Below are 56,309 nucleotides of genomic sequence, written 5' to 3'. Positions count from 1 at the left end.
GTGTCCCCCGCGAGACCCGTACCGCGTTGGCGACGAGGTTGGCCACGACGCGCTCGACCAGGCCCGGGTCGGTGCGCACGAGCGGTGTCGACTCCTCCACCTCGAGCGACACGGCGCCGGGCGCGTGGCCCGCCACCGCGAGCGGCAGCACCTCGAGCAGGCTAAGGTCGCGCAACCGCGGGTGGAGCACCCCGGTCTGCAGGCGGGACAGGTCGAGCAGGTTGTCGATGAGGCGCTCGAGCTGCTCCGTCGCGTCGTCGACGGACTCCACGAGGGCAGCCCGGTCCTCGGCGGTCAGCGCGCCCGCTGCCCCGGTCGCCTCGGCGACCAGACCGTCCACGCTGGCCCGCATCGTCGCCAGCGGGGTGCGGAGGTCGTGCGACACCGCACGGAGGATGGCCGTCGTCGTCGACTCGGCGCTCTCGAGCGCGGCGGCGCGCTCCTCGCGGGCGCGCAGGCGCCGGTACTCGAGCACGAGACCGGCCTGGACGGCGAACGCCTCGAGCACCCGGCGGTCCTGCACCCGCAGCGGCTCACCGCACAGCACCAGCACGTTGTCGTCGTCGACCTGGGCCCGGGTCGCACCCCCGCTCGGCTCGACGGCGGCGTCACCCGTGGCCGCGACCGTCCGCCACCCGGCGCCGTCGCGGGTCAGCAGCGCGACCCCGTCCTGCCCGAAGACCTCGCGCACCCGGAGCACGACCGCCTCCGCGGTGTCCTGGCCGGTGAGGACGGAGCGGGACAGGGCGGCCGTCGTGGCCGCCTCGGTGCGCGCCCGCAGCGACTCCGCGGCCCGCCGCGAGGCCCGGTCGACGACGGAGGCGACCGCCGCGGCGACGGCGAGGAAGACGGCCAGGGTCAGCACGTTGCGCGGCTCCGCGACCGTCAGGTTCCCCACCGGCTGGGTGAACCACAGGTTGAGCGCCACGAAGCCGAGGAGCGCGGCGAGGAGCGACGGCAGGAGACCGCCGACCAGGGCGACGAGCACCGTCGCCGCCAGCAGGAGCAGGCTCGCGAGCGGCAGGTCGTCGGTGACGGTGACCTCGTGCAGCACGGCCCCGAGGCCCAGCGGCAGCAGGAGGGCCAGCGCCCACCCGAGCACCTGCCGGGCCGTGCTCAGGGGGCTCGGCGCCGAGCGCGCGCGGGCCAGGCGCGCCACGTTGTCGTGGGTGACGAGGTGGACGTCGATCGCCCCCGCCAGCGACGCGATCCGGTCGCCCGTCGTGCCGGCGACGAGGCGTCGCAGGCGGCCGTGCCGCGACACCCCGACGACCACCATGGTCGCGTTGACGCCGGCGGCGAAGTCGACGACGGCGCTCGGCACGTCGTCGGCGGCGACCGTGTGGAAGGTGCCCCCCAGGGAGGCCACCAGCTGCTCGGAGCGCTCGACGCTGCCCGCCGGGGCGCCCCGCAGGCCGTCCGTCGCGATGACGTGGAGCGCGAGCAGCTCGGCGCCCGCGGCCCGTTGCGCCAGCCGGGCGCCCCGCCGCAGCAGGGTCTCGCTCTCGGGACCGCCCGTCACCGCGACGACGATCCGCTCCTTCGCGGGCCAGGACGCCGAGATGCGGTGCTCGCGGCGGTAGTCGCCGAGCGCCGCGTCGACCCGGTCCGCCAGCCACAGCAGCGCCAGCTCGCGGAGGGCGGTGAGGTTGCCGACGCGGAAGTACGACGTCAGGGACGCGTCGACGTTCTCCGGCCGGTAGATGTTGCCGTGCGCCATCCGACGCCGCAGGGCGTCGGGCGCCATGTCGACGAGCTGGATCTGCTCGGCGGAGCGGACGACCTCGTCGGGCACGGTCTCGCGCTGGCGCACCCCGGTGATGCGCTCCACCTCGTCGTTGAGCGACTCCAGGTGCTGGATGTTGACCGTCGTGACGACGTCGATCCCGGCGGCCCGGATCTCCTCGACGTCGGCCGCCCGCTTCTCGTGGCGCGAGCCGGGCGCGTTGGTGTGCGCCAGCTCGTCGACGAGCACCACGGCGGGGCGGCGGGCGATGACCGCGTCGGTGTCCATCTCCGTCAGCGTCGCGCCACGGTAGGAGACGGTGCGCCGCGGCAGCACCTCGAGACCCTCCAGCTGGGCGACGGTGCGCGGACGGCCGTGCGTCTCGACGTACCCGACCACCACGTCGGTGCCCCGCGCCCGCCGGCGGTGCGCCTCGCCGAGCATCGCGAAGGTCTTGCCGACCCCCGGGGCGGCGCCGAGGTAGACGGTCAGGCGTCCGCGCGCGGGGGGCTCGGCCGTCATGGACGCCAACCTAGTCGCCCGCACCGGCGTCACGGGCCGCGAGGACGGCGATGTTGAGCTCCAGCACGTCGACCCGCGGCTCCCCGAGGACGCCGAGCGTCCGACCCGACGTGTGGTCGGCCACGAGGTCACGCACCTCCGCCTCGTCCAGGCCGCTGGCCGCCGCGACGCGCGGGACCTGCAGCGCGGCGTACGCCGGGGAGATCGCCGGGTCGAGACCCGAGCCGGAGGCGGTGACGGCGTCGGGCGGAACGGCGGCGGGGTCCACGCCCTCCCGGGCGGCGACCTCGGCGCGGCGCTCGTCCACGAGCGCCAGGAGCTCCGGGCTCTCCGGGCCCAGGTTGGAGCCGCCGCTGGCGAGGCCGTCCCAGCCGTCCCCGGCGGCGGGGGGCCGCGGCTGGAACAGGGTGTCGTCGTCGGTCGCCTGGCCGAGGAGCGCGGACCCCACGGCGTCGCCCGCGTCGGTGGTGTGCTCGCCCGCCGCGGTGACGAGGGAGCCGTCGGCCCGCCACGGCACGGCGACCTGCGCGATGCCGGTGACGACGAGGGGGTAGGCGACGCCGAGCAGCAGCGTCGCCGCGACGAGCACGCGCAGCCCGGCCAGGCTCTGGCGGAGCAGGGCGAGGAGGTGTCTCACTTCGATGTCCTTCGGGTGGGCCGCCGGTCAGAGACCGGGCAGGAGGGAGACGACGAGGTCGAGGAGCTTGATGCCGACGAACGGCGCGACGAGCCCGCCGACCCCGTAGACGAGCAGGTTGCGGCGCAGCAGCGCGTCGGCCGGGCCCGGCCGGTAGGCGACACCGCGGAGCGCGAGCGGGATGAGCGCCACGATGACGAGCGCGTTGAACACGACGGCCGAGAGGATCGCCGACCCCGGCGAGGACAGGCGCATCACGTTGAGCACGTCGAGCTGCGGGAACGCGACGACGAAGAGGGCGGGCAGGATGGCGAAGTACTTCGCCACGTCGTTGGCCACGGAGAACGTGGTCAGCGCACCGCGGGTGATGAGCAGCTGCTTGCCGATCTCGACCACCTCGATCAGCTTCGTCGGGTCGGAGTCGAGGTCGACCATGTTGCCGGCCTCCTTGGCCGCGGTCGTGCCCGTGTTCATGGCGACACCCACGTCGGCCTGGGCGAGGGCGGGCGCGTCGTTGGTGCCGTCCCCGCACATCGCGACCATCCGGCCGCCCGCCTGCTCCCGGCGGATGAGGCGCATCTTGTCCTCGGGCGTGGCCTCGGCGAGGACGTCGTCCACGCCGGCCTCCTGTGCGATCGCCGCGGCGGTGACGGCGTTGTCGCCCGTCACCATCACGGTGCGGATGCCCATCGCGCGCAGCTCGTCGAAGCGCTCCCGCATGCCCTCCTTGACGACGTCCTTGAGGTGCACGACCCCGAGCAGCCGGGCCGGGGCGTCGCCGACCCGCTCGGCGACCACGAGCGGCGTGCCGCCGGAGGCGCTCACCTGGTCGACGGCCGCGAGCAGCGCGGGCGGCTCGGTGCCGCCGGTCTCCCGCACCCAGGCACCGACGGCCGAGGCGGCGCCCTTGCGCACCTGGCGCGGGCCCGCGTCGAAGCCGCTGGACCGGGTGGTGGCGCTGAACGGCACCAGGGTGGCGCCCACCGGGAGCGCGGCGCCGGACCGCTCGGGGGTGAGCAGCTCGACGATGCTGCGCCCCTCGGGCGTCTCGTCGGCCAGCGAGGCGAGGAGCGCGGCCTCGACGAGGTCGGCGCGGGGCACGCCCGGCACCTCCAGCAGCTCGTGGGCGCGGCGGTTGCCGTAGGTGATCGTGCCCGTCTTGTCGAGCAGCAGCACGTCGACGTCGCCCGCCGCCTCGACCGCACGGCCCGACATGGCGAGCACGTTGCGGCGCACGAGCCGGTCCATGCCGGCGATGCCGATGGCGGAGAGGAGCGCGCCGATGGTCGTGGGGATGAGGCAGACGAGCAGGGCCGCCAGCACGAGCACGGGCACGCGGGCCCCGGCGACGTCGGCGACGAACCACAGCGTCACGCAGACCACCACGAACACCGCGGTGAGCGCGCCGAGCAGCACGTTGAGCGCGATCTCGTTGGGGGTGCGCTGCCGCTCCGACCCCTCGACCAGCCCGATCATCCGGTCGACGAACGACTGGCCCGGGTTCGACGTGATCCGCACGACGATCCGGTCCGAGAGCACCGTCGTGCCGCCGGTCACCGCGCACCGGTCGCCGCCCGACTCCCGGATCACCGGTGCGGACTCGCCGGTCACCGCCGACTCGTCGACGGACGCGACACCCTCGACGACGTCGCCGTCGCCGGGGATCCGCTCCCCCGCCTCGACGACGACGAGGTCGCCGACCCGCAGGGACGTGCTGGGCACCTCCTCGAGGTGACCACCCGCCGTACGGCGCCGCGCCGTCGTCTCCGACTGGAGCGCGCGCAGGCTCGCCGCCTGCGCCTTGCCCCGGCCCTCGGCGACCGACTCGGCCAGGTTGCCGAAGAGGACGGTGAGCCAGAGCCAGACGGTGACCGACCAACCGAGCACGCTCGGGTCGAGCGCCGCGAGCACGGTCGTGAGCACGGCGCCGATCTCGACGACGAGCATGACGGGGGTGGCGAGCAGGGCCCGCGGGTCGAGCTTGCGCAGGGCACCGGGCAGGGCGGTGGCGAGCTGCGCGGGATCCAGCAGTGCGTTCACGAGAGGGACTCCACGATCGGGCCGAGGACGAGCACGGGCACGAAGGTCAGACCGACCACGACCAGCGCGACGCCCACGAGGAGGGTGACGAAGAGGGGACGGTGGGTCGGCAGCGTGCCGGGCCCGGCGGGCACCCGCTGCGCGGCGGCGAACCGACCGGCGAGGGCGAGCACCAGCACGAGCGGCAGGAACCGGCCGAGGAGCATGGCCAGGCCGAGCAGCGTGTTCCAGAACGGGGTGCCCGAGGTCAGCCCGCCGAAGGCGCTGCCGTTGTTGTTGGAGGCCGAGGCCAGGGCGTAGAGCGCCTCGCTGAGGCCGTGCGCGCCGTCCTCCTGCAGACCCGCCACGCCGGCCGGGACGCTCAGCGCCACGGCGAGGCCGACGAGCACGAGGAAGGGCGAGGCGAGCACGTAGATCGCGACGAGCACGATCTCGCGCTGGCCGATCTTCTTGCCGAGGTACTCCGGCGTGCGTCCCACCATGAGGCCGGCGATGAAGACGGTCACGACGGCGAGGACGAGCATGCCGTAGAGGCCCGAGCCGACGCCGCCGGGCGAGATCTCGCCGAGGAGCATCCCGACCATGGCGACGCCTCCGCCGGGCGCCGTGAACGAGTCGTGCAGGGAGTTGACCGCCCCCGTCGAGGTGCCGGTGGTCGCCGCGGCGAAGAGGGCCGACCCGGCGGTCCCGAAGCGCGTCTCCTTGCCCTCGAGGGCTCCCCCGGCGGCGTGCGGCACGGTGCCCGGGCCCGCCATCTCCGCCCAGGTGAGCAGCGCGATCCCCACGACGAGGAGCAGGCCCATCGCGGCCAGCACGGCCGCCCCCTGGCGCCGGTCGCCCACGATGAGGCCGAACGCCCAGGCCATCGCGAGCGGGAGGAGCAGCATCAGCACGATCGCGACCAGGTTCGTCAGCGGCGTCGGGTTCTCGAACGGGTGGGCCGAGTTGGCGTTGAAGAAGCCGCCGCCGTTGGTGCCGAGCTGCTTGATCGCCTCCTGGCTCGCGACGGGACCACCGGGGACCGCCTGCTCGCCACCGGTCAGGGTCGTGACCGTGCGGGCACCGGACAGGTTCTGCACGACGCCGAGGACCGCCAGGAGCACCGCAGCGACGAACGCGCCCGGCAGGAGCACCCGGACGGTGCCGCGCACGAGGTCGGTCCAGAAGTTGCCGACCCGGCCGCCGGCGCCGCTGCGGGACAGGGCACGGGCGAAGGCGGCCGCCACGGCCATGCCGGTGGCCGCCGAGACGAAGTTCTGCACCGTCAGCCCGGACGCCTGCGCGAGGTGGCCGAGGGTGGCCTCGCCCGCGTACCACTGCCAGTTCGTGTTCGTCACGAAGCTCACGGCGGTGTTCCAGGCGCCGTCGGCCGGGAGCGCCCCGAAGCCGAGCGAGAGCGGCAGGTGCTGCTGGAGCCGCAGCACGGCGTACAGGGCGAGCACGCCCACCAGGGAGAAGCCCAGCACCGACAGCGCGTAGGTGCGCCAGTGCTGGTCGGCGTCGGGGTCGATGCGCAGGACGCGGTAGGCGCCGCGCTCGACGGCGAGGTGGCCGGGGGCGGTGTAGGTGTGGGCCAGGTGGCGGCCGAGGAGCGGCACGGCCAGCGCCAGCACCACCACGAGCGCGAGCACCTGGCCGAGCGCGGGGAGGAGCTCGCTCACCGGCCGGCACCGCCGTCGGAGGGCGGGGCGGGCGGGGCGGCCGACCGGTCCCGGTCGAGCACGCCGACGAGCAGCGTGAGGAGGGCGATCACCACGACGGTGAGCGCCACGTAGAGGACGTCGTTCACGCCCCGGATCGTGCTCCCGGCTGCGGCCGCGTCCCCACCGTCCTGACGGTTCCTTGACGCCTCCCCCACCCGCGCTGACGGGACCCTGACGGTCCGACTTCTCAGCGCTTTCTCACCGGGAGTGCGAGGCGTCTCACTTGGCTGACCCCCCGGACCTTTGTCACCGTGGGGTGATGCCCTCAGGAATCACCGACCTGCTCGTGTCCACGGGGATCGTCGTCGCCGTGGCCGTCGCGCTGGGGTTCGCCGTGCCCGCCGCCGTCAAGCGCCTCGGGCGCCGATGGCCCCCGGCCGAGGCCCTCGTCCGCGCCGCGCGCTTCCCCTTCCGCGTGCTGGTGCTCGTCGTCGGCCTCAACGCCGTCGTGGCCGCCAACCGGCCGCGCGGCGACGGAGCGGAGGCGTGGGACGCCCTGGCCCTGGCACTGCGGATCCTCGGCATCGTCAACGGCGCGTGGCTGCTCGCCGTCGTCGTCCTCTTCGTGGTCGACGCGGCCCTGCGCCGCGCGGACCTCGAGCTCGACCCCCGCAACGCCAAGCGCATCCGCACCCAGGTGCAGGTCGCGCGCCGCGTCTGTGGTGGTGGCCATCGTGGTGCTGGCGTTCGGCGCCGTGCTGCTCAGCTTCGACGGTGTGCGCGCCGTCGGCGCGAGCCTGCTGGCCTCGGCCGGTCTCGTCTCCGTCGTCGCGGCCCTCGCCGCCCAGTCGACGCTGGGCAACCTGTTCGCCGGGATGCAGCTGGCGTTCAGCGACGCGATCCGCATCGACGACGTCGTCATCGTCGAGGACGAGTACGGCACGATCGAGGAGATCACGCTGTCGTACGTCGTGGTGAAGCTCTGGGACGACCGCCGCCTCGTGCTGCCCTGCACCTACTTCACCAACACGCCGTTCCAGAACTGGACCCGCAAGGACTCCGAGATGATGGGCACCGTCGAGCTCGACCTCGACTGGCGCATCGACCTCCAGGGACTCCGCGCGGAGTTCGAGCGCTGCCTCGGCGAGACGTCGCTCTACAACGGCCGCTCCAGCGGTCTCGTCGTCACCAGCGCCGTGCAAGGCCTCGTGCAGGTGCGCGCCACCGTCACGGCCGACGACCCCGGCACCCTCTTCGACCTGCGCTGCTTCGTGCGCGAGCGGCTCGTCGGCTGGGTGCAGGCGCACAACCCCGACGCCCTCCCCCGCCAGCGGTTCGAGGTGGTGGGCGAGCAGGCCGCGCCCAGCGCGCTGTTCAAGCCGGGCGCGGCCTGATCCCCTGCGTCACCCGAGTCGTGGCCCCAGCGCACCGTTTTGCGTAGCGCTGGGGCCACGACTCAGTTCGTCTCCTTCGGGAGGGGTCAGCCCTTGCGGAGGCTCGACTCCTTGTGGGCGGCCGTGGCGCCGGTCTTCTCCGACTCGACGATCCAGTACGGCTCGTCCTCGCTCGCCTTGAAGTCCTGCTTGTCGTGCTGGAACGGCTTGGTCTTCTTCTCCTTCGCCGTTCCCGTCGTCTCGCCCTGCGAGGTGTTCCAGTGGACCGTGTCACCCTTGCTGATCGCCATGACGTGACGCTAGTGCGCCCGACCAAGCCGCCGTCTGGGTCAACCGGAAGAGGTAGACCAACGGCGGCAGCACGATGACCGCGGCGAGCCCCACCACGACCAGCAGCCCGACGAGGGTGGCCTCGGCCCCGGCCGCGTCGTGGAGGGTGACCTCGTCGACGAGCAGCCAGGGGTACTGACCCACGCCCCACCCGCTGATCACGGCACCGACCGCGACGACCGCCGCGACCCGCGCGGCGCCGAGCCGCCACCGGACGAGCAGCACGAGCGTCGCCAGGCCGGCGAGCGCGGAGACCACCACCAGCGGAGCGGCGCGGCCCTCCAGGCCGGCGGCGAGGGTCGGCGCGTCGCGCGTGATCGGCACCAGCGCCGCGAACACGACGACACCCGTGGCGATGCCGACGGCGAGGGTACGGCGCTGCAGACCCCGCGCCAGCGACCCGTGCCCGCCGCGGTCGGCGTCGGCAGTGAGGAACACGCCCGCGAGGAACACGCACGTGCCCACGGCGATGACGCCCCCGAACAACGACGTGGGGTTGACCCACGAGGTCCACAGGTCGCCGCGGCCCTCGGCCGGCACGCGACCGGAGGCGATGCCGCCCGCCACCGTGCCGAGGAAGAAGGGCGTCAGCAGCGACGAGCCGGCGAAGACCGCGCCGTACAGCCGCGCCTGGCCGAGCGTCGGCGCGAACTTGCGGAACGCGAAGGCGGCGCCGCGCAGCACGATCCCGAGGAGGGCGAGCAGGAACGGCAGGATCAGGGTGCTCGTCGCGCTGGCGAACGACTCGGGGAACCCGGTCCACCACATGACGAGCACGTAGATCAGCCACACGTGGTTCGCCTCCCACACCGGACCGATGCTGTGGTCGACCAGCGTGCGGAGCTCGGCGCCGCGACGCGCGTCGCCGGCCGTCAGGTCGAAGAAGCCGGAGCCGAAGTCGGCGCCCCCGAACAGCGCGTAGGCCACGACACCGACGAACAGCGCGGCCGCCACGAGCACCGGGAGACTCACCGCTCCACCGTCCCCACCCCGCCGTCGGCGCCCTGCTCGGGGCCGTAAGGACTCGGGAGGTCCTCGTCGCCGGCCCGCCACCGCCGGGCCATCGACCGCAGCACGACGACGGCCCCCACGGTGAGCGCCGAGTAGAGGACCGCCGTCGCGGCGAGCAGGATCCACAGGTCGGGGTTGTCGCCCGCAGCGTCGGGGGTGCGGAGGAAGCCGTAGACCACCCACGGCTGGCGGCCCACCTCGGTCGCGATCCAGCCCGCCTCGAGGGCGACGACCGCGAGCGGGCCGGCGACGACCGCGCCCCGCAGGAACCACCGCCGCTGCAGCAGGTCCCGGCCGCGCCACCGCGCCAGCCAGAAGACCAGCACGGCGACGAACAGCAGGGTGCCGATGCCCACCATGGTCTGGAAGGCGAGGTGCGTGATGTTGACCGGGGGCTGGTCGGCGACCGGGATGGTGTCGAGGCCCTGCACGGGCTCGGTGAACGAGTTGCGGGCGATCACCGACCCCAGGCCGGGGATGTCGATCGCCCCCTTCACCTCGCCGTCGACCAGCACGCCCCCGAGCCTCAGCGGCGAGGGGCTCTCCGTCGTCTCGGCGAGCTCGAAAGCGGCGAGCTTGGCGGGCTGCGTGTCGGCGATGCGTAGACCGAGCACGTGGCCGACGAACGGCTGCACGAGGGCGGCGACGGTGGCGAACACGAACGGCAGCGTGAACCCGAGCCGGTGGTGGCGGTCGCGCCGACCACGCAGCATGCCGGCGGCGTACACCCCCGCCACCGAGAACCCCACCACCATGTACGCCGCGATCCACATGTGCGCGAACTGCAGGACGGCGCCCGGGTTGAGGAGCACGGCCCACGGCTCGACGTCGACGACCTCCCCGTCGACGACCCGGAACCCCACCGGCATGTTCATCCAGGCGTTGACGGAGATGACGCAGTAGGTGCCGACCACGCCGGCCACCGCCATCGGCACGATCATCAGGAGGTGGCGCCGCGGTGGGATGCGGCCCCAGCCGTAGAGGTAGATGCCGAGGAAGATGGCCTCGACGAAGAACGACAGGCCCTCGAACGCGAACGGGAGGCCGAGCACGTCGCCGTACGGCCCCATGAGCCCCGGCCACAGGAGGCCCATCTCGAAGCTGAGCACCGTGCCGGAGACCGCGCCGATGGCGAACAGCACGGCGGAGACCTTGGCCCAGCGCCGGGCGAGCCGGAGCGCGTCGGGGTCGTCGCGGTACACGCCCCTCCAGTGCGCCACCAGGATCAGCGCCGGGAACGCGACGCCGAAGCAGGCCAGCACGATGTGCCACCCGAGCGACAGGGCCATCTGCTGCCGGGCCGGGAGCAGGCCGGCGGGCTCGTCGACCGCGAGCGCCTGGACCGCCTCGAGGAGCACCATGCGTCGACGGTACGCGTCCCCCGCGGGGCGGTCACCCGTCCGCGTGGCAGGGTCCCGTGCAGGCCCCGACGGTAGCTGGGCTCACGACACCTTCGGCTCCAGCACGTCGAGCGGGTCCTGCGACGTCGCCCGCAGGACGGGCCACGTCGATGCGACGACCAGGACCGCCGCAGCCCCCACGACCAGACGCCCCAGCGCGCCCGGGTCGAGCAGGTCGGCGTCGGTCCCGAACGTGGAGCGGGCGACCTGGTCGGTCACGGGTTGGGCGAGCACGGCGATCAGCACTGCCGCCGCGACCCCCAGCACGACCGTGAGCACGACGTCGACCGCCACCAGGATCGCGACGTGGAGTCGGCGTGCCCCCAGCGCGGTCCCGAGGCCGAAGAGCCACATGCGGTCCCGGACGACGATGAGCTGGGAGATGAGCAGCCCGAGCGCACCGAGCCCGAGGACCCCCCAGCCGACGACCCCGAAGATCGTCTTGATGCCCCGACTCGCCGCTCGGACCTGCTGGCCGCCGTCGAGCCGCGCCACGTCCACGGTCGCCTCGTCCACGCTGCTGCCGAAGCGGACGGCGGTGTCACCCAGCCGCTGCCGGAGAGCGGCGCGGATGGTCTGCTCGCTGTCGTCACGCCCCGTCGTGACGACGAATCGGTACGCCACGGGTTCGGCCGTCATCAACGCAGCCACGTGTTCGTAGGCGGGGGCGACGAACAGCAGGCTCAGCCCCCACCGGCTCTCCTGGGCCGCCGACGGCACGAAGATCCCGGTGGACGGCACGGCTTGACCCGCGAGGCACACCTCGGTGTCGCCGGGGACGTCGGCCCCGTACGGCAATCCGTACGGCGTGCCGTCGGCGTTGTAGACGAAGCGGACCATGCCGCGGCCCAGCGTGTCGTAGGGCGGGCACTCCGGCTGGATGTCGGGATAACCGACGACGTACGGGATCGGCTCCGAGCTCACCGGGTCGAGCGCGTCGTGGACGGCGTCCACCAGCTGCGCCCGGTCTAGCCCGAAGCTGGTCTGCATCTCGACCGCGTAGCTGCCGGGCACTCCCGACTCCGCGTCGATCGCCTCGTCCAGCCCCTGGGTGCCGATCGTGGAGAGCTGGGTGACGACGAGGAACACCGACATGGCGAGGGCCACGAGGATCACGGAGAGCACCAACCGCACCCGCCCGGCCCAGGCCAGCTTGAGCGCGAGCACCACGGTGCTCGTCAGGTCACGGCGCCACACGAGAGAGCACCCCCCGGTCGAGACGCAGCCGGTGCTGCGCGAGAGCCGCGATGGTGGTGTCGTGGGTGACCATCACCAACGCCGTGCCGTGCGCCTGTGGCAGAGCGAGGAGCAACGCGGCGACGTCGCCCGCCGTCTCCTCGTCCAGGTTTCCCGTCGGTTCGTCGGCGACGAGCAGCGCGGGGCGGCTGAAGAGCGCGCGGGCGATCGCGACCCGCTGCCGCTGCCCTCCGGAGAGGGCGTGCGGCCGGCGGGCCGCGAGGTCGCCGATGCCCAGGTCCTCGAGGTCGGAGCGGGCCCGCTCGCGCGCGGCGGCGCGGGACAGACCGCGCGGCGCGAAATGCCACCCCAGCATCACGTTGTCGAGGACGGTGATCGACGGCTCGAGGTGGAACGCCTGGAAGACGATGCCGATGCGTCCGGCCCGCAGAGCAGCTCGCTCCCGCTCACGCATCTCGCTGACGGGGACGCCCTCGATGCTGACGCTGCCCGCGGTGGGCCGACGGAGCAGGGAGAGCACCGAGATCAACGTCGACTTGCCGCTCCCCGAGCGTCCGACGATCGAGGTCGACGTCGCCGCCTCGCAGACCAGGTCGACACCCCGGAGCGCGTCGACGGAGCCGTCGACGGAGCGGTACGACACGCCGACACCGCTCAGCTGCGCTGCGGCGGTCACGGCGCGCTGCTGGGGGCATCGTCCGGTGGGACGAGGACCTGCCCGGCCCGGAGGTCGCCGCTCACGACGCGGCTCACGCCGTCGGTGACGCCGACCTCCACCGCCACCTTCCTGGTGGACCCACCGTCCTCGACGACCACGAAGTAGCCGTCCGTCCCGGCGTCGTAGCCGATGGAGAGGTTCGGCGCGACGAGAACGTCGGGCGGGGAGTCCGCCGTGATGGTGACGGTCGAGCGCATGGCCGGCGCCGTCTGGACATCGGGACCCACGCGGCAGTGCAGGGTGGCGGCGACCTCCGGGGTCGCCTCCTCGACGGGCACGCTCCAGAGGGCGCGACATCCGACCGTCCGCGGCCCGGTGAGCGTCTCGACCGCAGCTGTCGCCTCGAAGCGCATCGAGAGGAAGCGCAGGTACTGGATCGGGGTGAGCGGGGCCGTGACGTCCATCCCCGGAGCATCGATCCAGGCCTCGCTGTCGCCGCTGGCGAACGACCCGGCGACCGGCGCCACCACCGGGCCCTCCTGGGCCTGGAGGCTGGCCAACGTGGACGCGCTCGCGCCCGTCGTGCCTGCGCCCTCGAGCGCGGCGCGAACGGCCGGCCGGACCACCATTGCGCCGACCGCCTGCCCGGCGCTCACCCCCTGTCCCTCCGAGACGACCGGGCCCTCCAGGGCGAACTGGGGGCTCGGGAGCAGCGAGACCCGGCTTCCCCCAGCCGTGACGGCGTCGAGGGTGTAGCGAACGTCCAACGTCGTCCGCCGGACCTGGGCGACCGGATACGTTGCCCCGTCGTCGACGGGCGCAGGGGCACCCCCGACGTTGTCGTCGCCGGACCCCGGGGAGCACGCGCTCGCACCTGCAACGACCACGACAACGGCCAAGATCACGCCACGAGCGCGCGTCATCCGATCTCCCCGACCACATCCTCCACCGTCGGCCCGGAGACGTCGCCGGGCTCGGCCGGGATCCAGTGACCACACGACGACTCGCCGGTGAGGAACCCGCGCACCTGCGCCGGGTCGCCGCTGGCGTAGAGCGCGGCGAGGTCGTCGTGCATCCGTTGCCAGTCGCCGTAGAACGGCTGTTGCGGACGGGTCGGCTCGGGAAGGGAGGCGAGCGTCGGGACGCCACCCGTCGTCACCCACGTGCGGTAGTCCACCGCCACGCGGCGACAGACGATGAAGTTGATCGTGATGCCCTGGGCCATGCTCGCCGCTGCGGACGACGATGCCTCGTCCTCGATCTTGCCGACCGCGTCCGGGTTCGCGAGAACCTCCTCGACGACGGCCCGGTCCAGACCGTCGAACGCGGCATCATCGGCCGTGAGACCCGCCGCCTCCTGCTCGGACGATCCGCCGCATGCGGTGACGGTGGTGGCACACGCCAGGGCGCACGCCACCACCAGGGTGTGTCGGACGGACACGTGTCAGGACCGCGACGTCACGGTGTAGTTGACGGTGTAGCTACCCCCGTTGAAGGGGAGGACGCTGCAGTCACTCGGCACGTACTTCTTGGCCTTCACCGTGTACGTCGACGGGCGCACGCCGCTCCAGCTCACGGTGTCTCCGGTGCCGGTCATCTTGTAACCCAGCGAGTTGCCGTTCGACGAGACAGCGTTCCAGTCCGTTCGGCGGTTGTCGTCGGCCGAGTCCTGGCGGATCTTGAAGGTGCCGGTGCTGCCCTGCACGATCGTCGTACCCGTGGCCACCGCGCCGAACTTCAACGAGCTGCTTTGCATGTTTCCCCCTCGCAGACGCCCCCCGATTGGAGAACACGGCGTCACATTAAATAGGGGGGATGTCGAAGCGTGGCAGGCCAAGCAGATCGGCGTGTCGAGGCGCTCCGGGGTGCGCAGACTGTTCGACCACCGACCACCGACCAACGGCAACGGGGCCCGCGGCGTGTGCCGCGGGCCCCGTGCTCGGGTGGTGCTGGGGTGATGCTCAGACCAGGTCGAACCGGTCCGCGTTCATGACCTTCGTCCACGCGGCGACGAAGTCGCGCACGAACTTCTCCTTCGCGTCGTCGCTGGCGTAGACCTCCGCCAGCGCACGCAGCTCGGAGTTCGCACCGAAGACCAGGTCCACGCGGCTGCCGACGAGCGTCTCGCCGGTGGCCGTCGTGCCCGTGTAGGTCTCCTTGGTGTCGTCGGTCGGCGCCCACTCGGTGCCGAGCTCGAGCAGGTTCACGAAGAAGTCGTTCGACAGGGTGCCGACGTTGTCCGTGAACACGCCCGTGCTGGACCCGTCCGTGTTGGTGCCGAGCACGCGCAGGCCGCCCACGAGCACGGTGGCCTCCGGGGCGGTGAGGCCCAGCAGGTTGGCGCGGTCGATGAACAGGAACTCCGCCGGCAGGCGGTTGCCCTTGCCGAGCCAGTTGCGGAAGCCGTCGGCGACGGGCTCGAGGTGGCTGAACGACTCGACGTCGGTCTGCTCGAGCGTGGCATCGGTGCGACCCGGGGTGAACGGCACCTCGACGTCGACGCCGCCCTCCTTGGCCGCCTGCTCGACCGCCGCGGAGCCCGCGAGGACGATCAGGTCGGCGAGCGAGACGCGCTTGTCGCCGGCCTGGGCGTTGAAGCGGTCGGCGATGCCCTCGAGCACGCCCAGCACGCGGGCCAGCTGGTCGGGGTTGTTGACCTCCCAGCCCTTCTGGGGCTCCAGGCGGATCCGCGCACCGTTGGCGCCGCCCCGCTTGTCGCTCGAGCGGTACGTCGAGGCCGACGCCCACGCCGTGGCGGCGAGCTCGCCGACGGACAGGCCGGAGCTGAGGACCTCGCTCCTGAGGAACGCGATGTCCTCGCCGTCGATGGCCTCGTAGTCGGCCGCCGGGACCGGGTCCTGCCAGATGAGGGTCTCGGCGGGGACCTCGGGGCCGAGGTAGCGCTGGATCGGACCCATGTCGCGGTGGGTCAGCTTGAACCAGGCGCGGGCGAACGCGTCACCGAAGGCGACCGGGTCGTCCTTGAACTTGCGCGAGATCTGCTCGTAGATCGGGTCGAAGCGCAGCGCCAGGTCGGTCGTGAGCATGCGCGGCTCCTGCCGGCCCTCACCGTGGGCGTGCGGCACCATGTCGGCGCCGGCGCCGTTCTTCGGCCGCCACTGGTTGGCGCCCGCGGCGCTCTGGAAGAGCTCCCACTCGTAGGCGAAGAGGATGTGGAAGAACTCGTTGTCCCACCGGGTCGGGTGGTAGGTCCAGGTGACCTCGAGACCACTGGTGACGGTGTCGGCGCCGTGGCCGGTGCCGTAGCCGTTCTTCCAGCCGATGCCCTGGTTCTCCAGGGGCGAGGCCTCCGGGTCCGGACCGAGCTTGTCGTCCTGGTGGGCGCCGTGCGTCTTGCCGAACGTGTGGCCACCGGCGATGAGGGCGACGGTCTCCTCGTCGTTCATCGCCATGCGGCCGAAGGTCTCGCGGATGTCGCGAGCGGCGGCCACCGGGTCGGGCTGGCCCTCGGGACCCTCGGGGTTCACGTAGATGAGGCCCATGGTGGTCGCACCCAGCGGCTTCTCCAGCTCGCGGTCACCGGAGTAGCGCTTGTCCGTGCCCAGCCACGCCGTCTCGGAGCCCCAGTAGACGTCGTCGTCCGGCTCCCAGACGTCGGCGCGACCGCCGGCGAAGCCGAAGGTGGTGAAGCCCATCTCCTCGAGCGCCACGTTGCCCGTGAGCACCATGAGGTCGGCCCACGAGATCTTCTTGCCGTACTTCTTCTTGACCGGCCACAGCAGGCGCCGGGCCTTGTCGAGGTTGACGTTGTCGGGCCAGCTGTTGAGCGGCGCGAAGCGCTGCATGCCGGCGCCGGCGCCGCCGCGGCCGTCGAAGACGCGGTAGGTGCCCGCGGAGTGCCACGCCATGCGGATCATGAAGGGGCCGTAGTTGCCGAAGTCGGCCGGCCACCACGGCTGCGAGTCGGTGAGGACGTGGGCGATGTCCCGCTTCACCGCCGCGAGGTCGAGCGTCTTGAACTCCGCGGCGTAGTCGAAGTCGGGGTCCATCGGGTCCTTGGCCGGGGCGTGCTTGGCCAGGATGTCGACGTTGAGGCGGTTGGGCCACCACACGCGGTTCGGCTCACCCTGCGTCGGGTGGGGCAGCACGTCGCCGTGGGCGACGGGGCAGCCCGACGCCTCGCCGGGCGCCGGTACGGGCTCGTCGGTCGTGATCTGGCCGTGCTCGTTGCCAGGAGTGGGCTCGGTGGACATCAAGTTCCTTCCGGTGGTTGCGGACTGGAGAGCAGGGGGGTCTCAGGGGCGGGCCGCGGGCTCCGCCGACGCGGTGGGCGCGACGGCGGCGCTCACGGCGCACGCGGGGCAGGTGCCCCAGTAGATGACCTCGGCCTCGTCGATGGCGAAGCCGTGGTCGTCGTCGGCGGTGAGGCAGGGCGCGTGGCCGACGGCGCAGTCGACGTCGGCGACGGCGCCGCAGGAGCGGCACACCACGTGGTGGTGGTTGTCGCCGATCCGCGCCTCGTAGCGCGCGACGGAGCCGGCCGGCTGGATCCGACGCACCAGACCGGCCGTGGTCAGCGCGCTCAGGCAGTCGTAGACCGCCTGGTGCGAGACCGACGGCAGGTCGCGGCGTACGGCGCCGATCACCGTGTCGGTGTCGGCGTGGGGGTGGGCGTGGACCGCGCCGAGGACCGCCAACCGCGGGCGAGTCACGCGGAGGGCGGCACCGCGCAGCATCTGCTGGAGGTCGGGTGCCGGGGTCATGACGACCACCCTCCCGCGTTTTCTTGATCTAGTCAAGAAAGACTCACCCGGCGGTGAACCCCACCTCGTGCCAGCCGCTCGCGCCGTCGGGGACCACGTCGGTGCGCACCGACGTCTGCGTCTCGCCGTCACCGTCGGTGGCCCGCACGACGACGGTGTGGTCGCCGGGCCCGCAGGAGACGCGGGTCGACCACTGCACCCAGGTGTCGGCGCTGGGGACGGTCCCGAGCTCGCACGTCGTCCAGGGCCCGCCGTCGACCTGCACCTCGACCTTCTCGATCCCCCGGTGCTGCGCCCAGGCGTCACCGGCGATGTCGACCTCCCCGGCGCGCACGCTCGTACCGTCGCGCGGCACGAGCACGCGCGACTGCGTCTTGACCGGTCCCTCGGGCGCCCAGCCCCGCTGGGTCCAGTAGGCCTCGAAGGCGTCGAACGTGGTGACCTCGAGGTCGACGACCCACTTCGTCGCCGACACGTAGCCGTAGAGACCCGGCACGACGACCCGCACCGGGAACCCGTGCTCGATCGGCAGCGGCTCGCCGTTCATCGCGTAGGCGAGCATCGCGTCGCGGTCGTCGGTGAGCACCCCGAGCGGGGTGCCGCAGGTCCAGCCGTCCTCCGAGGTCTGCAGCACGGCGTCGGCCCCGGCCTGCACGCCCGCCTCCGCGAGCAGCGGGGCGATCCGCACCCCGGTCCACCAGGCGTTGCCGACGAGGTCGCCGCCGACCGGGTTGGACACGCAGCACAGCGTGGTCCAGGCCTCGGTGGCGGGCCGGTCGAGCAGGTCGGCGAGCGACAACTCGAGCTCCTTCTCCACCATGCCGTGGATCCGCAGGCGCCACGCGTCGGGGTCCACCAGCGGCACGGCGAACGCGGTGTCGATGCGGTAGAACTGCTCCCCCGGCACCTGCCACCGCCCCACCCCCGGTACGTCCAGCTGGGCGCCCGCCGGAACCTCGCCCGGCGTCGCCCGCAGGCGGTCGAGCAGCGCCTCGCGCGCCGCCTCGACCGTGCGGCGCGACCGCCCCGCGAACCGGCCCGCCGCCCCGACGACCACCGCGGTCAGGGCCACCCCACCGGCGATGACGAGGAAGCGACGCCGACCCGTGCCGCCCGTGGCGCCCGTGGCGTCCCGCCCCTCCCGGGCGGCGGCGCGGGCCGCGTCCTGCAGCACCGCCAGGCAGGCGACGCCGACACAGGTCGCGAGGCCGGGCGGCACCACGAGGGCACCGCGGGCCGCGCCCACCCCGCTCTCCCCCGGGTTCACCAGCACCGCGACGCTCGCCAGCACGCCGAGCCCGACGAGCACGAGCCAGCCGAAGCGCCACCGGCCCGCCAGGGCGGACAGCGCCAGGGCCCCCACGGTCACGATCGCGACGAGGATCGGCTTGTCGGCGGTGCCGACCAGCTCGATGAAGCCCTTGACGAGCCCCGCGGGCGTCAGGTCCCGCACCAGCTCGGCGACGGCCGCCACCGGGCCCGTGCGCTGGCGCAGGAGCGCGGCCAGGGCCTCGCCCACCGCCAGCATCGCCGCGCCGGCGACGATCCCCGCGACGTACGGCGCGACCCGCCCCACCCGATCGGTACCCGTGCTCACGGGCCCAGTGTGCGCGCCCGACCACAGAGGAGCCTGAGGACGCGCACCGGTCCGTCGCCCCCGGTCACCCCCGGGACGTCATGCGCCGCGGTCGCCCGGGGCGCCGTCACGCATGACGTCCCGGGGTCGCGGGGCTCCCGGGATGCACGAGCACGTCCAGCACCTGCGGCAGCGCGGTGACGCCGTCGCTCGCCATGAAGTGGCCCGCTCCCGGGACCACCTGCGCCTCCACCCCGAGCCGGGCGGCGAGACGATCGGTCAGCTCCGGCGGGACGATCGGGTCGTCGTCGGAGCGCAGCACCACCAGGCAGTCCACGCGGTCCGCGATCCCGCTCGTGTCGCCCCCGTCACCGATGAAGCCGTCGAGCTCGGGCAGGGCCGGCAGCCGCTCCACGAACCCGGAGACGAGCACGAGCGTCCCCAGCCGCCACGCCGGGGGCCGGGCGCGCAGGTGGCGCAGCACGGTGAGGCAGCCGAGGCTGTGTGCCACGACGCACGTGCCCGCGTCGGGCGTGCGCAGCGCCGCCGCGACCGCTCGCTCCCACGCGGCCGGGTCGGGCTCGGCCGGGCCCGGCAACGCCGGGACCGTCGTGGGGATGTCGTGCTGCGCGAGCCGAGCCGCGAGCCAGCCGAACCAGTGGTCCTCGGGCGTGGCGCGGAACCCGTGGAAGATGACGGCACGTCGATGCGCTGGTGCAGGTGTCATGCCGCGGACGCTAGGGGCTCACGTCGGCGTGAAGGTCAACCCGAACGAGGAGGACACGATGCAGATTGGGCAGCTCTCCCGGCTCACCGGGGTCAGCACCCGGGCGCTCCGCCACTACGACGAGAGCGGCGTGCTCGTCCCGGGGCGCACCGGCAGCGGCTACCGGTCCTACACCGAGGACGACGTCGTGCGCGTGCACCAGATCACGGCGATGATCGCGGCCGGACTGAGCACCGCGACCATCAAGCAGTACCTGGACTGCGCTCGCACCGGCGACCACGGCACCCATCTCGAGATGTGCCCGCGCCTCCGCGCCGACCTGGACGCGGTCGCCGAGCGCCTCCGGGCGCAGCACGCGGCGCTGGGCGCGACCGTCGAGCGGCTGGAGGGTCTCGCGGCTCCGCGCGCGCCGGCGTGAGCGCCGGGCCGGGACCGGGCCCCGCCCGCCCGGGCCACCGCTCCGCATGACGTCGTCGGGGCGTCAACAGCCCGGGGGCTCCATGGTGCGGCTACGACGGCCCACGCCGGCCCAGCACCGCCCGATCCGCACAGTTCCGGCCCCGCCTCGGCCGGACCGGTCACACCACCTCGGGACGTCGTGCGCCACGGCCGCCCGGGGCACCGCTCCGCATGACGTCCGCGGGGGAAGCCAGGAGAACGACGAAGCGCCCCGGGTCGTCCCGGGGCGCTTCGTCGATGATGGTGGAGCTGAGGGGACTCGAACCCCTGACCCTCTGCATGCCATGCAGATGCGCTACCAGCTGCGCCACAGCCCCATCCGTTTCCCCGCGGTCTCCCGCCGAGCAACGAGAAGGAAGATTAGCCTGTCGCCCGCACCGACGCGAATCGGGGGTCCCCCTGCGTGGCGGACAGCTCCTCGACCGTGCGGTTGTAGGCCACGAGCCGCCACCGCGGCTCGCCGTCGCGCCGCAGCGGACGCTCCTGGAGCACGGCGACGCCGCAGTTGTGCATGCCGGCGTACGCCGACGGCTCGCTCTGCGTGCCGGCCACCAGCGCCTCCACGGCGACGCGCAGCGCCGCCCCGTGGGAGACCGCCACGGCGGTCTCGCCGGGCGCGACCGCGTCGGCCAGCTCGTCGAGGCACGCCTCCAGCCGGGTCCGCACCTCGGTCAGCGTCTCCGCGCCCGGCACCGAGCTCCATCGACCGGTGACGAAGTCCTCGTACTCGGCCGGGTGCGCCGCGCCGTACTCGCCGTGCGTCACGCCCTCCCGCTCCCCCAGGCCGAACTCGCGCAGGCGCTCGTCGGTGCGCACCGTCAGGCTGCACGCCTCCGCGACGTGCGCGGCCGTCACCGCCGCACGCTGCAGGTCGGAGCTCCAGACCGCGACGGGGCCCAGGGACGCGACGTACGGCGCGACCCGCGCCGCCTGCGCCCGCCCGGTCGCGCTCAGCTCGGCGTCGACCTGGCCCTGGATGCGGTGCTCCGCGTTCCAGGTCGTCTGGCCGTGGCGCAGCAGCACGAGCGTGCGGAGACCGGCGCGGAGCCCGCTCACCCGTCGGAGGCGGGGGCGCTCGGGGCGCTCGGGGCGCTCGGGGGGCCCGTGACGTCGGCGGGCAGGCCGATCGTCGGGCAGTCGCGCCAGAGCCGCTCGAGGGCGTAGAAGCGACGCTCCTCCTCGTGCTGCACGTGCACCACCACGTCGCCGTAGTCGATGAGCACCCAGCGGCCGTCGCGCTCGCCCTCGCGGCGTACCGGCTTGGCGCCGATCTCCCGCAGCTTGTCCTCGACCTCGTCGACGACCGCCTTGACCTGCCGCTCGTTGGAGGCGGAGGCCAGCAGGAACGCGTCGGTGATCGCGAGCTGCTCGCTCACGTCGAAGGCGAGGAGGTCGGTCGCGAGCTTGTCGGAGGCGGCGCGCGCAGCGGCGTGCACCAGCTCGACGGCTCGGTCGGTGGCGGTCATGCGGGGCCTTTCGTGGAGGACTCGTAGAGGTGGTGCTTGCCGATGTACTGCACGACGCCGTCGGGCACCAGGTACCACACCGGCTCGCCCCGCTCCGTGCGCTGGCGGCAGTCGGTCGAGGAGATCGCCAGGGCGGGGATCTCGAGCATGGTCACGCGGCGGTCGGGGATCGACGCCAGCGACGCGGCGTCCATCGTGTAGCCGGGGCGGGTCACCCCCACGAACTGCGCCAGGTCGAACATCTCGGAGGTGTCGCGCCACGTGAAGATGTTGGCGAGCGCGTCGGCCCCGGTGATGAAGAAGAGCTCGGAGCCGGGCAGCTGGTCACGCAGGTCGCGGAGCGTGTCGACGGTGTACGTCGGACCGCCCCGGTCGATGTCGACGCGCGAGACCCGGAAGCGCGGGTTGGACGCGGTCGCGATGACCGTCATGAGGTAGCGGTGCTCCGCCGGCGACACGCGCCGGTCGGACTTCTGCCACGGGTCGCCCGTGGGGACGAACACGACCTCGTCGAGGTCGAAGAAGGACTGCACCTCGGAGGCCGCCACGAGGTGGCCGTGGTGGATGGGGTCGAAGGTTCCGCCCATCACCCCGATGCGGCGCCCCGTGGCGGGAGGCGGCACCTCAACTGTGCTCGCGACCACCGGCGAAGGCGAGCAGACCGGCCAGCAGGAGGAGGAAGATCAGCAGGACGACCCCGCCCACGACGTAGGGCCAGGGGCTGTGGCCCTCGCCACCGGCCTCGGAGGCGACCACGGCGAACTCACTCAGCGACATGCGGGTGATCTTAGTGCCCACCGCGTGCGACCGCCGCCACGGGTCACCGCACGTGCCCGTCGCCGGTGACGACGTACTTCGTCGACGTCATCTCGGGCAGCCCCATCGGGCCGCGGGCGTGCAGCTTCTGGGTGCTGATGCCGATCTCCGCCCCGAACCCGAACTCGCCGCCGTCCGTGAACCGCGTCGACGCGTTGACCAGCACGGCCGCGGAGTCGACCGCGGCGACGAACCGGCGCGCCGCCGACTGCGACTCGGTCACGATCGCGTCGGAGTGGCCCGAGGAGTAGCGCCGGATGTGGCCGATGGCGGCCTCGAGGTCGTCGACGACCGCGGCGGCGATGTCGAGCGAGAGGTACTCGGTCGCGTAGTCCTCGTCGGTGGCGGGCTCGATCCCGTCGTACTCCCCGAAGCGGGCGTCGCCGTGGATCCGCACCCCGCGCTCGGCGAGCGCGTCGATGACGAGCGGCAGGAAGTCATCGGCGACGTCGGCGTGCACCAGCAGCGACTCGGCAGCGTTGCACACCGACGTGCGCTGGGTCTTGGCGTTGACGACGATCGCGAGCGCCTTGTCGAGGTCGGCCGACGCGTCGACGTAGACGTGGCAGTTGCCGACACCCGTCTCGATCACCGGCACGGTCGACTCCTCGACCACCGAGCGGATCAGGCCGGCGCCGCCGCGCGGGATGAGCACGTCGACCAGGCCGCGGGCCCGCATGAGCGCCTTGACGCTCTCGTGGGTGTCCCCCGGCACCAGCTGGACGACGTCGGCGGGCAGACCGGCCGACACGACGGCCTCGCGGAGGGCCGCCACGATCGCCGCGTTGCTCGACCGCGCGCTCGAGGAGCCGCGCAGCAGGACGGCGTTGCCCGACTTGAGGCAGATGCCGGCCGCGTCCGCGGTGACGTTGGGACGGGCCTCGTAGATCATGCCGACGACCCCGAAGGGCACCCGCACCTGACGCAGCTCGAGGCCGTTGGGCAGGGCGCCGCCGCGGACCACCTCCCCCACCGGGTCCGGGAGCGCGGCGACCTCGCGCAGGCCCTGGGCCATCTGGGCGAGCCGCTCGGGGGTGAGGCGCAGGCGGTCGACGATGTTGGGCGCGGTGCCGCCCTCCTCGGCCCGCTCGACGTCGGTCGTGTTCGCGTCCAGGATCGCCGGCTCGTGGGCGGCGAGCGCCGCCGCCATGGCCTCCAGCGCCGCGTCCTTCGTCGCGCGGGTCGCCGTGGCCAGCTCGTACGCCGCCTCCTTGGCCCTCGTCGCCGCGGCCAGGACGTCCTCGGTGCTCATGCCGACGAGGGTACGGCGGAAATGCGACCGCGGTGGGAGCGTCCCGTCGAACGGGCGCTCCCACCGCGGCCGGTGGAGCAGGTCGTGCCGGTGCTGCGGGGGCCTCAGCCCTTGCGGGCCTCGACGGCGTCCGCGAGGGCCGGCAGGACGCTGTGCAGGTCGCCCACGACGCCGAAGTCGACGAGCTCGAAGATCGGCGCCTCCTCGTCCTTGTTGACCGCGACGATCGTCTTGGAGGTCTGCATGCCGGCCCGGTGCTGGATGGCACCGGAGATGCCGTTCGCGACGTAGAGTTGCGGCGAGACGGTCTTGCCGGTCTGGCCCACCTGGAAGGTGTGGGGGATCCAGCCGGAGTCCACCGCGGCGCGCGAGGCGCCGACGGCCGCGCCGAGCGCGTCCGCGAGCTTCTCCACCGGCGCGAAGTCGCCGCCGGTGCCGCGACCACCGGAGACCACGATCGCGGCCTCGGTGAGCTCGGGGCGACCCGACGCCTGGCGCGGCTGCGAGGCCACGATCTGCGCCGTCTTGGCGGCGTCGGAGATCGTCACCGCGACCTCCTCGACCGTGCCGGCACCCTCGCCCTCCTCCGGGCTGGCGGAGTTCGGCTTGACCGTGATGATCGGCGTGCCCTTCGTGACCTTGCCGGTCAGCGTGTAGTTGCCCGCGAACACCGACTGCGTCGCCGTGCCGTCCTCGGCCACGTCGACGGCGTCGGTGATGAGACCGGAGCCGGTCTTGACCGCGAGGCGGGCGCCGACCTCCTTGCCCTCCGCACCCGAGACGATGAGCACCGCGGCCGGGGAGGTCTTCTCCACGAGCTGCGCGAGCGCCTCGGCCTTGGGGGCCACCAGGTAGCCCTTGATCTCGGCGTCGTCGACGACGTAGACCTTCTCCGCGCCGTACTTCTTCACCGCGGCGGCCGCCTCAGCGGCCTCGCCCGCGCCGCCGATGAACACGGCAGCCGGCGTGCCCAGCTTCTTCGCGATGGCCAGCAGCTCGAAGGTCGGCTTGCGGACCGCTCCGTCGACGTGGTCGACGAGGACCAGAACCTCAGACATTCGTCCCCAACCCTTCTCAGATGAACTTCTTGGACGCGAGGAAACCGGCGAGCGCCTCGGCGCCCGACCCGTCCTCGTCGGTCACGATCTCGCCGGCGGTGCGCGGCGGGCGGGCGGCGGTGTCCTCGACCGAGGTCGTGGCAGCGCCCGCGCCGACCTCGCTGGGGTCGACGCCGAGGTCGGCCAGCGAGTAGGTCTCCACCGGCTTCTTCTTGGCGGCCATGATCCCCTTGAACGAGGGGTAGCGCGCCTCGCCGGACTGGTCCGTCACCGAGAGCACGATCGGCAGCGTCGCGCCGATGACCTCGGTCGCGGTGTCGCCGTCCCGCTTGATGCGGACCTGGTCGCCCTGGGACTGGACGAGGGCGGCGAGCGTCACCTGCGGCAGGTCGAGCCGCTCGGCGACCATCGCCGGCACCACGCCGCCGGAGGCGTCGGTGGAGGCCATGCCGAAGAAGACGATGTCGACCGGCTTCTCCGCGCCCAGCTTCTCGATCGCCTTGGCGAGCACCAGCGAGGTGCCGAGGTAGTCGGACCCGGCGATGCCCTCGTCGGTGACGTGGACGCCCTTGTCGACACCCATCTGCAGCGCCTTGCGCACCGCGTCGAGCGCTTTCTCGGGACCCACCGTCAGCGCGGTGATCTCGATCTCCTCGCCCTCACGGCTCTCGCGGAGCTGCAGGGCCTGCTCCACGGCGTACTCGTCGAGCTCCGACAGCAGACCGTCGACGCCCGCCCGGTCCACCGTGTTGTCGGACTCGAACTTCCGGTCCGCCGTGGCGTCCGGGACGTGCTTCACACAGACAACAATGTTCATGGCGTGTGGCCTCGCGGCCCCTCCTGTGACTCGGATGTGATGCTGAGGCTACTAGCAGGTAACGAGAGTGCGACGTGTCGTGCGTCTCACCGACGTCGTGGTGACGGACCGGGCGTCAGGGGCGGACGAGCCGCTCCAGGACCCGGCCGACCACCAGGTAGAACGCGGCCCCGAGGCCGTAGTTGACGAGGGCGTTCTTGGTCTCGGCGTTGTCGCCCGTGAACGCCATGATGCCGTCGTCGAGCGTGAACACGTTGAGGTCCACCACCTTCGCGAGCGCGAGGACGCGCTCGACGAGCGCGTTCTGCTGGTTGGCGTCGACGGCGATGCACAGCGCGGCCACCGCGAGCAGCGTCGCCGCGACGAGGCAGAGCGCCCACAGCACCTGGGCCACCCGGGTGCGCACCTGGTCGACCGAGATCGAGGGGCGCGACCGCGTGGGGGCCTCGTTCGCGTCGGTCGACGCGGGTGGTGCCGTCGTGCGCGTCGCATTGGTGTCGCTCGCCGGCGCCTCGGCGCCGCGCTTGAAGATTCCGGCCACGTCACGTCCTCGGTGTCGTCGGGGGAAGCCGTCGCGCGCCAGTGTGGCACACGTCTCGGCGTCCGGCGGGGCTCGTCCGGCTCGATGTGCACCGACTCATCGGCCGACGAACTGCGCCTTGCCCGGACCGTTCTCGACGAACGACCGGAGACCGATCTCGGCGTCCTCGGTGGCGAAGACCGCCGCGAACTGGGTGCGCTCGATGGCGAGGCCCGTCGCCAGGTCGACCTCGAGGCCCTGGTCGACGGACTCCTTCACGGCCCGCAGCGCGAAGGCCGCGGCCGCGGTGAACTGCCCGGCCCAGGCGAGCGCCGCGTCGTACACCTCGGCCGCCGGGACGACCCGGTCGACGAGACCGATCGCGAGCGCCTCGTCGGCCTTCACGAAGCGTCCCGTGAACATGAGGTCCTTCGCCTTCGACGGCCCGACGAGCCGTGCGAGCCGCTGGGTGCCGCCCGCGCCGGGGATGATGCCGAGGAGGATCTCGGGCTGGCCCAGCACCGCGTTGTCGGCCGCGATGCGCACGTCGGCCGCCAGCGCCAGCTCGCAGCCACCGCCGAGGGCGTAGCCGTTGACGGCCGCGACGACCGGCTTGGGGATGGCGGCGATCGCCGTGACCGCCGACTGCACCGACCCGGCCTTGGCGACCATGCCCGTGTAGGAGACCTCGGCCATCTCCTTGACGTCGTTGCCGGCGGCGAAGACGCGCTCGCCGCCCCAGATCACGACCGCGCGCACGTCGTCGCGCTCGGTCGCCTCCCGGGCGACCTCGCGCAGCTCGGCCTGCACGGCGAAGCTGATCGCGTTCATCTTCGGACGGTCCAGGCGGATGGTGCCGACGCCGTCGGCCACCTCCAGTCGGACGTGCTCACCCATGCCGCTCCCGCTTTCGTCTGTCGGTCCTCTGTCGGTCCTCGACCCGCGCTCGGCCGGCAGGCCGGTTCCCCGAGCGCTCGGTCGGCATTGTGCCGTGTCGGGCGACGGTACGGCGTACCGGGTGACCGGGACCACGATCCGGACGGGGTGTACCGCCGCGGTCGCGACACCCGTCCACCAGAATGGCGCCCATGACTCCCGGTCTCTGGAGCTTCGAGGGCCAGGTCTCACCCGTGTGGCCCGGACGCAACTGGCCGCTCGGGGCGACCTGGTCGCCCGCCTCGACCAACTTCGCCGTCTACGCGCCCCACGCGACCGCGTGCTGGCTGTGCGTGTTCGACGACGAGGACGTCGAGACCCGCCACGCCCTGACGGAGCGCTCCCTGGGCATCTGGCACGGCGCGCTTCCCGACATCGCGCCCGGCACCCGTTACGGCTACCGCGTCGACGGGCCGTGGGACCCCGCCCAGGGCCTCCGCTTCAACCCCGCCAAGCTCCTCCTCGACCCCTACGCGCAGGCGGTCAGCGGCACGATCGACCCCCGGCCCGCCCTGTTCGGCTACCGCTTCGACGACCCCGCGGTCCGCAACGACGACGACTCCGCGCCGTACGCCGCGCGGAGCGTGGTCGTCGACCCCTCCTTCGACTGGGAGGGCGAGCAGCCGATGAAGCGGCGGTGGCGCGACACCGTCATCTACGAGCTCCACGTCAAGGGGTTCACCGCCCTGCACGACCGGGTGCCGGAGCACCTGCGCGGCACCTACGCGGGGCTCGGGTCGCCGGCGGTCACCGACTACCTGCGCGACCTCGGCGTCACCGCCGTCGAGCTGCTGCCGGTGCACCAGTTCTTCTCCGAGCCCGGGCTCACCGAGCGTGGCGCGGTCAACTACTGGGGCTACAACTCCATCGGCTACTTCGCTCCGCACAACGCCTACAGCGCAGCCGGCGACCGGGGCCAGCAGGTCACCGAGTTCAAGCAGATGGTCAAGGACCTCCACCGCGCCGGCATCGAGGTCATCCTCGACGTCGTCTACAACCACACGGCCGAAGCCGGGCCGCTCGGCCCGACGCTCTCCTTCCGCGGGCTGGACGACCGGGGCTTCTACCGCCGCGTGCAGCGCGGCGAGACCGCGCCCGAGGGCCCGTCCGGGCGGTTCGACGACACCTACTGGGACGTGACGGGCTGCGGCAACACGGTCAACAGCGAGGACCCGCTGGCGCTCCGGATGATCCTCGACTCGCTGCGCTACTGGGTCACCGAGATGCACGTCGACGGCTTCCGCTTCGACCTCATGTCGGCGCTGACCCGCACCGGCTCCCGCGTGGACATGAAGAGCGACCTGCTCGTCGCCATCGGCCAGGACCCGGTGCTGCGGCACGTCAAGCTCATCGCGGAGCCCTGGGACGCCTCGATGGACGGCTACCTCGTCGGCGAGCTCCCGCCGCCGTGGGTGGAGTGGAACGACCAGTACCGCGACAGCACCCGGGACTTCTGGCGCGGCCAGACGCCCGGCCTCCACGAGGTCGCGACGCGGCTCGCCGGCAGCAGCGACCTGTACGCCGACGACGGACGCTCGGCGTACAACTCCGTCAACTTCGTGACCGCCCACGACGGGTTCACGCTGCGGGACCTCGTCTCCTACGACCGCAAGCACAACGAGGCGAACGGCGAGGACAACCGGGACGGGACGGACAACAACCGGTCGTGGAACCACGGCGTGGAGGGCGACACCGACGACGCCCGGATCCTCGAGCGGCGGCGCCGGCAGGCCGCGAACATGATGGCCACCCTGTGCCTGTCCAACGGCGTCCCGATGATCACGGCCGGCGACGAGCGGGGGCGCACGCAACGCGGCAACAACAACGCCTACTGCCAGGACAACCCGACGTCGTGGATCGACTGGAGCCCCGACGACGCGTGGCTGGACGTCTACGAGGTCACGAAGGCCGCCCTGCGCCTGCGGCGGGAGCACCCGGCGCTGCGCCAGCGGCACTGGTTCGAGGGTCGACCGACGATCAGGGGCGGGCCGAAGGACCTGGCGTGGCTGCACCCGACCGGCCGCGAGATGCGCGCCGAGGACTGGCACGACGGGAACCTCCGCGCCGTGGGCATGTTCGTCTCCGGTGCGCCGCTCCGCGCCCCCGGGCCGCGCGGCGAGCAGCAGGTCGACGCCTCGTTCGTCATCTGGTTCAACGCCGGCCACGAGCCCGTCCACCTCCTGCTGCCCGAGAACGACTGGGTGCAGGAGGGCGCCGTCGTGCTCTCGACCGACGGCGAGCTGCCGCCGGGCACGCCGGTGAAGGCCGGGGACCACTTCGAGGTGCGCAGCCGCTCGGTGCTGGTGATCCAGACGACCTGAGCGGGTCGCGGGCGCGGTCCGAGGGACCACCCGGCCGCCGTGGCAGCATCCTCGCCGTGGCGACCTCGGCCGGACGATCGGTTTCCTCCCCCCTCCGGGACACGTGGGCCTGGCTGCGCGCGCACCCCTCGGCGGTGCTGATGCTGACCCAGCTGGGCGGGATCCTGGTCTACCCGTTCCTCGGCGACTCCGGCACCGGCCGCGGCGCCTTCGGCACGATCGGCCTGGTCGTGCTGGTGATGGCGGTCTTCGCCGTGCGCGCCACGCAGGCCCTCACGTGGGTCTCGCTGGTGCTGGGCGGGCCCCTCGTCGTGCTCACGGTGCTCGAGGCGATGCGCCCCGACAACGGCGCGATCGTGGTCGGGTCCTCGCTGCTCCACGCGGTCTTCTACTTCTACACGGCGTGGGCGCTGATCCGTTACATGTTCCACGACGACGAGGTCACCAACGACGAGATCTGGGCGACGGGGGCGACCTTCACCGTCGTGGCCTGGGGCTTCGCCTACCTGTACGTCGCGGTCCAGGTCGTGTGGCCCGGCTCCTTCACGGCGGCGGTCGACGCGGAGCAGCAACGGAGCTGGGTCGAGCTGCTGTTCCTCTCCGTGACGACACTGACGAGCACCGGCCTCTCCGACGTGGTGCCGGTGCTCCCCCACGCCCGGTCGGTGGTCATGCTCGAGCAGATCGCCGGGATGCTCTACATCGCGCTCGTCATCGCGCGCGTGATGGCACTCCTCAGCGCCCGCAAGGCGCGTCGCTCCTCCTGATCGTCTGGCCCCACCCACTAGGTTCGGGGACATGGTCGGACGCATCCCCGTCATGAACGTCGCGCCCGTCGTCGACCTCGGCCGCCAACCGGCCAAGGCGACCCGGGACGAGCCCTTCCGCGTGACCGCCACCGTCTTCCGGGAGGGTCACGACAAGCTAGGAGCCGAGGTGGTCCTCACGGACCCCGCGGGCGTGCAACGCGCGCCCGTCCGGATGGAGCTGCACCCCACCGAGCCCAACGAGTACGCCGCGACCGTCACCCCCGACGTCGAGGGCGCCTGGACGTTCACCGTGCAGTCGTGGTCGGACCCGATCGCCACGTGGCAGCACGCCGCCGGGCTGAAGGTCCCGGCCGGCGTCGACGTCGAGCTCACCTTCCTCGAGGGTCGGCTGCTGCTCGAGCGCGTCCTGGCCGCCGGCGACCTGACGGCCGACGAGACGACCGTCGTGACGACGGCGCTGGAGGCCGCATCGGCGACCGGCGACCCCGCCGGCGCCCGCCTCGCGGCGCTGCAGGAGCCCGCCCTCACCGCGGTGCTGGCGGCCCATCCGCTCCGCGAGCTCCTCACGCTCGAGGGGCCCTACCCGTTCTACGCCGACCGCCCGCGCGCGCTCTTCGGCAGCTGGTACGAGTTCTTCCCGCGGTCGGAGGGCGCCCGCGTCGACAGCGACGGCACGGTCGTGTCCGGCACGTTCCGCACGGCGGCGAAGCGCCTCGACGCCGTCGCCGCCGCCGGCTTCGACGTCGTCTATCTCCCGCCGATCCACCCGATCGGCGAGGTCAACCGCAAGGGCCCCAACAACACGCTCACCCCGGGTCCCGGCGACCCCGGCTCGCCCTGGGCGATCGGCTCGAAGGACGGCGGGCACGACGCGATCCACCCCGACCTCGGCACGTTCGCCGACTTCGACGCGTTCGTCGCGCGCGCCGGCGAGCTCGGGCTCGAGGTCGCCCTCGACCTGGCGCTGCAGGCCGCGCCCGACCACCCCTGGGTCACGAGCAACCCGGAGTGGTTCACCACGCGCGCCGACGGCACGATCGCCTACGCCGAGAACCCGCCGAAGAAGTACCAGGACATCTACCCCATCAACTTCGACAACGACCCGACCGGCATCTGCCGCGAGGTGCTCCGCGTCGTCAAGCTGTGGATGAGCCACGGGGTGCGGATCTTCCGCGTCGACAACCCCCACACCAAGCCGGTCGCGTTCTGGGAGTGGCTGCTGCGCGAGGTCCGCCGCACCGACCCCGACGTGATCTTCCTGGCGGAGGCCTTCACGAAGCCGGCGATGATGCAGGGGCTCGGCGCGATCGGGTTCCACCAGTCCTACACCTACTTCACGTGGCGCACCGCGAAGTGGGAGATCGAGGACTACCTCCGCGAGCTCACGTCGGAGACCGACCACCTGATGCGGCCGAACTTCTTCGTCAACACCCCCGACATCCTCCACGCCTCGCTGCAGTACGGCGGCCCCCCGGTCTTCAAGATCCGCGCGGCCCTCGCCGCCACGAGCTCCCCGACCTACGGGGTCTACGCGGGCTACGAGCTGTTCGAGCACGTCGCGGTGAAGCCGGGGAGCGAGGAGTACCTCGACTCGGAGAAGTACCAGGTCCGCATCCGCGACTGGGAGACCGCGGAGGCCGAGGGGCGCACGCTGACGCCGTACCTCACCCGCCTCAACGAGGTACGGCGCGAGCACCGCGCGCTGCAGCTGCTCCGCAACCTCACCATCCACCACAGCGACGACGAGAACGTGCTGGTCTACTCCAAGCGCGCGACGGGTACCGACGGGCCCGATGGCGCCGACGACGTCGTCATCGTGGTGATCAACCTGGACCCGCACGCCACGCGGGAGACCACCGTCCACCTGGACATGCCCTCGCTCGGTCTCGACTGGGGCGACGCCTACGAGGTCACCGACGCCTTCACCGGCGAGACGTGGACGTGGCGCGAGCACAACTACGTCCGTCTCGACCCGGGCCACGAGCCGGCCCACGTGCTGACCCTCAGGAGCCTGCGATGACCGCCCACGACGACCCGCTCCCCCACGGCCCCCTCACCACCGAGGTGCCCGAGGTGCCGGACGCCCCCGACGTCGAGCCGGCCGAGCCGATCGCGAACATCGAGCCCGAGTGGTTCAAGACCGCGGTGTTCTACGAGGTCCTCGTCCGCTCCTTCAAGGACTCCAACGGCGACGGCACGGGTGACTTCCGCGGCCTCGTCGAGAAGCTCGACTACCTGGCGTGGCTCGGCGTGGACTGCCTCTGGATCCCGCCGTTCTTCCCCTCGCCGCTGCGCGACGGCGGCTACGACGTGGCCGACTACACGGGCGTGCACCCGGAGATCGGCACGATCGAGGACTTCCGGCACTTCCTCGACGAGGCGCACAAGCGCGGCATCCGCGTGATCATCGACTTCGTCATGAACCACACGAGCGACGCGCACCCATGGTTCCAGGCGTCGCGCTCCGACCCGGACGGCCCGTACGGCGACTTCTACGTCTGGTCGGACAACGACGACCTCTACAACGAGGCCCGGATCATCTTCGTCGACACGGAGCCCTCGAACTGGACGTGGGACCCGGTCCGCCAGCAGTACTTCTGGCACCGCTTCTTCTCCCACCAGCCCGACCTCAACTTCGACAACCCCAAGGTCGAGGAGGCGATGATCGAGGCGATGGCGTTCTGGCTCGACATGGGCATGGACGGCTTCCGGCTCGACGCGGTGCCCTACCTGTTCGAGCGCGAGGGCACCAACGGCGAGAACCTCCCCGAGACCCACGGCGTGCTCAAGCGGGTGCGGAAGTTCGTCGACGAGAACTACCCCGGCCGTGTGCTGCTCTGCGAGGCCAACCAGTGGCCCGCCGACGTGGTGGAGTACTTCGGCGACTTCGAGTCCGGCGGCGACGAGTGCCACATGGCGTTCCACTTCCCCGTCATGCCGCGCATCTTCATGGCCGTGCGCCGCGAGTCGCGGTTCCCCATCTCGGAGATCCTCGAGCAGACGCCGGCGATCCCCGACAACTGCCAGTGGGGCATCTTCCTGCGCAACCACGACGAGCTGACGCTCGAGATGGTCACGGACGAGGACCGCGACTACATGTGGGCCGAGTACGCGCAGGACCCGCGGATGAAGGCCAACATCGGCATCCGCCGCCGTCTGGCGCCGCTGCTCGACAACGACATCAACCGTCTCGAGCTGTTCAACGCGCTGCTGCTCTCCCTGCCGGGCTCGCCGGTGCTCTACTACGGCGACGAGATCGGCATGGGCGACAACATCTGGCTCGGTGACCGCGACGGCGTGCGCACCCCGATGCAGTGGACCCCCGACCGCAACGCGGGCTTCTCGGTCGCCAACCCCGGCAAGCTGTTCCTCCCGCTCGTGCAGGACCCGGTCTACGGCTACCAGAGCGTCAACGTCGAGTCGCAGCTCGAGAACTCCTCCTCGCTCCTGCACTGGACGCGCCGCCTGCTGCAGGTGCGCCGCGGCCACCCGGCGTTCGGCCTGGGCGAGTTCCACGACCTCGGCGGGTCGAACCCGAGCGTGCTGTCGTTCGTGCGGGAGCACGTCGGCGCCGACGGGCAGCGCGACGTGGTGCTGTGCGTCAACAACCTGTCGCGCTTCCCCCAGCCGGTGGAGCTCGACCTGCGCCGCTACGAGGGCTGCGACCTCGTCGAGACCCTCGGCGGCGTGCCGTTCCCCCGCATCGGCGAGCTGCCGTACCTGCTCACCCTCGGCGGCTACGGCTTCTACTGGTTCCGCATCACGCCCACCGACTCCGCCACGACCGGAGGCTCCGCATGAGCGAGACACCCGACCCGACGAGCACGCCGCCGACCGGCCCTCCGACCGACGCGCCCCACACCGTCGAGGAGCGTCTGGCCGACCTGCTCACCCGCGCCCGTTGGTTCGGCGGCAAGGGCCGACCGTTCGCGGTGACCGACGTGCGCCGCGTGGGCGACCTGGGCGGCACCGGGGGCGCCGACGACCCCCTCGTGGTCGTCGAGCTCGTCGAGGTGACCTACACCGACGCCCGCGGCTCGGACAGCGGCGAGGCGGCCACCGAGCTCTACCAGGTGCCGCTGTCCTGCTACCGCGACCACCAGGAGCGCCTCGACCACGCCTTCGTCGGCTGGTGGGACGTGCCGGGCCTCCCGGCCGACGCGGACGGTTCCGCGTCGTACGCCCACGTCTACGACGCGCCCCACGACCGCGTGGCCCTGCACGCCTGGCTCGTCGCGTTCGACCGCGCGGGGCACGGTGCGGCCGGGGGTGCGTGGCGCGTCGGCGGCCTCGACTTCCACCGCCTGCCGGGCTACGACCTCGAGGTCGACGCCCGCGCCAGCCTGTTCAGCGGTGAGCAGTCCAACTCGTCGGTGATGTTCGGCGAGGACGCGCTCATGAAGATCTTCCGCAAGGTCACGCCGGGGGTGAACCCCGACGTCGAGGTGCACGAGGTGCTCACCCGCGCCGGCTCCCCCCACGCCGCCGAGCTGTTCGGCTGGCTCGACGTGGAGGTCGAGGGCGGGGTCGTGCAGCTCGCGATGCTGCAGCAGTTCCTCCGCACGGCCAGCGACGGGTGGGACCTCGCCCAGGCCTCCGTCCGCAACCTCTTCGCCGAGGCCGACCTGCACGCCGACGAGGTCGGCGGTGACTTCGCCGGGGAGTCCGCCCGCCTGGGCGTCGCCCTGGCCGAGACGCACGCCGCGCTCGCCCAGCACTTCCCGGTCGAGGTACGCCGCGGTGACGCCACCGCCGGCCTCGCCGCCGCGATGACCTCGCGCCTCGAGGCCGCCCTCGCCGTCGTCCCCGAGCTCGAGCCGCACGCCGAGGGCCTGCACCGCCTGTTCGCCCGGGTCGCCCAGCTCGACGAGGTGCCCGTGCAGCGCGTGCACGGCGACCTGCACCTCGGGCAGACGCTGCGCACCACCAAGGGCTGGAAGATCGTCGACTTCGAGGGCGAGCCGGCGAAGCCGCTGGCCGACCGCGTGCGCCCCGACTCCGTCTGGCGCGACGTCGCCGGGATGCTGCGGTCGTTCGACTACGCCCCCCGGGTCGCCGCCCGCACCCTGGAGGCACCCGACGAGGCGACGGCCCGCCAGCGCCACCACCGCGCCGAGGAGTGGGCCGGGCACAACCGCCGCGCCTTCCTCGCGAGCTACGCCGGCCGGGGCCTGACCCCCGCCGAGGAGGTCCTCCTCAGCGCGTACGTCGCGGACAAGGCGGTCTACGAGACCGTCTACGAGACCCGCAACCGCCCCGGCTGGGTTGGCATCCCCCTCGCCGCGATCGCACGGATCGGAGCCGCATGACGTCCGCCGAGAACAGCGACAGCAGCAGCACCCCCACCTCCTCGACCCCGGGTCCCGCCCCCGTCGACACCACCGAGCTGGAGCTCCTGGTCGCCGGCGAGCACGGCGACCCCCACCGGGTGCTCGGGCCCCACGTGCACGACGGCGCGGTGACCGTGCGGGTGCTGCGGCACCTCGCGAGCAGCATCGAGGTCGTCCACGCGGGCGGCAGCGTCCCGCTCACCCACGAGCGGGGCGGGGTCTGGGTGGGCGTGCTGCCCGTCGCGGACGTGCCCGACTACCGCCTCCGGATCGGGTACGGCGAGGAGGAGCCCGTCGAGGTCGACGACCCCTACCGGTTCCTCCCCACGCTCGGCGAGACGGACCTCCACCTCGTCAACGAGGGCCGGCACGAGCAGCTGTGGACGGTGCTCGGCGCCCACGTGCGCCACTACCCGGGCGCGCTCGGCGACGTCCACGGCACGTCGTTCGCGGTGTGGGCGCCCCAGGCCCGCGCCGTACGGGTCAAGGGCGACTTCTCGTCCTGGGACTCGCGGGAGCTGCCGATGCGCCAGCTCGGTGTCTCCGGCGTGTGGGAGCTCTTCCTCCCGGGCGTGGGCTCCGGCGCGCGCTACAAGCTGGACGTGCTCGGGGCCGACGGGGTGTGGCGGGAGAAGGCGGACCCGCTGGCCTTCCACACCGAGGTCGCGCCGCGCACCGCCTCGGTGGTGCACACGTCGCGGCACGAGTGGCACGACGAGGAGTGGATGACGGCGCGCGCCGGGCGGCAGCCGGTCGCGGAGGCCATGTCGATCTACGAGCTCCACCTGGCCTCGTGGCGCCGCGGGCGCAGCTACGACGAGCTCGCCGACGAGCTCGTGCCCTACCTGGCCGACCTGGGCTTCACCCACGTCGAGCTGATGCCGGTCATGCAGCACCCGTTCGGTGGCTCGTGGGGCTACCACGTGACGTCGTACTACGCGACGGACGCGCGCTTCGGCGACCCCGACGGCTTCAAGCGCCTCGTCGACCGGCTGCACCAGGCCGGCATCGGCGTCATCCTCGACTGGGTGCCCGGCCACTTCGCCACGGACGCGTGGGCGCTCCCCCGCTTCGACGGCACGCCGCTCTACGAGGACCCCAACCCCCAGCGCGGCTGGCACAAGGAGTGGGGCAGCCACATCTTCAACTTCGGGCGGCGCGAGGTGCGCAACTTCCTCGTGGCGAACGCGCTGTTCTGGCTCGAGGAGTTCCACGCCGACGGCCTGCGCGTCGACGGGGTGGCCTCGATGCTCTACCTCGACTACTCCCGCGAGGAGGGCGAGTGGACGCCCAACGTCCACGGCGGCCGCGAGAACCTCGAGGCGGTGCAGCTGCTGCAGGAGACCAACGCGACGGTCTACAAGCGGGTGCCCGGCGCGGTGATGATCGCCGAGGAGTCCACGTCGTGGCCCGGCGTCACGAAGCCGACGAGCGTGGACGGGCTCGGGTTCGGGTTCAAGTGGAACATGGGCTGGATGCACGACTCGCTGGGCTACGTCGCCCACGACCCGGTGCACCGGTCCTACCACCACGGCGAGCTGACGTTCTCGCTGGTCTACGCGTTCTCCGAGAACTTCGTGCTGCCCATCAGCCACGACGAGGTCGTCCACGGCAAGGGCTCGCTGCTCCGCAAGATGCCGGGCGACCGCTGGCGCCAGCTGGCGAACCTGCGGGCCTACCTGGCCTTCATGTGGGCCCACCCGGGCAAGCAGCTGCTCTTCATGGGCTGCGAGATCGGCCAGGAGTCGGAGTGGGCCGAGGCCCGCGAGCTGGACTGGTGGCTGCTCGACCACCCGGAGCACCGCGGCGTGCAGTCGCTCGTGCGCGACCTCAACCACGTCTACACGGCCTCCCCCGCCCTGTTCGGCAGCGACAACGACCCGTCGGGGTTCGCCTGGATCGACGCCAACGACGCGGCGCGCAACACGTTCTCGTTCGTGCGCCGCACGCCGGGTGCACCGGACGTCGTCTGCGTGGCCAACTTCTCCGCGGTGCCCCACCGGGACTTCCGACTGGGCCTGCCGAGCGAGGGACGGTGGGACGAGGTGCTCAACACCGACGCCGAGGGCTACACCGGGTCCGGGGTGGGCAACCTGGGCGCCGTCGAGGCCGTCGCGGGCGAGCACCACGGCCAGCCGGCCCACGCCGACGTCGTCGTGCCGCCCCTCGCGTGCGTCTGGTTCCGGAGGGCCTGACGGGAGGTCGGTAGGGTGGCCAGCGTGAGTGCCGCCCCCGCCCCCGTGTCGGTCACCACGCTTTCCCCGGGCGTCGCCCACGTCACCTGGGGCTCGTCCGTCACCGACGAGGGCTGGTCCGCGGCCGTGGGCCTCGTGCGCGCGGCCGTCGAGGCGGCCCTCGTGGACCACGCGCGGGTCGAGGCCCGGGTGCGCGCGGACGACAGCCTCGGGCAGCGGGTGGCCACCTGGTCGGGGATGCGTCGCGAGGGCGTGCTGCGGGGCATCCCGCTGCCGGAGGGGCCGGTCGACCACGTGCTCTACGCCCGTCTCGCCGACGACGTCCCGACGGACGCGCCCGAGGGGTTCCGGGCGCTGCTCAACTCGTTCCTCCCCCGCAAGCGCGCGATCGGCCAGATGCTGGTGCGCGACCGCGAGGGCCGGGTGCTGCTATGCCAGCTCACCTACAAGCGCGACTGGGACCTGCCCGGCGGCGTCGTCGAGGTCAACGAGTCGCCGCAGCTGGCGACCGCTCGGGAGGTCCGCGAGGAGCTCGCCCTCGAGATCCCCGCGGGTCGGCTGCTCCTCACGGACTGGCTCCCCCCGTGGAGCGGCTGGGACGACGCCGTGACCCTCGTGTTCGACGGCGGCGTCCACGACGGAGAGGACCTCGTGTCCCGCGTCGTCAAGGAGGAGAAGGAGATCAAGGGGATCGCCTTCTGCACCCCCGAGGAGGTCCTCGAGCGCTGCGCCGACTTCACGGCCCGTCGCGTCGTCGCCGCCCTCGAGAACCTGGGCGGCGGAGCGCCGGCCTACACCGAGTCCGGGCGGCACGGGGTCGACGCGCCCGAGCGCTGAGGCGCCGGGGCCGTCCCCTCGCCCACGGTGGCCGTCGCGGCCACCGGGACGCCACGGCGGCCTCGCTCCGGCAGCAGCGCCACCGCCGCCCCGGCGAGCAGCACCAGGCCCCCGGCGACCTCGAGCGGCGCCGGCCGGTCCCCGCGCAGCAGCCAGGCCGAGGTCATGGCGACCGGGGGCACGAGCAGGATCCAGGGCACGACCTTCCCGGCCGGGTAGCGGCCGAGCAGACCGGTGAAGATCCCGTAGCCCACCAGCGAGGCGAGCACCGCCGTGTAGAGCGTCGACAGCAGCGCCGGGACCCCGATCGCGGCGAGCCCCGCCCCGACCGCGGCCGGACCGTCGAGCAGGAGGGACAGGCCCAGCGCCGGCACGGGTACGACGAGGGCCGACCACACCGTCAGCGACAGCCCGCCGACGGCGCCGGCCGCCCGGGCGGCCACGTTGCCCGCTGCCCACGACAGCGCGCCGGCGAGGCACAGCAGCAGCGCCGGGAGCGGCGTGGTCACGTCGCGGCCGACGGCGACGACGGCCAGCCCGAGGCTGCCGACGAGCACCCCGACGCCCTGGCGGGCGCTCGGCCGCTCCCCCAGCACGCCGGCGGCGATGACGATGGTGAGCAGCACCTGGGCCTGGAGCACGAGCGCGGCCAGGCCCGGAGGCATGCCGGCGTGCATCGAGGCGTACAGGAACCCGAACTGGCCCAGCGACATGAGCACGCCGACGCGCGCGACGGCCGTCCACGGCAGGTCGGGGCGGGGCACGAGGAGGACGGCGGGCACGACGACCACCACGAAGCGCAGCGCGAGGAACAGCAGCGGCGGGATCCCGTCCATGCCCCGCTCGATGACGACGAAGTTGAACCCCCACAGCAGGGCGACCAGCAGCGCGAGCAGCGCGTCACGACGACTCATGGGTCCATGCTCGGTCGCGCCGACCGTGCAGCACCAGCGAATGGTCACGCACGAAACCTTGTAGGGTCGCTTCATGATCGACCTGGCTGCCGTCCAGTCCCTCCGCGCCGTCGACGAGCACGGCTCCGTCGTCGCCGCGGCCGACGCGCTTGGCTTCACGCCCAGCGCGGTGTCGCAGCAGGTCAAGCGGCTCGAGAAGCAGGCGGGCGTCGCGCTCCTCGAGCGCGTCGGGCGGGGCGTGCTGCTCACCGGCGCCGGGCGGCGGCTGGTCGACGACGGCGCCCGCCTCCTCGCCGACCTCGAACGCGTCGAGGCCGAGCTCCACGCCTACTCCCGCACGGTCGCGGGGCACGTGCGCCTCGCCTGCTTCTCCACCGCGATGCGGGGCCTCGCGGCACCCGTGACCCGCCGCCTGCTCGACACCCACCCCGACCTGCGGATCACCCTCAGCGAGGAGGAGCCGTGGGACGCCGTCGACCTCGTCGCCCGCGGGCGGGTCGAGGTGGCCGTCGCCCACGCCTGGGGCGACGTCGCGCTGGCGCTGCCGGAGCACGTGGTCGCCACCGAGCTCGGCCGCGACCCCGCCCACGCCATCGTGCGTCACGACCACCCGCTCGCGGGCCGCGGCAGCGTGACCGCCGCCGACCTCGCGGACGAGGACTGGGTCGCCACCCCGCCCGGCACCATCTGCCGTCAGTGGCTCGAGCGCATGCACGACGGCACCGGCCGCCGGCCGCGGATCGCCCACCAGTCGCGCGAGTTCGAGTGCCACCTGGCCCTCGTCTCCGCCGGGCTCGGCACGGCGCTCGTGCCCCGCCTCGGCCGCGCTCCCCTGGGCGACGACCTCGTCGCGCTGGGCGTCACCGACCCGGCACCGACCCGCACCGTGGTGGCGCTGCACCGGCGCTCCCTCTCCGGCTCACCCGCCGTCGCCGCGGTGCTCGACGAGCTGCAGCGAGGCTGGGCCGCCGGGGCCTGACCGTCGGCGGACCGAACTGTGCGCCTGGTGCCGGCCACACCCGCGGACGTCATGCGCCCCGGCGCCCCGGGCCCGCGGCCCGCATGACGTCCCACGGGGGGCGGACCGAACTGTGCGCCTGGTGCGGGCCAGACCGAACGAAACCCGTCCGCACCGCACAGTTCCGGGCCGGGCGAGCAGCGCCCAGCCCCGCGCCGTACCGGAGACGTCATGCGCCCCGGCGCCCCGGGCCCGCGGTCCGCATGACGTCCGCGAGGGGCGCGCCGCTCAGAACAGCGCCGACGCCAGCTGCTGGCGGCCGCGGGCGACCCGCGGGTCGCCGTTGCCGACCACGCCGAAGAGCTCGACGAGGTGGCGACGGGCGCGCTCGCGCTCGTCACCGGCCGTGCGCCGCACGACGTCGATGAGGCGGGCGAACGCGTCGTCGACGTGACCGCCGAGGAGGTCGAGGTCGGCGACGAGTATCTGGGCGTCGACGTCCTCGGGCGCCGCCGCGGCGGCCGCGCGGGCGGCGTTGAGGTCGGCGTCGGCCGTGCGCTGGAGCAGCTTGGCGCGGGCGAGGCCGACCGCGGCCTCGGCGTCGGCGGGGTTGGCGGCGACGAGCTTCTCGTACTCCGCCACCGCCGCCGCCGCGTCACCCGACGCGATCGCGTCCTCGGCGGCCGCGAACCGCGGGTCGAGCGCGGGCTCGTCGTCGCCCTCGACGATCGGCGCGGCGGACCGCGGCTGGTGGCGGCTGGTGACGCCCTGCGCCACCAGCTGCTGCATCACCTGCGTGAGCGCGGCCCGCAGCTCCTCGAGCGGCACGACGTCCTGGAAGAGCGGCATCGGCCGACCGTCGAGCACCGCGACCACGAGCGGGATCGACGGGATCTGCATGGCCTGCGCGATCTGGGGCGTCGCGTCGATGTCGACGAGGCCGAGGAGGAACCGGCCCTCGAACTCGCTCGACAGCTCCGCCAGGTCGTCGGCGAGCTGGCCGCTCTCGGGCATCCGCGTGCGGGAGAAGAAGACGAGCAGCACGGGGGCGGTGCGCGACGACTCCAGGACCGTCTGGAAGTTCTGCTCGTCGACCGTGAGCGCGTACGGCGCGACGACGCCCCCGTCGCCCCCCGCAGCCCCCGCGGCGCCGGCGCCGTCGGGCGCTCCCGGGGCCGAGCCGGGAGCCGGCGCGCCCGCTGGACGCTTGAGGCTCGACAGGTCGATCGCACCAGGACGGGAGAACGGTCGCTGCGTCATGAAGGCCATTGTGGCGGATCGTGCGCGGGACGTGCGGGGAGGGCGTCCGGAGGGTGACCACCGCGACGCGGGTCGTGCATGATGGTCGCTCCTCGTCGACATCTCGGGAAGACAGGGACCGCGTTGAACTACCCCCGCTACGACTACTCCGGCCACCGCGTCGCCGTCCTCGGCGGCACCCAGGGCACGGGTCTGGCGACCGCCCACGCGTTCGCCGACGCCGGTGCCGACGTCACGGTGACCGGCGCCCAGCACCTCACCGGCTTCTACGACGCCGACCTCTCCCGGTTCCGCTACCGCTCCCTCGCACTGGACCACCCGGAGGCGATCGTCGACTTCGCGGCCGGCACGGACCGGATGGACGTGCTCGTCGTCGCCTCGGCGCCCGAGCTGCCGCGCCACCTCGGGCACGCCGACCGCGAGTTCGTCGTCGAGGCGTGCCGGCTGGGGCTGGCCGGCCCGGCCCAGGCCGTGCGCCGCCTCCGCCCCGCCCTGTCGGCGAGCGCCGCGCAGGGCGGCGGGGCGGTCGTCCTCACCCCCGCGGCGGCCCGCTGGTGGGCCCTCGGGGGCGACGGCCCGGCGGCGGAGGAGGAGTTCGTCCACGCGGTCGCCGGTCTGGCCGAGGGCCTGGAGCGGCACGGGGTGCGCGTGAACGGGTGCCTGGCCACGCGGACGCAGGGTCCGGCGTACCACGTGCAGATCGAGCGCCACGCCCCCCGCACCTCGGGCACGCTGCTCGCCCGGCCCCGCCGCGTGCGCGGCAGCCTCGCCGAGGCCACGCGCGCCGCCGTGGTCGACCTCGTGCAGTTCCTCGCGAGCGCCGGCGCGGCCGGCCTGACCGGGCAGACGCTGCGGGTCGGCTGAGCGGGAGGCCGTCCACGGCCTAGGGTGGGCGCGTGGGTGAGGTCTTCGCGGGGCGCTACGAGCTGATCGAGCCGATCGGCATGGGCGGCATGGGTGCCGTCTGGACGGTCCACGACCGGTCCGACGGACGCGTCAAGGCCGCCAAGATCCTCCGTCAGTCCGACGCGGCGTCCCTGCTCCGCTTCGTGCGGGAGCAGTCGGTGCGCATCGCCCACCCCCACGTCGTCACGCCCGAGTCCTGGGCCGGCATGGACGACCGGGTCCTCTTCACCATGCCCCTCGTGGCGGGCGGCTCGGTCGCCGACCTCCTCAAGGAGCGGGGCGCGCTCCCGCTGCCGTGGGTGGGCGTGCTGCTCGACCAGCTGCTCGAGGCGCTCGAGGCCGTCCACGCCGCCGGGGTCGTGCACCGCGACGTCAAGCCGGCCAACCTGCTGCTCGAGCCCACCGGCACCGGCTGGCCCCACCTGCGCCTGACCGACTTCGGCATCGCCGTGCCCGTCGACGAACCACGCCTCACGCACGGCCCGATGGCCGTCGGCTCGCCGGGGTACATGGCGCCCGAGCAGTGGCACGGCGGCGACCCCGACCCCCGGCAGGACGTGTACGCCGTGGGTCGGGTCGGTCTCGAGATGCTCACCGGGGTGCGCCCCGAGAAGGGCAGCACGGCGGTGGCCGGCGACGCGCTGCCCGAGCCGCGCGAGGTCGCCGAGCGGCTCGTGGCGGTGCTGGCGCGCGCCGCGGCGGAGGAGCCCGGCGACCGCTACCCGGACGCCGGCTCGCTCCGGACCGCGCTCCGCGAGCTGCGGCTCGTCGACCAGCCGGCCGGCGACGTCCCCGTGGTCGTCCCCCAGCGGCTCGCCCTCGACGCCACCGGACCCGCGGGGGTCAGCTGGTCCGCGCCGTCCGGACCCACCGACGTCACCGCGGCCCACGGCGCCCCGACCCACGTCGGGAGCACCGCCGTGCACGGCGCGGGCGCGACCCGCATCGACGGCGGCACCCGGGTGGACCGCGGCGGCCACCGCCCGGCCGCTGCTCCGCGCCGCGGCGTGTCCGTCCCCGGCGTCGCGCTGCTCGTGCTCGGGCTGCTCGCGGTCGTCGCGGGGCTCTACCTCCTGCTGACGGCCTGACGCCGCACCAGCAGACCTCCGCCGGCGGCGAGCACGAGCCCCACCGCGACGAGCGCGCCACCCGCGACGTACTGCACGGTCGAGGACGCCTCGTCGTCCGCGGCGGCGGGCGCACCGAGCGGTACGGCGTCGGTCGCGGCCCCACCGGCCAGGAACGGCGGCTCGACGCTGTGCGCGACCGTCGTCGGCTCGCCCTCCACCCCCAGGCGCAGCGTGTAGCCCACGTCGTCCAGCCCGTCGAGGTCGACGGGGTCCATCGCGACGACCACGAGGTACTCGCCCGGCAGGTAGGGGCCGTTGAACGAGTCGAAGCGGTTGCGGTGCAGCACCGGGCCGGCGGCCGCCTGGGCCCGCGCGGGCTCGGAGCCCAGCGACCCGTCGTCGCCGAGCGTGCGGTCCGCCGAGAGCATCGGGTCGAGGAGCGCGAGCGAGATGTCGGTGCCGTAGCCCAGCTCCGTGGCCTGGTCGCCGGACAGCGCCGGGCTCACCACCTCGGCCCGCAGCGTCTGGCCCTCCGCCACCGCCACGCGGTAGGCGACCTGGCCGCCGGCGGGCACCGTCCCGCGCCAGATCCCGTCCCCGACGAGCGGGGCGTCGGCGATGTCGCGACCGCCGGGCCGGTCCTGGGGCTCGCCGGACACGTCCACCTGGCCGCGCTCGGCCTCGGCCGGCTCCGGCAGACCCTCGACGTCGGTCGCGGGCGACTCCTCGACGACGCGGAACCACACCTCCGTGGAGGCGGACCCCGCGCTGGCGCCGCGGCTCAGCTCGACCTGGAGGGTCGAGGCGTCGACGCACGGCTCGTCCGCGGCGTCCCCGGAGGTGTCCAGCGCGGGGTCCGCCGGGCCGACGACGGTGGACGCCGTCACCAGGCCGAGCTCGTCCTCGGTCCGCGACCCCGACGCCTGGGTGCAGTAGTCCTCGGCGGCCGTGCTCACCTCGACCGAGATGGACTCGGCGCTGTCCGGGCCCGCGCCGGGCGTCACCGCGGCGACGTGGACCGTGCTGCCCTCCTGCTCCCGGCGCACCTCGAAGTAGCCCGTGGCCCCGTCGCCGCCCAGCGTCGTGCGGCTCCACCCCCGGGGCAGGGTCGTGGGGGCGCCGGCGTCGGTGCCGTCCACCGCCGGCGCGTCCGCGGGGAGGACGAGCTGCGTGTCCGCCTCGGCAGCGGCAGCGGGCCCGAGCGGCAGCACCGCTCCGGAGGCGGTCGCGGGCAGCAGGAGAGCGGAGGCGAGCAGCAGGCGGCGAGCGGTGGAGGAGGGACGCACGTCAGAAGTCTCCGGCATCCCGGCGGACCGGCGCCAACAGGTCCGACAGCCCGCGCTGCTCGGCGCTGCCGAGCGAACCGAGCGCGAAGTCGGCGGCGAGGAGGTCCGCGGTGGCCCGGTCCACGAGCGCGCGCCCCTCGTCGGTGATGGCCGCGAGCGTCGCCCGCCGGTCGTCGGGGTGGGGACGGCGCTCCACGAGGCCGGCCGCCTCGAGCCGGTTGACGATCGACGTGACCGAGGTGGGGTGCACCTGCAGACGCTCCCCCATCTTGCCCAGCGGCAGCGCGCCCCGGGAGGAGAAGACGAGGAGCACGAGCGCCTCGTAGCGGGCGAAGGTCAGGCCGTGCGGCTTCAGCAGCGCGTCCAACCGGCCGATGACGAGCTGCTGCACCCGCATGAGCGACGTGACGGCGTGCATGGCCTCGCCGCCGGTCCAGCGGAGGTCCCACTGGCGGCGCGCCTCGGCGATGGGGTCGAACGGCAGCGTCATCAGTTCACCTGGGGACGGCCGCGCACGCCGGAGCGCTGCACGACCCGCTGGATCGCCATGTCGCGCTCGTCGGGCCGGGCCACCGTGCGGATGTCGCGGAGGCCCTGCGCCTGGGCGGCCGACTCGAAGACGAAGTGCCCGTAGCCGAGGATCCGCCCGATCAGCGGCTTCTTCACGGTGATGTCGAGGATGCGGGTCAGCGGCATCGTCGCGAGCTGCTGGGAGAAGACACCGTGCACGCGGAAGACCCGCATGTTGGTGATGACGAAGCGGTCCATGTGCACGCCCAGGGCGCGGTACCCGCCGTACGCGCCGACGCCCAGCGCCAGCAGCAGCGGGAACCAGCCCCAGTCGAGCGGGATGAACGGCACGGCGACGAGGAGCGCCAGGGCGGCCAGCAGCACGAGCCCCGGGACGATGAACGCGACCCAGTGGTGCCGGACCTCGTCGACGATCACCTCGCCCTCCTCGCGGAGGAGGTGCTTGCCGATGTCGGGGTCGGTCAGGGCCGCCAGCAGTCCCACGCGCTCACCCTCCCGCCCTCAGAAGAGGGCGCCGAGGAAGCGGATCGTGGCCTCGAAGACCGAGACCAGCGCGTCCCAGGCGCCGCCGCCACCCTCGCGGGCGGTCGCCGCCAGACCCTGCGGGTCGGTGAACATCCAGAAGCCGAGGAACACGACGAGCAGGAGGAGGATCACCTTCTTCACGGCACACAGCTCCTCTCGTTCCCGGACACAGACCGGGGTGTTTCTACCAAGCCGTTGCCCGTCATCGGCGCAGGCGCGCCCGTGCGGGTCGAGAACCTCAGGCGTTCGCCGTCGTGTCCGTCGCCGCCAGGAGGCGGTCGGCCGCGGCGTACGGGTCGCGGCGGCCGGCGACCACGTCGTCGGCGAGGTCGTCCAGGGCGGCGCCCCCCGCGAAGCCCGCCCAGGTACGCCGCAGCGTCGTCAGCGCGATGGCCTCGACCTCGGCGCGGGCCCGGCGCCGCCGGCGGCGGTCGAGCGCACCGGTCTCGGTGAGCCACGCCCGGTGCTCGTCGAGCTTGTCCGCGACCGCCGCGACGCCGTCCCCGGTCTGGGCCACCGTCGGCAGGATCGGCTGCTTCCAGGCGTCGGCCGGGCGGTCCGCGAGGTTGAGCATGCCGCGCAGCTCGCGGCGCACCTGGTCGGCGCCGTCACGGTCGGCCTTGTTGACGACGTAGAGGTCACCGACCTCGAGGATGCCGGCCTTCGCGGCCTGGATCCCGTCCCCCATGCCCGGCGCGAGCAGGACCACCGTGGTGTCGGCGAGACCCGCGATCTCGACCTCGCTCTGCCCCACGCCGACGGTCTCGACGAGCACGACGTCGAAGCCGGCGGCGTCGAGCACGCGCAGCGCCTGGGGGGTGCTCCACGCCAGGCCGCCCAGGTGGCCACGCGACGCCATCGAGCGGATGTAGACGTCGGGGTCGGTCGCGTGGTCGCCCATGCGGATGCGGTCACCGAGCAGGGCGCCGCCCGAGAACGGGGAGGACGGGTCGACGGCGAGCACGCCGACGCGCCGTCCGCGGCGCCGCAGCTCGGTGACGAGGGCGGACGTCGACGTCGACTTCCCGACGCCGGGGGCGCCCGTGAGGCCGACGACGTGGGCCCGGCCGGTGTGCGGCGCCAGCAGCGCCATGGCCTCGCGCAGCCGCTCCGCCAGGTCGTCGCGGTCGGGGCGCGACGCCCCGTCCTCGACGAGCGAGACGAGACGCGCGACCGCGCGGGGCGAACCGCCCCGCGCGGCCTCGACGAGCTCCGCGACCGACGTGGCGCCGGCGCGACCTCCGATCACGCGATCGTCACGCAGGGACGCGGATGATGAGCGCGTCGCCCTGGCCGCCACCGCCGCAGAGGGCGGCCGCGCCCGTGCCGCCGCCACGGCGCTTCAGCTCGAGCGCGAGGTGGAGCACGATGCGGGCACCCGACATGCCGACCGGGTGGCCGAGCGCGATGGCGCCGCCGTTGACGTTGACCTTGTCCTCGGACACGCCGAGCTTGCGGGCGCTGGCGATGCCGACGGCCGCGAAGGCCTCGTTCATCTCGAACAGGTCGATGTCGGAGACGGCGATGCCCTCCTTCTCCGCGGCCTTGAGGATGGCGTTGGCGGGCTGCTCCTGGAGCGTCGAGTCGGGACCGGCCACCTGGCCCGAGGCGCCGATCTCGGCGATCCACGAGAGGCCCAGCTCCTCGGCCTTGGCCTTCGACATGACGACCACGGCGGCGGCGCCGTCGGAGATCTGCGAGGCCGAGCCGGCCGTGACGGTGCCGTCCTTGCTGAACGCGGGACGCAGCTTGGCGAGGCTCTCGACGGTGGTGTCGCCCCGCACGCCCTCGTCGGCGGAGACGACGATCGGGTCGCCCTTCCGCTGCGGGATGGAGACCGGCACGATCTCGTCGTCGAAGACGCCGTTCTTCTGCGCCGTCGCGGCGAGCTGGTGGGAGCGGGCCGAGAAGGCGTCCTGCTCCTCGCGCGTCAGCTTCTCGGCCTCGACGTTGCGGGCCTCGGTGAGGCCGCCCATCGGCTGGCTCGTGAACTGGTCGTAGAGCGCGTCGTAGGCCATCGAGTCGACGAGCGCGGTGTCGCCGTACTTGAAGCCCTCACGGGACTTGGGCAGCAGGTGGGGCGCCTGGGTCATCGACTCCATGCCGCCGGCGACGACGATCTCGTGCTCGCCGGCGCGGATGAGCTGGTCGGCCAGGGCGATCGCGTTGATGCCGGAGAGGCACACCTTGTTGATGGTGAGCGCCGGCACGTCCATGGGGATGCCGCCCGCGACCGCGGCCTGGCGGGCGGTGATCTGGCCGGCCCCGGCCTGGATCACCTGGCCCATGATCACGTACTCGACCGCGTCGCCCGCGACGCCGGCCTTCTCGAGCGCCCCCTTGATGGCGACGCCACCGAGGTCGGCTGCCGTGAGCGTCTTGAGGCCACCGAGCAGTCGACCGATGGGGGTGCGGGCACCGGCGACGATGACGGACGTGGTCATGAGGTCCTCCTTGAGAGGTGGGTTCGCTGCGTGAGGAACGTGCCGCTGCGACGCGAGCGACGGTCTAGGTTAACGAGCCGTCACCTTTCTGGCGAGGGGCGACCGTGCGCTCGGTCGGTGTCGCGGTCGTCACATCCCGGACGGGGGTCGGACTCGTACCATGCGCCCATGTCTGCAGCGCTGGAGATCCCCGAGCACCTGTTCATCGCCATCGACCACGTCGGCATCGCCGTCCCGGACCTCGACGAGGCCGTGGCGTTCTACGAGACGACGTTCGGCATGAAGGTGGCCCACACCGAGACCAACGAGGAGCAGGGCGTCCGCGAGGCGATGGTGGCCGTCGGCGACTCCGGTTCCTTCATCCAGCTGCTCGCTCCCCTGACGCCCGAGTCGACCATCGCCAAGTTCCTCGACCGGTCCGGCCCCGGCCTCCAGCAGCTGGCCTACCGCGTGGTCGACGTGGAGCAGGTCTCCGCGATCCTGCGCGAGCGCGGCGTCCGCCTCCTCTACGACGCGCCGCGCCGCGGCACGTCGGACTCGCGCATCAACTTCGTGCACCCCAAGGACGCGGGCGGCGTGCTCGTCGAGCTCGTGCAGCCCGCGGAGGGCGCGCACCACTGAGCCACCCGCCGTGACCACCGTGACCACCAGGGCCCGGCGGTCACGCCCAGCGGAACCTGACCGGGTCGCCCGGCCGCAGCTGGGCGGCCCGGTCCACGTCGGCGTCGACCACGACGCCGACGACCGGGTAGCCGCCGGTGACCGGGTGGTCGGGGCCGAACAGCACGGGCTCCCCCGACGGCGGCACCTGCAGCGCACCGCGCACCGCTCCCTCGCTGGGCAGCTGGCGCTCCGGGTCGCGGTGGAGCAGCGGCGCGCCGCCCTCCAACCGCGTCCCGACCCGGTCGGTGTGGACCGATGCGCGCCACTCCCCCGTGACCAGGCGGTCCGGGTCGGCGACGAGGTCCGCCCGTGGACCGGGCACGACGCGGAGCAGCGCCGGCTCCGCGAGCGCGTCGACCGGCACGGCATCGACCCGCGGCCAGCCCGCCTCCGCCTCCTCCGCGTCGTCACCGACCACGACGACGTCCCCCGCGCCGAGCGGCGCCGGCCCCAACCCGGCCAGCACGTCCCGGCTGCGCGACCCCAGCACCCGGGGCACGTCGATCCCGCCGCGCACGGCGAGGTAGCAGCGGAGGCCGCGCGCCGGCGTACCGATCCGCAGGCGATGCCGCACCGCCACCACCGCACCCGCGGGACAGGCCCGACCGTCGGCCTCCAGCGTGGCGGGCGCACCCGTCAGGCAGCACCAGAGGGGGCCGCCCACCACCTCCACCTCGAGACCGCCGAGGGTGACCTCGAGCGACGCCGCGCCGAGGCGGTTGCCGACGGCCCGGTTCCCCAGGAGGTACGCCGCGCGATCCGCCGCCCCCGAGCGTCCGACCCCGACGGCGGCGTGTCCCGGCCGGCCGAGGTCCTGCACGAGCACCGGACCGCTGATCCCGACGACGACGAGGGCGCGGCGGGTCACGCGGCACCGCCGACGTCCACGAAGCGCACTGGGACGCCGGCCGCGAGGAGGGCCGCCGGGTCGCGGTCGAGGTCCCACATCGCCAGCTCGGTGCGCCCGAGGAGCTGCCAGCCGCCCGGCGACGCCCGGGGGTAGACCCCCGAGAACCCGCCGGCGAGGGCCACCGAGCCGGCCGGGACGCGGGTGCGCGGCTCGGTACGACGCGGCACGGCCCCCAACCGCGGGTCGCCGCCGACGAGGTAGGCGAAGCCGGGAGCGAACCCGCCGAAGGCGACCCGCCACGGCGTGCCGGTGTGGGCGGCGACCACGCCCGCCTCGTCGAGGCCCGTCAGCCGCGCGACGGCGGCGAGGTCGGCGCCGTCGTAGGTCACCGGCACCTCGACCGTGCGCGGCGCCGAATCGCCCCGGGCGGGCGGCCCGGGCGGCCCGGGACGGACGCCCGCGACGGCGGCGCGCAGCCAGGTCAGGTCCTGCGGCGCACCGGGCGGCAGCGCGACCAGCACCGTCGTGGCGGCGGGCACGAGCTCGACCGGGACGTCCGGCCACGCGGCGGCAGCGGCGTCGACCCAGGCGACGACGCGCGCGGAGGCGACCGCCGGGTCGGTGCCGTCGGGGTCGGCGAGCTCGACGAGGACCGCCCGGTCGCCGTACGGCAGCACCCTCACGCGAACGCCCGCACCGCGATCCCGGCCGCGTCGAGCGCCGCCCGCACGGCCTGCGCCATCGCCACGGCTCCCGGGGAGTCGCCGTGCACGCAGACCGAGTCGGCGAGCACCGCGACGTCGGTGCCGTCGACCGCGGTCACGACGCCCTCGACGACGAGGCGGACGACGCGGGCCGCGACCTCCGCGGGATCGTGCAGGAGCGCGCCCGGACGGTCGCGCCGCACCAACGTGCCGTCGGGCTGGTAGCCGCGGTCGGCGAACGCCTCCGCCACGGTGCGCAGTCCCGCGGCCTCCGCGTGGCCCAGGAGCGCCGAGCCCGGGAGCCCGAGCACCGGCAACGACGGGTCGTGCTCGCCCACGGCCCGCACCACGGCGGCGGCCTGCTCGTCGTGGTGGACGGTCGCGTTGTAGAGGGCGCCGTGCGGCTTGAGGTAGGCGACCCGGCCGCCGGTGGCGCGCGCCAGCGCGTCGAGCGCCCCGAGCTGGTAGAGCACGTCGTCGGTCAGCTCGTCGGGCGCGACGTCGAGGAACCGTCGCCCGAAGCCCGCGAGGTCGCGGTACCCGACCTGCGCGCCGATCACCACGTCCCGCTCCACCGCGAGCGCGCACGTGCGGCGCAGCGTCGACGGGTCACCGGCGTGGAAGCCGCAGGCCACGTTCGCGCTGGTCACCTCGGCGAGCACCGCGGCGTCGTCGCCGAGCACCCAGCGGCCGAACGACTCGCCCACGTCGCTGTTCAGGTCGACCGCCCGTCCGTCCATGCGCCGGATTCTCCCTCGCCGTGAGCGGAACCGCACCAGCCGTCCCGGCCACGTCACTGTCATCCGCGGGGGCGATCCGCAACACTGGTCCCCGCACCCGACGAGAGCAGCGGCGCGAACGTCGCGCCGACGTAGAGGAGTTCTTCACCATGAGCGACAAGGGACTGTCGATCTTCGACGACGAGCCGTCGAAGGGCTCCGGCAACCCCGACCAGCAGTCGACGCAGGCCATCCCGGCCGTCAGCGCCGACGCCGCCACCTCCCGGCAGCCCGCGGTCGGCACGGAGGCGGGTCGTGGCGGCGTGCCGCCCCGCCCGCAGCAGTCCACGCCCGGGCCCCAGGCCGCGGCGGCGTCCGCCGCGGCCCAGCGCGGGGTCGTGCCGGCGCTGCCCGTGGTGCGCCGGGGTGGCTACGACCAGATCGCCGTCAACCGTGCCCTGCAGCAGATCGTCGACGAGAAGGCCGGCCTCGCCGCCAGCCTGCAGGCGACCGAGCAGCAGGTCGGCGGCCTCCAGGCGGAGATCCAGTCGCTGCGCCAGCAGCTCGCCGAGGTGAAGAACCCGACGTACGCGGGCCTCGGCGGCCGCGCCAGCGAGATGCTGCGCCTCGCGGAGGAGGAGGCGGCCGACGTCCGCCACACCGCGCAGGAGGAGAGCCGGGAGATCCTCGACCAGGCCAACCGCGACGCGCGCGCCATCCGCGCCGACGCCGCCCGGGAGGCCGAGGACATGCGCGCCGTCCAGCTGCGCGACCTCGAGGACCAGCGCGGACGGATCCTCGCCGACGCCGAGCAGGAGCGCACGCTGGCCCGCTCCGAGGCGGCCGACATCGTGGCGTCCGCCAAGCGCGAGGCGGCCCAGCTGCGCCTCGCCGCCGAGCAGGAGGTCAACGACCTGCGGAGCAGCACGACCCGTGAGGTCGAGAAGCTGCGCGCCGGCGCGGACCGCGAGGTGCAGGAGGCCCGCCGCGCCCTCGCCGTCGAGAAGGAGCGCCTCGCCCGCGAGGCCGCCGACCACCACGCGAGCGCCATGGCCCAGACCAACCAGATCGTCACCGAGGCGGAGGAGCGGGCCGCCGCGGCCGAGGAGCGGGCTCGCGAGGCCATCGCCCAGGGCAGCGCCCAGCGCGAGCAGGCCCAGCGCGAGGCCGAGGCCCTCATCTCCCGCGCCCGGCGCGAGGCGGAGCAGATCGTCGCCTCCGCCCGCACCCAGTCGGAGTCGATCAACGCCTCGGGCCACGCCGAGGCGGCCCGCGAGCTCGCCGCCCTCAAGGCCGAGGCCGAGCGGATGGCGCGGCGCCGCGACGCGATCGCGGCCCAGCTCGGCGCGCTGCGCGACGTCGTCGCGGGCTTCGCCGACGACGACGAGCCCACCAAGCCGCAGGCCTGATCCGGGGCCCTCGGCAGGGGCTGTCAGGCAACGGCCTTCGCACAGGAAATCGCGGACCGGGAGGGGCGCACGCTCGGGGCGGCTTCAGGTGGTCGGTGCAACGTTGAGTAGTTGTTGGAGCCTATCGGCGGGGGTGTCCCAGTTGAGGGTTTGGCGGGGGCGGATGTTGAGGAGGCGTTCGGTCTCGGTGATGTCGGCGTCGCTGACGTGGTTGAAGTCGGTGCCCTTGGGGTGGATGTCGCGCACGAGTCCGTTGGTGTTCTCGTTGGTGCCGCGTTGCCAGGGGCTGTGGGGGTCGGCGAAGTAGACGGGGCATCCGGTGGCCAGGGTGAAGGTGGTGTGCGCGGCCATCTCGCTGCCCTGGTCCCAGGTCAGCGAGCGGCGCAACGACTCGGGCAGGTTGGTCATCATCGTGACCAGGGCAGCTGCGACGGTGGTGGCGTCGTGGGTCAGCGGCAGCCGTCGGATCAGGGCGTAGCGGGTCGAGCGTTCGACCAGGGTGATCAACGCCGAACGCCCGCCGGCGCCGATGACGAGGTCGCCCTCCCAGTGCCCGGGTACGGCGCGGTCGGCGGCTTCGGGTGGGCGGTGGCTGATGTGGGCCTCGGCACCGATCCAGGACCGGTTGGACCGTGGGGGCAGCGCCGAGCGGGGCCGACGGCTGGTGCGGCCGCTGCGCAACGCTTTCTCGACCTTCAGCTCCTCACGCAGCGATCCCTTGCCCTGCACGTAGAGCGCTTGGTAGATCGTCTCGTGGCTCACCTGCATATCGTCGCGCCCCGGATAGCACCGCCGCAGATCCTGGCTGACCTGCACGGGTGAGAACCGGTTGTTCAACCGGACCAGCACCGCTGCGCGCAGCACCTCACCGGCACCCCCATCCACACCCGCATCCACACCCGCATCCACGCCGGTGTCTGCACGAACTGCGAGCTTGGACGGGCGGGGCCGGGGCCGGCGCTGCTCGGTCATCACCTGCGCTGCAGCAGCGTGGTAGCGACCCAGGCGGGTGTTGCGGGCCAGTTCGCGTCCCACCGTGCTGCGGTGCACCCCGAGCTCGGCAGCGATCCGTGCTGGACACCGTCCCTCGCTGCGACGGATCTGGATCAAGGCCCGCCCGGCCTGGCTCAACCGGCCGTGCTCATCGACCCAGTCACCGTCCAGCGGGGGTGGATGGGCACCGACAACACCGCCGTGGCGGCCCTTGCGCAGTCGCATGCCAGCGACTGTGGCCCATGAAGCCACCGTGTCTCGATCCCACCCCAGCAACTCGGACACCTGCTTCGCCGGGACCCCGGCCGCCAACAGCCCCAGACCCCGCGCACGCGCCGCTTCTTGATCCCGCAACACAACCCCCACAGCCGTGTTGCACCGACCACTAGAAACCGCCCGGCGTGTCGCTCCTCCCTGTCCGCGTTTTCTGCACCCCGGTCCGCGTTTTCTTCACCCCGGTCCGCGCTGTCTTCACCCCGGTACGCCGCCGGCGCGGCCCCTCCCCCACCCGGGACGTCATGCGGAGCGGTGCCCCGCACCACCGGGACGCATGACGTCCGGCAGAGGCCTTCGGGACGTCATGCGGAGCGGCGCGCGGGACCACCGGGACGCATGACGTCCGGCGAGGGCACCACCAGCCGCCGCAGCCCCGACCTCAGGCGGCGTCCGCGACCTCCGCGACCTCGGCCGCCTCGGGCTCGCCGAGGCGCACGTCCTGCACGCCCGACTCCCCCAGCTTCACCACGACGACGCCGGCGAGGATGAGCAGGCCGCCCGCGAGCTGCAGCGGGCCGGGCAGCTCGTCGAGCAGCACCCAGGCGAACACGAGCGCCATGACGACCTCGGCCAGCGCCACGAACGACGCGAGGCGTGAACCCAGCCGGCGCGAGGCGGCGATGCCGGTGACGTACGCCAGCGCCGCCGTCACCAGTCCCAGACCGAGCACGGGGACCCACCAGGCAACCTCGTGCCCGGCGTACTCCACCCCCGCCGTCGTCGCCCGCATCGGCAGGACGCCCACGAACCCGGCGGTGCCCAGCACGACGCCGCCGACGGTCAGGCCGCCGGCCGCCAGTGCGGTGCCCGGCAGGCCGTTGTCGTTGTCGGCGGAGATGACGAAGTAGGACGCCGCACCGACCATCGCGCCGAGGCCCCACAGCACGCCGACGACGTTGAGGCTCACGCCGCTGACGACGCCGAGCACGAGGGCGAGGCCGACGGCGGCGACGGCGGCGCCGAGCACCGTGACCCGGCCGGGCCGCTGCCCGTGCCGCAGCCACATCCACACGATGACGGCGACGGGCGCCGTGTACTCGATGAGCAGCGCCACGCCGACCTGCAGGTAGGAGACCGCGTAGAAGTAGCAGAGCTGCGCGCCGGCGACGGCGAGCACGCCGTAGAGCGCCACGGTGCCGAGGTTGCGCGGCTGGCCGAGCAGCAGGGCCCACCTGCCTCGCATCGCCAGGGCGGCCGGTACGGCGAGCACGAGCGCCGCGAGGGCGACGCGTGCCGTCACGGCGGCGCCCGCGGTCCAGCCCGCGTCGAGCAGCCCACGCGCCAACGACCCCGACAGACCGAACGCCGAGGCGGAGACCAGGGCGAGGAGGAGACCGGCGCCGAGCTGGGGACGCGCGGAGGACACGACCGGCGTGTCAGGAGTCAACGTGCTCATGGGTCATGACATTACGACCGCCTTGGTAAGGTGTCAAAATGCTTTTCGCGCATGACACCGAGATCGCGCTGGCGGCGGCCGTCCAGCTCGTCAACACGGCGGAGGAGCCGGACACGTTGACGACGGTGGCGGACCTCGACGCGCACTACGCGGACTACGGCTACACCGGCCGCCACGACCGCACCCGCGCGGAGCTCGACGAGGTGCGGGCGCTGCGTCCGCGGCTGCGCACGCTCCTCACCGGCACGCGCGACGAGGCCGTGGAGATCGTCAACGCGATGCTCGCCGAGGCCCGCGCCCTCCCCCAGCTGGCCCGTCACGACGGCTGGGACTGGCACCTCCACGCCGTCGACTCCGACCGTCCGCTCGTGGAGCGCATCGTGGTCGAGACCGCGATGGCGATGATCGACGTCATCCGCGCCGACGAGATGTCGCGCCTCGGCACGTGCGCGGCCGACGACTGCGACGGCATCGTGCTCGACCTGTCGCGCAACCGGTCCCGCAAGTTCTGCTCGACCACGTGCGGCAACCGCACCGCGGTCGCCGCCTACCGCGCCCGGCAGGGCTCCTGACCGCTCAGGCGCCGGCGTCGCGCTGGGCGGGGCCGGGCACCGGCACGTCCCGGTACGCCGCCAGGTTGTGCGCGTTGTAGGCACTGGTGTCCGCCGAGGTCATCGGACCGTCCCACTCCCGCGGCAGCGGCACGGCCACCTGCGGCGCGACCCGCGCGACGATCTCGTCGAGCACGCGCTCCGCCTGGCCGACCCACAGGTGCTTGCCGCCCTCGACGGCCAGCACCTCGGCCTGCGGCACGGCGGCGAAGCGCTCCCGTGCCTCGTCCGGGCGCAGGTAGTCGTCGTGCTCCGGCACGATCGCCGTGAGCGGTCGTCCGGCCTCCGCCCAGGCGGCGAGGTGCTCCGGCTGCGAGTAGCGCAGCGGCGGGCTCAGGAGGATCGCGCCCGTCACGAGCGGGTCGAGGCCGTGCATGAGCGTGACGTCGGTGCCGAAGGACCAGCCGACGAGCCACACGGCCGGCAGGTCGT

At 73.5% G+C, this 56,309-nt stretch carries 56 protein-coding genes and 1 tRNA gene (2 of these 57 running past the window's edge); 15 read left to right on the top strand and 42 right to left on the bottom strand.

Features of this window, described 5'->3' with window-relative positions; genetic code table 11:
- From QE405_RS03505 to QE405_RS03480, 6 genes are all read right to left on the bottom strand, one after another.
- Window positions 1-2,248, bottom strand: partial view of a sensor histidine kinase gene (locus QE405_RS03505; protein ID WP_307198828.1) — the 5' portion only. 281 nt of this gene lie to the left of the window's left edge; the window shows 2,248 of its 2,529 coding nt (coding positions 1-2,248); the start codon lies at window positions 2,246-2,248; its stop codon lies beyond the left edge, outside the window.
- A gap of 10 nt (window positions 2,249-2,258) precedes the next feature.
- Window positions 2,259-2,885: a potassium-transporting ATPase subunit KdpC gene (gene kdpC / locus QE405_RS03500; RefSeq protein ID WP_307198827.1), complete on the bottom strand. Its 627-nt coding sequence runs from the start codon at window positions 2,883-2,885 to the stop codon at window positions 2,259-2,261.
- 27 nt (window positions 2,886-2,912) lie between these two features.
- Complete coding sequence (gene kdpB, locus QE405_RS03495; protein WP_307198826.1) at window positions 2,913-4,925, bottom strand: potassium-transporting ATPase subunit KdpB; 2,013 nt, start codon at window positions 4,923-4,925, stop codon at window positions 2,913-2,915.
- Window positions 4,922-6,586 (bottom strand): potassium-transporting ATPase subunit KdpA, encoded by a 1,665-nt coding sequence (gene kdpA / locus QE405_RS03490; protein ID WP_307198825.1) that lies wholly within the window; start codon window positions 6,584-6,586, stop codon window positions 4,922-4,924. Before kdpA ends, kdpB begins: the two co-directional genes overlap by 4 nt.
- Window positions 6,583-6,714 carry a hypothetical protein gene (locus QE405_RS03485; protein WP_307198824.1) on the bottom strand — a complete coding sequence of 44 codons (132 nt, stop codon included), beginning with the start codon at window positions 6,712-6,714 and terminating at the stop codon, window positions 6,583-6,585. The genes kdpA and QE405_RS03485 overlap by 4 nt, the downstream gene beginning before the upstream one ends.
- 179 nt (window positions 6,715-6,893) lie before the next feature.
- Window positions 6,894-7,301 carry a hypothetical protein gene (locus QE405_RS03480; RefSeq protein ID WP_307198823.1) on the bottom strand — a complete coding sequence of 136 codons (408 nt, stop codon included), beginning with the start codon at window positions 7,299-7,301 and terminating at the stop codon, window positions 6,894-6,896.
- Here QE405_RS03480 and QE405_RS03475 point away from each other — a divergent pair.
- Complete coding sequence (locus tag QE405_RS03475; RefSeq protein ID WP_307198822.1) at window positions 7,294-7,962, top strand: mechanosensitive ion channel family protein; 669 nt, start codon at window positions 7,294-7,296, stop codon at window positions 7,960-7,962. The two genes, QE405_RS03480 and QE405_RS03475, sit on opposite strands and share 8 nt — an antisense overlap.
- Window positions 7,963-8,048: 86 nt before the next feature.
- Here the strand turns inward: QE405_RS03475 and QE405_RS03470 are convergent, their stop codons facing one another.
- From QE405_RS03470 to QE405_RS03415, 12 genes are all read right to left on the bottom strand, one after another.
- On the bottom strand, window positions 8,049-8,252 hold the full coding sequence (locus QE405_RS03470; protein ID WP_163770171.1) for a hypervirulence associated TUDOR domain-containing protein: 204 nt from the start codon (window positions 8,250-8,252) through the stop codon (window positions 8,049-8,051).
- Window positions 8,233-9,264 (bottom strand): cytochrome d ubiquinol oxidase subunit II, encoded by a 1,032-nt coding sequence (locus tag QE405_RS03465; RefSeq protein ID WP_307198821.1) that lies wholly within the window; start codon window positions 9,262-9,264, stop codon window positions 8,233-8,235. Before QE405_RS03465 ends, QE405_RS03470 begins: the two co-directional genes overlap by 20 nt.
- Window positions 9,261-10,664, bottom strand: coding sequence for a cytochrome ubiquinol oxidase subunit I (locus tag QE405_RS03460; RefSeq protein WP_307198820.1), 1,404 nt, complete (start codon window positions 10,662-10,664; stop codon window positions 9,261-9,263). Before QE405_RS03460 ends, QE405_RS03465 begins: the two co-directional genes overlap by 4 nt.
- Before the next feature lie 81 nt (window positions 10,665-10,745).
- Window positions 10,746-11,900 carry an FtsX-like permease family protein gene (locus QE405_RS03455; protein WP_307198819.1) on the bottom strand — a complete coding sequence of 385 codons (1,155 nt, stop codon included), beginning with the start codon at window positions 11,898-11,900 and terminating at the stop codon, window positions 10,746-10,748.
- Entirely contained in the window at window positions 11,887-12,576 is a 690-nt protein-coding gene (locus QE405_RS03450) for an ABC transporter ATP-binding protein (protein WP_307198818.1), read from the bottom strand. Before QE405_RS03450 ends, QE405_RS03455 begins: the two co-directional genes overlap by 14 nt.
- Complete coding sequence (locus QE405_RS03445) at window positions 12,573-13,214, bottom strand: hypothetical protein (protein ID WP_307198817.1); 642 nt, start codon at window positions 13,212-13,214, stop codon at window positions 12,573-12,575. Before QE405_RS03445 ends, QE405_RS03450 begins: the two co-directional genes overlap by 4 nt.
- Before the next feature lie 263 nt (window positions 13,215-13,477).
- Complete coding sequence (locus QE405_RS03440) at window positions 13,478-13,999, bottom strand: hypothetical protein (protein WP_307198816.1); 522 nt, start codon at window positions 13,997-13,999, stop codon at window positions 13,478-13,480.
- Window positions 14,000-14,002: 3 nt separating this feature from the next.
- Window positions 14,003-14,314: a hypothetical protein gene (locus tag QE405_RS03435; RefSeq protein ID WP_307198815.1), complete on the bottom strand. Its 312-nt coding sequence runs from the start codon at window positions 14,312-14,314 to the stop codon at window positions 14,003-14,005.
- A 205-nt stretch (window positions 14,315-14,519) separates the two neighbouring features.
- The gene (gene katG / locus QE405_RS03430) at window positions 14,520-16,772 is read right to left on the bottom strand and encodes a catalase/peroxidase HPI (RefSeq protein WP_307198814.1); all 2,253 of its coding nucleotides are present in this window, start codon (window positions 16,770-16,772) and stop codon (window positions 14,520-14,522) included.
- A 42-nt stretch (window positions 16,773-16,814) separates the two neighbouring features.
- The gene (locus QE405_RS03425; RefSeq protein WP_307198813.1) at window positions 16,815-17,282 is read right to left on the bottom strand and encodes a Fur family transcriptional regulator; all 468 of its coding nucleotides are present in this window, start codon (window positions 17,280-17,282) and stop codon (window positions 16,815-16,817) included.
- Between the two features lie 43 nt (window positions 17,283-17,325).
- Window positions 17,326-18,879 carry a molybdopterin-dependent oxidoreductase gene (locus tag QE405_RS03420; RefSeq protein WP_307198812.1) on the bottom strand — a complete coding sequence of 518 codons (1,554 nt, stop codon included), beginning with the start codon at window positions 18,877-18,879 and terminating at the stop codon, window positions 17,326-17,328.
- Between the two features lie 106 nt (window positions 18,880-18,985).
- Window positions 18,986-19,585 carry an RBBP9/YdeN family alpha/beta hydrolase gene (locus QE405_RS03415; protein ID WP_307198811.1) on the bottom strand — a complete coding sequence of 200 codons (600 nt, stop codon included), beginning with the start codon at window positions 19,583-19,585 and terminating at the stop codon, window positions 18,986-18,988.
- A gap of 28 nt (window positions 19,586-19,613) precedes the next feature.
- Here QE405_RS03415 and QE405_RS03410 point away from each other — a divergent pair, with 28 nt between their 5' ends.
- Window positions 19,614-20,003, top strand: a complete 390-nt coding sequence (locus QE405_RS03410) for a MerR family transcriptional regulator (RefSeq protein WP_307198810.1) — start codon at window positions 19,614-19,616, stop codon at window positions 20,001-20,003.
- Window positions 20,004-20,285: 282 nt separating this feature from the next.
- Here QE405_RS03410 and QE405_RS03405 read toward each other — a convergent pair.
- The 10 genes from QE405_RS03405 to QE405_RS03360 form a co-directional block, all read right to left on the bottom strand.
- A tRNA-Ala gene (locus tag QE405_RS03405) sits at window positions 20,286-20,361 on the bottom strand.
- A 43-nt stretch (window positions 20,362-20,404) separates the two neighbouring features.
- Complete coding sequence (locus QE405_RS03400; RefSeq protein WP_307198809.1) at window positions 20,405-21,100, bottom strand: histidine phosphatase family protein; 696 nt, start codon at window positions 21,098-21,100, stop codon at window positions 20,405-20,407.
- Complete coding sequence (gene rsfS, locus QE405_RS03395; RefSeq protein ID WP_307198808.1) at window positions 21,097-21,510, bottom strand: ribosome silencing factor; 414 nt, start codon at window positions 21,508-21,510, stop codon at window positions 21,097-21,099. The genes QE405_RS03400 and rsfS overlap by 4 nt, the downstream gene beginning before the upstream one ends.
- Window positions 21,507-22,154 carry a nicotinate-nucleotide adenylyltransferase gene (gene nadD / locus QE405_RS03390; RefSeq protein WP_373459438.1) on the bottom strand — a complete coding sequence of 216 codons (648 nt, stop codon included), beginning with the start codon at window positions 22,152-22,154 and terminating at the stop codon, window positions 21,507-21,509. The genes rsfS and nadD overlap by 4 nt, the downstream gene beginning before the upstream one ends.
- On the bottom strand, window positions 22,135-22,287 hold the full coding sequence (locus tag QE405_RS03385) for a hypothetical protein (RefSeq protein WP_307198806.1): 153 nt from the start codon (window positions 22,285-22,287) through the stop codon (window positions 22,135-22,137). Before QE405_RS03385 ends, nadD begins: the two co-directional genes overlap by 20 nt.
- A gap of 43 nt (window positions 22,288-22,330) precedes the next feature.
- Complete coding sequence (locus QE405_RS03380; RefSeq protein WP_307198805.1) at window positions 22,331-23,578, bottom strand: glutamate-5-semialdehyde dehydrogenase; 1,248 nt, start codon at window positions 23,576-23,578, stop codon at window positions 22,331-22,333.
- Between the two features lie 104 nt (window positions 23,579-23,682).
- On the bottom strand, window positions 23,683-24,636 hold the full coding sequence (locus QE405_RS03375) for an electron transfer flavoprotein subunit alpha/FixB family protein (RefSeq protein ID WP_307198804.1): 954 nt from the start codon (window positions 24,634-24,636) through the stop codon (window positions 23,683-23,685).
- A gap of 16 nt (window positions 24,637-24,652) precedes the next feature.
- Window positions 24,653-25,435: an electron transfer flavoprotein subunit beta/FixA family protein gene (locus QE405_RS03370; protein ID WP_444939677.1), complete on the bottom strand. Its 783-nt coding sequence runs from the start codon at window positions 25,433-25,435 to the stop codon at window positions 24,653-24,655.
- Window positions 25,436-25,568: 133 nt separating this feature from the next.
- Window positions 25,569-25,994, bottom strand: coding sequence for a hypothetical protein (locus tag QE405_RS03365; RefSeq protein WP_307198802.1), 426 nt, complete (start codon window positions 25,992-25,994; stop codon window positions 25,569-25,571).
- Window positions 25,995-26,090: 96 nt separating this feature from the next.
- Window positions 26,091-26,870 carry an enoyl-CoA hydratase/isomerase family protein gene (locus tag QE405_RS03360; protein ID WP_307198801.1) on the bottom strand — a complete coding sequence of 260 codons (780 nt, stop codon included), beginning with the start codon at window positions 26,868-26,870 and terminating at the stop codon, window positions 26,091-26,093.
- Between the two features lie 191 nt (window positions 26,871-27,061).
- Between QE405_RS03360 and glgX the strand changes: the two genes are divergently transcribed.
- The 7 genes from glgX (at window position 27,062) to QE405_RS03325 (ending at window position 38,362) form a co-directional block, all read left to right on the top strand.
- Entirely contained in the window at window positions 27,062-29,230 is a 2,169-nt protein-coding gene (glgX, locus tag QE405_RS03355; RefSeq protein ID WP_307198800.1) for a glycogen debranching protein GlgX, read from the top strand.
- 140 nt (window positions 29,231-29,370) lie between these two features.
- A complete protein-coding gene (locus tag QE405_RS03350; protein ID WP_307205522.1) occupies window positions 29,371-29,997 on the top strand; it encodes an ion channel in 627 nt (208 codons plus the stop codon).
- Window positions 29,998-30,028: 31 nt separating this feature from the next.
- Window positions 30,029-32,020, top strand: a complete 1,992-nt coding sequence (locus tag QE405_RS03345; protein WP_307198799.1) for an alpha-1,4-glucan--maltose-1-phosphate maltosyltransferase — start codon at window positions 30,029-30,031, stop codon at window positions 32,018-32,020.
- Entirely contained in the window at window positions 32,017-33,801 is a 1,785-nt protein-coding gene (gene treS / locus QE405_RS03340; protein WP_307198798.1) for a maltose alpha-D-glucosyltransferase, read from the top strand. Before QE405_RS03345 ends, treS begins: the two co-directional genes overlap by 4 nt.
- Window positions 33,798-35,309: a maltokinase N-terminal cap-like domain-containing protein gene (locus tag QE405_RS03335; RefSeq protein ID WP_307198797.1), complete on the top strand. Its 1,512-nt coding sequence runs from the start codon at window positions 33,798-33,800 to the stop codon at window positions 35,307-35,309. Before treS ends, QE405_RS03335 begins: the two co-directional genes overlap by 4 nt.
- On the top strand, window positions 35,306-37,525 hold the full coding sequence (gene glgB, locus QE405_RS03330) for a 1,4-alpha-glucan branching protein GlgB (protein WP_307198796.1): 2,220 nt from the start codon (window positions 35,306-35,308) through the stop codon (window positions 37,523-37,525). The genes QE405_RS03335 and glgB overlap by 4 nt, the downstream gene beginning before the upstream one ends.
- Before the next feature lie 24 nt (window positions 37,526-37,549).
- Window positions 37,550-38,362, top strand: coding sequence for an NUDIX hydrolase (locus QE405_RS03325; RefSeq protein WP_307198795.1), 813 nt, complete (start codon window positions 37,550-37,552; stop codon window positions 38,360-38,362).
- On the opposite strand, the gene QE405_RS03320 is transcribed toward QE405_RS03325, so the two are convergent.
- Window positions 38,317-39,276, bottom strand: coding sequence for an EamA family transporter (locus tag QE405_RS03320; RefSeq protein WP_307198794.1), 960 nt, complete (start codon window positions 39,274-39,276; stop codon window positions 38,317-38,319). The genes QE405_RS03325 and QE405_RS03320 overlap by 46 nt on opposite strands.
- 73 nt (window positions 39,277-39,349) lie before the next feature.
- Here QE405_RS03320 and QE405_RS03315 point away from each other — a divergent pair, with 73 nt between their 5' ends.
- A complete protein-coding gene (locus QE405_RS03315) occupies window positions 39,350-40,255 on the top strand; it encodes a LysR family transcriptional regulator (RefSeq protein ID WP_307198793.1) in 906 nt (301 codons plus the stop codon).
- A gap of 267 nt (window positions 40,256-40,522) precedes the next feature.
- Here QE405_RS03315 and QE405_RS03310 read toward each other — a convergent pair whose 3' ends face one another.
- The gene (locus tag QE405_RS03310; protein ID WP_307198792.1) at window positions 40,523-41,494 is read right to left on the bottom strand and encodes a tetratricopeptide repeat protein; all 972 of its coding nucleotides are present in this window, start codon (window positions 41,492-41,494) and stop codon (window positions 40,523-40,525) included.
- A 123-nt stretch (window positions 41,495-41,617) separates the two neighbouring features.
- On the opposite strand from QE405_RS03310, the gene QE405_RS03305 reads away from it, so the two are divergent.
- Both QE405_RS03305 and QE405_RS03300 read left to right on the top strand, forming a co-directional pair.
- The gene (locus tag QE405_RS03305) at window positions 41,618-42,358 is read left to right on the top strand and encodes an SDR family oxidoreductase (protein WP_307198791.1); all 741 of its coding nucleotides are present in this window, start codon (window positions 41,618-41,620) and stop codon (window positions 42,356-42,358) included.
- Window positions 42,359-42,390: 32 nt separating this feature from the next.
- Complete coding sequence (locus QE405_RS03300) at window positions 42,391-43,488, top strand: serine/threonine-protein kinase (protein ID WP_307198790.1); 1,098 nt, start codon at window positions 42,391-42,393, stop codon at window positions 43,486-43,488.
- Here the strand turns inward: QE405_RS03300 and QE405_RS03295 are convergent.
- The 6 genes from QE405_RS03295 to QE405_RS03270 all read right to left on the bottom strand — a co-directional run bounded on the left by QE405_RS03295 (window position 43,467) and on the right by QE405_RS03270 (window position 48,256).
- The gene (locus tag QE405_RS03295; protein WP_307198789.1) at window positions 43,467-44,756 is read right to left on the bottom strand and encodes a hypothetical protein; all 1,290 of its coding nucleotides are present in this window, start codon (window positions 44,754-44,756) and stop codon (window positions 43,467-43,469) included. The two genes, QE405_RS03300 and QE405_RS03295, sit on opposite strands and share 22 nt — an antisense overlap.
- Before the next feature lies 1 nt (window position 44,757).
- Complete coding sequence (locus QE405_RS03290; protein WP_307198788.1) at window positions 44,758-45,246, bottom strand: MarR family winged helix-turn-helix transcriptional regulator; 489 nt, start codon at window positions 45,244-45,246, stop codon at window positions 44,758-44,760.
- Complete coding sequence (locus tag QE405_RS03285) at window positions 45,246-45,770, bottom strand: PH domain-containing protein (protein WP_307198787.1); 525 nt, start codon at window positions 45,768-45,770, stop codon at window positions 45,246-45,248. Before QE405_RS03285 ends, QE405_RS03290 begins: the two co-directional genes overlap by 1 nt.
- 18 nt (window positions 45,771-45,788) lie before the next feature.
- On the bottom strand, window positions 45,789-45,953 hold the full coding sequence (locus QE405_RS03280) for a hypothetical protein (RefSeq protein ID WP_307198786.1): 165 nt from the start codon (window positions 45,951-45,953) through the stop codon (window positions 45,789-45,791).
- Between the two features lie 97 nt (window positions 45,954-46,050).
- The gene (gene meaB / locus QE405_RS03275) at window positions 46,051-47,061 is read right to left on the bottom strand and encodes a methylmalonyl Co-A mutase-associated GTPase MeaB (protein ID WP_373459437.1); all 1,011 of its coding nucleotides are present in this window, start codon (window positions 47,059-47,061) and stop codon (window positions 46,051-46,053) included.
- 7 nt (window positions 47,062-47,068) lie between these two features.
- On the bottom strand, window positions 47,069-48,256 hold the full coding sequence (locus QE405_RS03270; protein WP_307198785.1) for an acetyl-CoA C-acetyltransferase: 1,188 nt from the start codon (window positions 48,254-48,256) through the stop codon (window positions 47,069-47,071).
- Window positions 48,257-48,424: 168 nt separating this feature from the next.
- Here QE405_RS03270 and mce point away from each other — a divergent pair, with 168 nt between their 5' ends.
- A complete protein-coding gene (gene mce, locus QE405_RS03265) occupies window positions 48,425-48,877 on the top strand; it encodes a methylmalonyl-CoA epimerase (protein WP_307198784.1) in 453 nt (150 codons plus the stop codon).
- 40 nt (window positions 48,878-48,917) lie between these two features.
- On the opposite strand, the gene QE405_RS03260 is transcribed toward mce, so the two are convergent.
- The 3 genes from QE405_RS03260 to QE405_RS03250 are packed head-to-tail and all read right to left on the bottom strand — an operon-like array spanning window position 48,918 to window position 51,213.
- Window positions 48,918-49,787: a 5-oxoprolinase subunit C family protein gene (locus QE405_RS03260; protein WP_307198783.1), complete on the bottom strand. Its 870-nt coding sequence runs from the start codon at window positions 49,785-49,787 to the stop codon at window positions 48,918-48,920.
- On the bottom strand, window positions 49,784-50,452 hold the full coding sequence (locus QE405_RS03255) for a 5-oxoprolinase subunit B family protein (RefSeq protein ID WP_307198782.1): 669 nt from the start codon (window positions 50,450-50,452) through the stop codon (window positions 49,784-49,786). The genes QE405_RS03260 and QE405_RS03255 overlap by 4 nt, the downstream gene beginning before the upstream one ends.
- Window positions 50,449-51,213, bottom strand: a complete 765-nt coding sequence (locus tag QE405_RS03250) for a LamB/YcsF family protein (RefSeq protein ID WP_307198781.1) — start codon at window positions 51,211-51,213, stop codon at window positions 50,449-50,451. The genes QE405_RS03255 and QE405_RS03250 overlap by 4 nt, the downstream gene beginning before the upstream one ends.
- Window positions 51,214-51,362: 149 nt before the next feature.
- Between QE405_RS03250 and QE405_RS03245 the strand changes: the two genes are divergently transcribed.
- Window positions 51,363-52,601 carry a hypothetical protein gene (locus tag QE405_RS03245; RefSeq protein ID WP_307198780.1) on the top strand — a complete coding sequence of 413 codons (1,239 nt, stop codon included), beginning with the start codon at window positions 51,363-51,365 and terminating at the stop codon, window positions 52,599-52,601.
- Between the two features lie 84 nt (window positions 52,602-52,685).
- Here QE405_RS03245 and QE405_RS03240 read toward each other — a convergent pair whose 3' ends face one another.
- Entirely contained in the window at window positions 52,686-53,819 is a 1,134-nt protein-coding gene (locus tag QE405_RS03240) for an IS30 family transposase (protein WP_307198779.1), read from the bottom strand.
- Window positions 53,820-54,249: 430 nt separating this feature from the next.
- Window positions 54,250-55,266 (bottom strand): EamA family transporter, encoded by a 1,017-nt coding sequence (locus QE405_RS03235; RefSeq protein ID WP_307198778.1) that lies wholly within the window; start codon window positions 55,264-55,266, stop codon window positions 54,250-54,252.
- 38 nt (window positions 55,267-55,304) lie between these two features.
- On the opposite strand from QE405_RS03235, the gene QE405_RS03230 reads away from it, so the two are divergent.
- The gene (locus QE405_RS03230; RefSeq protein ID WP_307198777.1) at window positions 55,305-55,838 is read left to right on the top strand and encodes a CGNR zinc finger domain-containing protein; all 534 of its coding nucleotides are present in this window, start codon (window positions 55,305-55,307) and stop codon (window positions 55,836-55,838) included.
- Between the two features lie 4 nt (window positions 55,839-55,842).
- On the opposite strand, the gene QE405_RS03225 is transcribed toward QE405_RS03230, so the two are convergent.
- Window positions 55,843-56,309, bottom strand: the 3' portion of a protein-coding gene (locus QE405_RS03225) for an alpha/beta hydrolase (protein WP_307198776.1). It continues 346 nt past the right edge of the window; only the last 467 of its 813 coding nucleotides appear in the window; its start codon lies beyond the right edge, outside the window; its stop codon occupies window positions 55,843-55,845.

It is taken from the genome of Nocardioides zeae (genome assembly GCF_030818655.1).
GTDB lineage: Bacteria > Actinomycetota > Actinomycetes > Propionibacteriales > Nocardioidaceae > Nocardioides > Nocardioides zeae_A.
Note: the sequence above shows the minus strand (reverse complement) of the source record. Positions and strands in the feature narration are given on the sequence as shown.

What these genes read in the sequence shown, in the direction of transcription:
- QE405_RS03350 (WP_307205522.1), top strand. Translation starts at nt 29,371, where the DNA reads ATGCTGACCCAGCTGGGCGGGATCCTGGTCTACCCGTTCCTCGGCGAC.
- QE405_RS03435 (WP_307198815.1), bottom strand. Translation starts at nt 14,314, where the DNA reads ATGCAAAGCAGCTCGTTGAAGTTCGGCGCGGTGGCCACGGGTACGACG.
- QE405_RS03480 (WP_307198823.1), bottom strand. Translation starts at nt 7,301, where the DNA reads ATGGCCACCACCACAGACGCGGCGCGCGACCTGCACCTGGGTGCGGAT.
- QE405_RS03270 (WP_307198785.1), bottom strand. Translation starts at nt 48,256, where the DNA reads ATGACCACGTCCGTCATCGTCGCCGGTGCCCGCACCCCCATCGGTCGA.
- QE405_RS03290 (WP_307198788.1), bottom strand. Translation starts at nt 45,246, where the DNA reads ATGACGCTGCCGTTCGACCCCATCGCCGAGGCGCGCCGCCAGTGGGAC.
- QE405_RS03310 (WP_307198792.1), bottom strand. Translation starts at nt 41,494, where the DNA reads ATGACGCAGCGACCGTTCTCCCGTCCTGGTGCGATCGACCTGTCGAGC.
- QE405_RS03245 (WP_307198780.1), top strand. Translation starts at nt 51,363, where the DNA reads ATGAGCGACAAGGGACTGTCGATCTTCGACGACGAGCCGTCGAAGGGC.
- QE405_RS03375 (WP_307198804.1), bottom strand. Translation starts at nt 24,636, where the DNA reads ATGTCTGAGGTTCTGGTCCTCGTCGACCACGTCGACGGAGCGGTCCGC.
- QE405_RS03425 (WP_307198813.1), bottom strand. Translation starts at nt 17,282, where the DNA reads ATGACCCCGGCACCCGACCTCCAGCAGATGCTGCGCGGTGCCGCCCTC.
- QE405_RS03240 (WP_307198779.1), bottom strand. Translation starts at nt 53,819, where the DNA reads ATGCGACTGCGCAAGGGCCGCCACGGCGGTGTTGTCGGTGCCCATCCA.
- QE405_RS03470 (WP_163770171.1), bottom strand. Translation starts at nt 8,252, where the DNA reads ATGGCGATCAGCAAGGGTGACACGGTCCACTGGAACACCTCGCAGGGC.
- QE405_RS03235 (WP_307198778.1), bottom strand. Translation starts at nt 55,266, where the DNA reads ATGAGCACGTTGACTCCTGACACGCCGGTCGTGTCCTCCGCGCGTCCC.
- treS (WP_307198798.1), top strand. Translation starts at nt 32,017, where the DNA reads ATGACCGCCCACGACGACCCGCTCCCCCACGGCCCCCTCACCACCGAG.
- QE405_RS03335 (WP_307198797.1), top strand. Translation starts at nt 33,798, where the DNA reads ATGAGCGAGACACCCGACCCGACGAGCACGCCGCCGACCGGCCCTCCG.
- QE405_RS03315 (WP_307198793.1), top strand. Translation starts at nt 39,350, where the DNA reads ATGATCGACCTGGCTGCCGTCCAGTCCCTCCGCGCCGTCGACGAGCAC.
- QE405_RS03250 (WP_307198781.1), bottom strand. Translation starts at nt 51,213, where the DNA reads ATGGACGGACGGGCGGTCGACCTGAACAGCGACGTGGGCGAGTCGTTC.
- QE405_RS03320 (WP_307198794.1), bottom strand. Translation starts at nt 39,276, where the DNA reads ATGAGTCGTCGTGACGCGCTGCTCGCGCTGCTGGTCGCCCTGCTGTGG.
- katG (WP_307198814.1), bottom strand. Translation starts at nt 16,772, where the DNA reads ATGTCCACCGAGCCCACTCCTGGCAACGAGCACGGCCAGATCACGACC.
- QE405_RS03415 (WP_307198811.1), bottom strand. Translation starts at nt 19,585, where the DNA reads ATGACACCTGCACCAGCGCATCGACGTGCCGTCATCTTCCACGGGTTC.
- QE405_RS03360 (WP_307198801.1), bottom strand. Translation starts at nt 26,870, where the DNA reads ATGGGTGAGCACGTCCGACTGGAGGTGGCCGACGGCGTCGGCACCATC.
- glgB (WP_307198796.1), top strand. Translation starts at nt 35,306, where the DNA reads ATGACGTCCGCCGAGAACAGCGACAGCAGCAGCACCCCCACCTCCTCG.
- rsfS (WP_307198808.1), bottom strand. Translation starts at nt 21,510, where the DNA reads ATGACCGCCACCGACCGAGCCGTCGAGCTGGTGCACGCCGCTGCGCGC.
- glgX (WP_307198800.1), top strand. Translation starts at nt 27,062, where the DNA reads ATGACTCCCGGTCTCTGGAGCTTCGAGGGCCAGGTCTCACCCGTGTGG.
- QE405_RS03385 (WP_307198806.1), bottom strand. Translation starts at nt 22,287, where the DNA reads ATGTCGCTGAGTGAGTTCGCCGTGGTCGCCTCCGAGGCCGGTGGCGAG.
- mce (WP_307198784.1), top strand. Translation starts at nt 48,425, where the DNA reads ATGTCTGCAGCGCTGGAGATCCCCGAGCACCTGTTCATCGCCATCGAC.
- QE405_RS03230 (WP_307198777.1), top strand. Translation starts at nt 55,305, where the DNA reads ATGCTTTTCGCGCATGACACCGAGATCGCGCTGGCGGCGGCCGTCCAG.
- QE405_RS03380 (WP_307198805.1), bottom strand. Translation starts at nt 23,578, where the DNA reads ATGAGCACCGAGGACGTCCTGGCCGCGGCGACGAGGGCCAAGGAGGCG.
- QE405_RS03460 (WP_307198820.1), bottom strand. Translation starts at nt 10,664, where the DNA reads ATGGTGCTCCTCGAGGCGGTCCAGGCGCTCGCGGTCGACGAGCCCGCC.
- QE405_RS03345 (WP_307198799.1), top strand. Translation starts at nt 30,029, where the DNA reads ATGGTCGGACGCATCCCCGTCATGAACGTCGCGCCCGTCGTCGACCTC.